Genomic DNA, 55,433 nt, shown 5'->3' with positions numbered 1-55,433 from the left:
CGACTACTTCAAGGAATACCTGAAGCCGATCGGGTGCAAGTGCGACTCCTGCGAGAAGAAACGCGCCAAGCTGCGTGTCGAGGCCCGGGCCGTGAAGGCGAAGGACAAGAAGAAGGCCGCCAAGACCAAGTCGGCCAAGCCTGCCACCAAGGGCAAGCCGGCGAAGGCAAAGACGGCGGGTAAGGCCGCAACCAAGACTTCTGAGACAAAGACTTCCAAGAAGTCTTCCAAGACAAAATCGGCGAAGGCCTCCAAGACTGCAAGCGCCGCAAAATCTGCCCGTACCTCGAGCCGCCGAACAGCCGATTATGCCCGTGCTGCGAGCAGCGGTGCACGCCTTGGACCAAATCTTGGACCACGCGCGGCAGGCGCCGCACGCGCAACGCCAGCGGCTTCGAAAAGCGGCGGTGGTTTCGGCGCCTGAGGCGGTTGTTTCCGGCCCGCACGCGCATATCTTCCGAGCGTCTCAGCGCGAGGGCTCGTCATGGTGTCATCCCATCCGCTTCGGCTCGATGTCGTTTCCGATGTCGTCTGCCCGTGGTGCTATATCGGCAAGCGTCGCCTTGAGCGCGCGCTGGCGCTGGTGCCGGACGTTCCCGTTGCCGTGAGCTGGTATCCGTTCCTGCTCAATGCGTGGGTGCCGCGCGAGGGCATGGCGCGGGAAGATTATCTCGTCGCAAAATTCGGCTCGGTCGAAGCCTATCGCGATATTGCAAACCGCGTGGTCGAAGCGGCGGCGCAGGAGGGTTTGCAATACAATCCGGAACGTGTGCAGCGCCAGCCGAACACGCTGGATTGTCACCGGCTGATCCATTGGGCCGGGGCGTCTGACGCGGCCGCCGCGATGACGCAGCGGCTGATGGAGCTTTACTTCCGCGACGGCGGCGATCTGACCGAGCGGGACGTGCTGGTGCAGGCGGCTGCCGATGTCGGCCTGGACGCCGACGAGACGCGCCGCCGCCTCGCAACGGATGAGGATATCGATCTGATTGAGGCGCAGGCTGCGGAGGCCTCTCAGAAGGGGATCAGCGGCGTGCCGACCTACGTGCTTGCCGCACGTTATGCGATCTCCGGCGCGCAGCCTCCGGAGCAGCTTGCGGCTGCGTTCCGGCAGGTTGCGGCGGAAGCCGACGCGGGCTGACGCCTCACGCCTTCAGATAGTAGTTTGCATTCTTGCCGAGCGCGATCCGGCGCAGCACACGGCGCATGGTCTCGGATTTGCGCAATGGCTCGACCGCGCCGCGCCCGGTGCGAAGGATGGCAAGCTTGAGCGCATCCCAGGTCGGACTCTGTCCGGGTGCTGCCTGCGGCGCGCCGACCCGGCGCAGCATCGAGTTCACTACACGCAGGTCGTTGAGCCGGCGCACTTCGTCGGTCTTCCAGGTGATTGCCATGGAGATCGAGTAGGAGCGTGCCGTCCTCACCCAGTGCGGCCATGTGTAGGGAACGTAGCAGCCGTCGCCCGGCAGCAGATCGAAATGCGTCCCGCGCGGCTCGAAGCTGTCGTTATAGGGCAGGTTGCGATGCTCGGCGGTCGCGTGTTCGATCTGCGCCTCGTCGGCGATCGTGCCATCGTTGTTGTCGAAGATCGCGAAGATTTTCTCGCCATGGATCTGCACGAAGAAATTGTCCTCGGCGTCGAGATGGAACGGCGTCGTCGAGTTTGGCGAGGAGACGAACAGAAAGCCTTCGATCTGCGAGAACCCCGCCGCCTCGAGACTATCGAAGCCGCGTGCACGGGCTACCGACAGCAGCGTATCCGTCAGGAGCGCACGATAGGCCGGAGAGGTGTCGATCCGCTTCAGCACCATCCACGCGCCGGCGGTCTCAATACGGTTGACGATCTCGACGGGATCGAGATCGACCGCCGGCACGCTGGAGGGATCCTGACTGAGGGCAGCGGCGCCGGAATTGTATTCGATGAGATCGCGCGGCAGCGTGGCGGCAAGCTCTGCGATGCGCGGTAGCGTGAGCAGCGGATGACCTGCCAGCATGTGGCGGATCGCAAACGGTCGCAGCGGAAAGTCGCGAACGAGAGAATCGTTCTCGGCCATGATGATCGGAGCAACGTGGGTCGCGGCATTCATTGGCGAATGTCCTTTATTTTTCGCAGGAGACGGACGGCCTTGCGGGCGGGCAACAAAGCAGCGCGGCGCAAGGCGATGGCCGCGCGGATTACGGGAATGAATGGGTCGTTGTGGCGAAGCGGGATCAGCACGTCGCCAATGGCGAGCCGCGCACGCCAGATCGGATCGATCATCGGGTGCCCGGGATCGGCGGTGGAATCGACGCTTGCGATCGCCGGGTCGGCGCACATCTGCCGGGTGAGGTCGAGCGTGAGCTGAACGCCCGGCGAGTATTTGGCGAAACGCTCGTCGACGCCCATCTTGAGATAGAAGGCGCGATCGAGATGGCGCAGCACCATGGCGGCGGCAACCGGCGTCGTTCCGGCATAAAGCGAAACGATCTCGCAGTGTCCACGCGCGGCCATGTCATGCACCGCGTGGCGGACGAAGGTGAGGTTGTCGGCATTCTGTGACAGCGCAGTGCCCCGCCGGCCTTTCCAGCCGCTGGCCTCGAGCTGGAAGAAGACTTCGAGCGCGGGAACGATGTCCTCGACCGTGGACGCGACCTTGTAGGTTACCTCGCCGATATCACCGAGCCGGCTGCGCTGCCGCCGCAACTCCTTGAGCTTCTTGGAGCCGAGCGCCTCATGCAGGAGCGTGTCGGCATCGCGCGTGGCATCGAGCAGAGCGCGGCGATGGGCGCGCAGGACGATAGGCTCCAGACCGGTCCGGGCGAGCACGCGGGTGAATGCCTGCAGGGTGGGGCCTTCGATTGACGTATCGCGCAGGATCAGTGAGCGTGCGCCGCTGTCACGGGCCTGCTGCATCATGTCGCTCAGCGCCTCGTCGGACTTGTCGCGATCGACGAGAGGAAGCGTAAACGGCGGATAGACGTCGGCGGTGACAAGCGCGGGCAGAGGCAATTGATAGGCACGCAGCGCGGAGACATGCGGAATGAGGCCGATCAGCGCGCCGCGCTCGTCGAAGCTGCACAGCGCGCGCGCATTCGCCCGTCGCGCGGCGTAGGTGTTTTCCGCCAGCGCCCATTCCGGCAGGTAGTAGCCGTTGGGCTCCGCGGCGCGCTCGCCAAGCATCTGCCAGGCGTCGATCGGAACGCTCGCGAGCGGAATGGCGCGGGCAGGAGAGAGTTGTGCCGGTGTGGTCACGCGCGCGCGTGCAGGCTCCTGCGCGCCGAGCAAAGGCGGCGTACGGCTTTGGCCTTCAAGAGAGGCAGCGTGCGTTGTGTCGGTCACGTCCCGAAAATCCCAGCCGCGAGACGCCGTGCGTGGCGCACCTGACGGCCTCTGAAACCTAGCCGCGAGGTTTCAACATTGGCTTGGAGCGACTGGCAGGATTTAAGCGATGGGTTTAGGTGCTCCTTAACCACGCGCGATCTCGCGCGAGCACACCAGGCCATCAAGCGATCGTGTGCGGCTTCGCTCTCTCGGGGCGCGGGGTTCCAGATGCTTGGCTGTCCGGGGTGCTTGGACCGCCGTCCGGGTTTTGCTATAAGCCCTCGGGATTGGAGAGTTCTTCCATGAAAAGACAGGATTTTTTCGCCGCCTGTCTGGCGGCTGCCGCAATGATTGCCTTGCCGGGCGCGTCCGCCATGGCGCAGGGCATGCCGACACCGGGCTTCCAGTTCGGCGCGGCGAAGCCGGTTTCGCCGGAAGAAAAGGCGCGGGCCGAAGCACTGGAAAAGGCTGCGCGTGACGCTCAGTCTACGGTGCCGGCCCAGAAGGCGAGCAACGATCCCTGGGCCAATGTGCGTGCCTCCGACTCCGGGGCTTCCGGCAAGAAGTCGAAGAACGCCGGCAAGTCCGTGCACTGACGCACGGCATTTTTCCTTTTCATGAAGTGCGGTTGTCGTTCGCGGGTGAGACCGCGAACAGCCATTGACGACGCTGTCTCGGTGCGATCACGGTCGCGACGTGCTTAAAGTGCACGTCCGCGCGCGCGTAGCTAAAGCGCCATGACGGAATGCTCGCCACGGCGGGATGCTCAAGAATGTTGTTGCGGTCTCGTTCAGGCTGGCCCCGGCAGATTGTCGGCGCCGCCATGAGCCGGCGAGTTCAGTGCTCGCTCGGCGGGCGCAGGTCGGAGGCGTTCAGCCAACCCTCGGTATGAGCCGAAATTTCGAGTTGGGCCGCGCGCTCCAACAGCTTGTCGCGCACCTGGCCGGCAGGAGCAGCGTCGGCGTCGGCGCGCACTTGGGCGACAATAGCTTTCCAGTTGAACGGAATATCCGAAGGCCGGTCGTTCATGCGAGCATCTCCCCACATTCGACAACAGGGCGGGAGCTCAAGGGTCTCTCAGTCACCGGCAGCGGCTCGAAGCCAGCGGTGATGCAAACAGTATGGGCACGCGAATTTCAAAACGCGAGTCCAAAAGTGCCGCATGGAAGTCATTCGCTTTCATGCGCTCATCAATGCAGCGTGATGAATCTGGTATCCCACAACGTGCATGCAAACGTGCGAGCTGCGACAAAGATGCTGCCTGCCGCAGGAACTATTAGGGTTTTCCACAATTGAGAACGATGTGAAGTGGTGGGCTTGGGATCGTCCCGACAACGAGACGTGAGCGATGCAACGTGTGCTTAAGGTCGCGGCTGTTGCGGCCGTGCTGTTGATGGTCTTTTCGATTGATTCTTTCGCTCGACCGCGCGGTGGGCCTGGCGGTGGTGGTGGTGTTCATATGGGCGCGCGCGTCGGCGGTGGTGGCGGCGGCCACTTTGGCGGAGCGAGAAGTTTCCAGGGCGGTGGTGCCCGCCATTTCGGCAGCGCTCCCCGCAGCTTTGGCGGTCCGCGCAACTTCGGCGGCGCCCGCCAATTCCATGGAGCTCCACGTAATTTTGCAGGTCCACGTCATTTTGGCGGCGGGCGTCACTTCTCGGCGCCGCGGCAGTTCAATGCCCCGCGGCAGTTCGGCGGGCGCCATTTCCGAGGGGGCAGCCGCCACTTCGCTGGCCCGCGCGGGCATACCGTGCGTTCGATGGGCAATCGCGGCAACCGTGCTGCGAGCCGCGCCAACCGCATGCCGCGCAATGCAACCCGCGGTGTATCTCCGCAGCGGGCGGGGATGGGCATTGCAAACGTCAATCGTGGGAATGTGAACCGCGCGGCACGTCTGAATTCGCCGCGGGCGAATGCGGTGCGCCAGGGTCTGCGGTCGCGCGAGGTGCGGGGCGCGCTCGGCAACCGCAATGCGCTGCGCAATCCGGCTGCACGCGCCGCACTGGTGGCGAGTGCAGCAACGGCCGGCTGGCATAACGGCCGCCGTCATCATCATCACCGCGGCTGGTGGCGACATGGCCGGGGCGGCTATGGCTGGGTCGGCCCGCTGTTCTGGCCGTTCGCCTATTACGACCTCTACGACTATGGCTTCTGGGGCTACGACGACGGCTACGCGTTCTGGGATTATGGCTACGGCGATATCTATGCCGGGCTGTTCTCGCCCTATGGCTACGATACGCTGACTGGCTATCTGCCCTCGCAGCGCCGCGCCACGACCACCGCAGCGAGGTCCGGCTCCGGTTCATCTTCCGCTCCGGCCAAGGATCAGGCCAGAGTTCACGAGGGTGACGAACTCGCCCGGATGTGCGGCGCTGATAGCGGCGATATCGCGGGTCTGCCGATCGACAAGATCCAGCAGGCGATCTCGCCTGACGATGCGCAGCGCGCCACGCTCGATGAGCTTGCCAACGCTTCGGTGAAGGCAGCCGAGACCATCCGTGCGGCCTGCCCCACGAGCCTTGCGCTCACCGCGCCCGGCCGGCTGGCCAGCATGGAGCAGCGGATCGAGGCGATGAAGGCAGGCCTCGATATCATCCAGCCCGCGATGGAGAAGTTCTACAGCCTCCTGAACGACGAGCAGAAGGCGAAGCTCACGGCGCTTGCGCCGCGTAACCCCCAGCCTGCGAAAACCGAAAGCGCAAATGCCGACCAGAGTTGCGGCATCACCTCGCTGTCGGATGCCGTCGCCTGGCCGACTGACGAGATCAACAAGCGGCTGCAGCCGAACGAGGAGCAGCGTGCCAAACTGACCGCGCTGCAGGATGCGACCTTCAAGGCGGCGGAGTCGCTCAAGGCGACCTGTCAGCCGTCCGCGGCGCTGACCCCGCCCGCGCGGCTTGCGGCGGCGGGCCAGCGGCTCGATGCGTTGCTCGGCGCGGTGAAATCGGTTCACGCGGCGCTCAACGATTTCTACGGCACGCTGAGCGACGAGCAGAAGGCGCAGTTCGAGGCGATTGGTCCCGCCCGCAGCGCGGAGCTGAACGAGGCAGAGGCGGAGCCGGAGGAGAAGCCCGCCGCACGCAAGAGCCGCCGCCATAGCCGCCGTACTCACCACGGTCTTCCCGGCGGCATGGAGAATGTGCTTCGCCACATCATCACCGTCGTGCGCTGAGTCGGCGGGGGACGGTGTGGCTGCCGGGCTTCTCGGGGAACGATAGTTTCCTGAGCAGCTACTTAGGCGAGGGCCCTTTGGAGGCATGGCCGTTATATCGCATCGCGGGCAGGCCACGCTTGCTCCCGCCGCCGGATTTTCTCAATAATCTGGTAAAATTGTCCGGTTCTGTTTACCGGGCCTTGAGGGGTCGCCGGTAGGCTGCCTCGCCATGAAAACGCTCAAACGCTTCCTTCGGGATCAGTCCGGCGCCACCTCGATCGAGTATGCCATGATCGCGGCAGGGATCGCGGTCGTCATCATCGTCGCGGTCAACAATCTCGGCTCGGCGTTGAACGGAAAGTACGAGATGATCCGCACCAGCGTGCAATAGCCGCTCGCTTGCGTTGGCCGGCTGCGGCCGCTAGTTTTCAGACATTGTTGATGGGGATGGAGTTCCCCCGATAACCGCCGCAAGGCTGATGACTCCTACCGGACGCTTTCGCGTCGGGTAGGGCTTGTCCTCCCCCAGCGATGCATCCGGGATGGGTGCATGACAAAGGCTGGGTACCTCGCTCGAGGCTTCCTCATTCGCTGCCATCGCACTCCGGGCGTCGGCTTGGCCGGGCCTAACGATCGTTGCGTATCCGCGTGCTGCGGATACGGGTTCGGCGATGATGGATGATGTTCGGCGTGCTTCTGGCACGGCCGAATGAGCGATGAGGAAACGGACGTGAATGTGAGTTTTATTCTGGCGGTCGCGGTCGGCGGCGCACTCGGCTCGGTGGCGCGCTATCTGGTCGGCATCGGCGCGGGCAAGCTGTTTGGCACGGACTTCCCATGGGGCACGCTGATCATCAATATCACCGGCTCGTTTCTGATGGGCGTGCTGGCCGGCCTGTTCGCGACACGATGGAATCTGCCGCAGGCGGCGCGGATATTTCTCACGGTCGGGATTTGCGGCGGCTACACCACATTCTCCACCTTCTCGCTCGATTCGTTCTATCTGATCGAGCGGGGCGAGCTTGTCGCCACCGCCGCCTATATGGTCGGCTCGGTGGTGCTGTCGGTCGGCGCGCTCATTGGCGCGATGCATGTCGTGCGGACGATGGCGTGAGCGGGTAGGGCGCGCTTGTAGCGGTTCTACAGAGCAGCGGGCCTTGGACCGAACAGGATCACTGCCATGCCGATGAGGCAGATGGTGGCGCCTGCAACGTCCCAGCGATCCGGCCGGTGGCCTTCCATCGCCCATCCCCACACGAGCGCGCTGGCGATGTAGATGCCGCCATAGGCGGCATAGGCCCGGCCGGCGAGCGGACTATCGACCAGCGTGAGGAGGTAGGCGAACAGCGCCAGCGCGGCCATGCCCGGGATGAGCCACAGCGGCGACTGGCCGAGTCGTAGCCAGGCCCAGAACGCAAAGCAGCCGCCGATCTCCATCAGCGCCGCACCGACAAATGCCGCCAGCGATGTCACGGGAGTCCCCTCGTCCGATTCTGGCAGGATAATACAGGGTTGCGGGTGGTTGGGATCGACAAGAGCTGTTCAAAGGCACAGTTGACGCGCGATTTGAACGATATCGAAGACCATGACGCCGACGAGAAGGCGGCCAGTTCTCAATTTGCGCGGGCTTCGATTCTCGCGCGGATCACTTTCTGTCCGCGATGTCGTCATCGGCGTCATCGCAGGAAGAAGAAGCTATAGGCGACCGTCATAACGAATACGGCGGCTGCAACCATACCCACCGTGATGAAGGTTTTTTCGACTGGATCGGGTGAATTGTAAGGACGCATCATTGGTGCTCCCTCCGTTTGAATTGGACGGGAGCGCAACCGGCGATCTCATCACCGATAGATGCCACGGGTCGTGCGGTGATGCTGGAGTATGTGCCGGCAAGGCAGAAAGCTCTGCCACATTTGTTAATGCATCGACCGAAAGCCCTTTATGGCTGCGCCAGGGAAGCCACCTGAGAGTTAAACCGCTCAGTGCCGCCAAGCCAAAAAGAACATATTGCGAACAAGGAACAAATAGGGTACATTCACTCCATCGGATGTTTTCAGCGATTCCGGTCCGCCGCTTCAGGGAAGCCTTTGTCCGGCCGGCGAATCCCGTACATAAGGAGTGAACCCATGGCCCCAGCCGCCCTGCGTATCGTTGAAGGAACGTCGATGGACAAGACCAAGGCCCTGACGGCCGCGCTGTCGCAAATCGAGCGCCAGTTCGGCAAAGGCTCCGTGATGCGGCTCGGCAAGAACGACCGCTCGATGGATATCGAGGTGATATCCTCCGGCTCCCTCGGGCTCGACATTGCACTCGGCGTCGGCGGCCTGCCGAAGGGACGCATCGTCGAGATTTACGGCCCCGAATCCTCCGGCAAGACCACGCTCGCGCTGCACGCGGTGGCCGAAGCGCAAAAGAAAGGCGGCACCTGCGCCTTCATCGACGCCGAGCACGCGCTGGACCCGGTCTATGCCCGCAAGCTTGGCGTCAATGTCGATGACCTCCTGATTTCCCAGCCCGACCATGGCGAGCAGGCGCTCGAGATCGCTGATACGCTGGTGCGCTCCGGCGCGGTGGACGTGCTGATCGTCGATTCGGTTGCTGCCCTGGTGCCGCGCGCCGAACTCGAAGGCGAGATGGGCGATTCGCTGCCGGGCCTGCAGGCGCGCCTGATGAGCCAGGCGCTGCGCAAGCTCACCGCCTCGATCAACAAATCGAACACCATGGTGATCTTCATCAACCAGATCCGCATGAAGATCGGTGTGATGTATGGCTCGCCCGAAACCACGACCGGCGGCAACGCCCTAAAATTCTATGCCTCCGTCCGCCTCGATATCCGCCGCACCGGCGCGATCAAGGAGCGCGATGAGGTGATCGGCAACTCCACCCGCGTCAAGGTGGTGAAGAACAAGCTCGCGCCGCCTTTCAAGCAGGTCGAGTTCGACATCATGTACGGCGAGGGCGTCTCCAAGATGGGCGAGATCCTTGACCTCGGCGTCAAGGCCGGCATCGTCGAGAAGTCCGGCGCCTGGTTCTCCTATGACAGCCAGCGCCTCGGCCAGGGCCGTGAGAACGCAAAGTCCTTCCTGCGCGACAATCCGGACATGGTGGCGAAGATTGAGGCCGCAATCCGGCAGAACTCCGGTCTGATCGCCGAGCAGATTCTTGCCGGTCCGAAGGAGAGCGAGGACGGCGAAGAGGCGGAGGACTGATCGTCCTTCGCGTGCGGGGCGCGCGCATCGCGGCTCGCATGACAGAATTTATTTCGGGACTTGAGAGCCTCTCGAGGAATCTCAGGTTTTTGGGGCGGTGCGGGCAAGACGGGAATCCTTGCTCCGGCAATATCGCCCTTCGGAAGGCAAGGCGGGCGCTGCGGATGTTGAGTTGCCGACATCCTCAGGGCCCGTTTTGTTTTTTGAATATTGTAACTCCCAAAGCTTTCATGACCGGGCATAGCCGTTCGAAGAACGGCGTCGCTTCCGCTCGCCTATGTCCCGGCCATCTACGTCTTGGCCACACTTGAAAGAAAGACGTGGATGCCCGGCATAAAGTCGGGCATGACGCCAGTGAGGAGTGCTTACTCCGCCGCCTGTGCGTAAGTGCTGACTGGCGGGCAGGAGCAGACAAGGTTGCGGTCGCCATAGACATTGTCGACGCGGCCGACCGGCGACCAGTATTTGTCCTGTCGGGAGCGATCATCGGGGAAGCAGCCCTGTGCACGCACATAAGGCCGCTGCCAGTTGTCGTCGGCGATGTCGTGCACGGTGTGCGGCGCGTAACGCAGAGGCGATGCTTCGATCGGGAATTCGCCGGCTTCGACCTGCGCGATCTCGCGCCGGATAGCGATCATCGCGTCACAGAAGCGATCGATCTCGGCCTTCGACTCGGATTCGGTTGGTTCGATCATCAGCGTGCCGGGGACCGGGAAGCTCATGGTTGGCGCGTGGAAGCCATAGTCGATCAGCCGCTTGGCGATGTCGTCCACGGTGACGCCGCAAGTTGTCTTCAGCGGGCGTGGATCGACGATGCATTCGTGCGCGACGCGGCCGTTATGATTGCGGTAGAGCACCGGGAAATGTGCATCGAGACGCTTCGCGATGTAGTTGGCATTGAGGATCGCAGCTTCAGTGGCGTGACGCAGTCCCTTCGCGCCCATCATCAGGATGTAGAGATAGGAAATCACAAGGATCGAGGCCGAGCCGTAAGGCGCTGCGCTCACTGCCCCGATGTCTTCGCCGTTCACCAGCGGCAGGAACGGCGCGAGGTGTTTCTTGACGCCGATCGGCCCCATGCCGGGGCCGCCGCCGCCATGCGGGATGCAGAAAGTCTTGTGGAGGTTCAGGTGGCTCACGTCGGCGCCATAATCGCCGGGGCGCGCGAGGCCGACCTGCGCATTGAGGTTGGCGCCGTCGAGATAGACCTGCCCGCCATGGGCGTGGACGATGTCGCAGATCTCGCGGATCGCTTCCTCGAACACGCCGTGGGTGGACGGGTAGGTGATCATGATCGCCGCGAGCGTGTCGGCATGCGTCTCGGCCTTTTTGCGCAGGTCGGCGACATCGACATTGCCGTTGGTGTCGCATGCAACGACCACGACCTTCATGCCGGCCATGCTGGCCGAGGCGGGATTGGTGCCGTGTGCGGAGGCAGGGATCAGGCAGACGTCGCGTTTCGCCTCGCCGCGCGCGGCGTGGTAACTGCGGATCGCGAGCAATCCCGCATACTCGCCCTGCGCGCCGGAGTTCGGCTGCAACGACACCGCATCATAGCCGGTGATTTCCGCGAGCCATTGCTCCAGCCGCGCGAACAGCGCGTGATAGCCCGCCGCCTGGCTCTTCGGCACGAATGGGTGAATGTTGCCGAACTCGGGCCACGTCAGCGGGATCATTTCCGTGGTGGCGTTGAGCTTCATGGTGCAGGAGCCGAGCGGGATCATCGCGCGGTCGAGCGCGAGGTCGCGGTCGGAAAGCCGACGCATATAGCGCAATAGTTCTGTCTCGGAGCGATAAGCGTGAAACACCGGGTGCGTCAGGAAAGCCCCGGTGCGCGCGAGTGACGCGGGCAGCGTGTCCACTGCGTCACGCTCGATCTCGGCATAATCGAGCGCGCCGCCGAACGCGCGCCATACCGCCTCGACGGTTGCAGACGTCGTCGTCTCGTCGAGTGCGATGCCGAGCGTCGTCTTGCCGATCCGCAGGTTGAGGCGCTCAGCCTGCGCGCGGGAGAGAATGTCCGCGCGTTGCGCGCCTTCCGCTGTCACCGTCACGGTGTCGAAGAAGTTTTCGTTCGCCGGCTTGAAACCGAGCCGGCGCAGGCCGGCTGCAAGCGCCGCGGCGCGGCGATGCACGGTGCGTGCGATGTGCACGAGTCCTTCGGGGCCGTGATAGACCGCGTACATCGACGAGATCACAGCGAGCAGCACCTGCGCGGTGCAGATGTTTGAAGTCGCTTTTTCACGGCGGATATGCTGCTCGCGCGTCTGCAGCGCGAGGCGATAGGCCGGCTGCCCTCGTGAATCGACCGACAGCCCGACAAGGCGGCCGGGCAGTGCGCGCTTGAACGTATCCTTCACCGCCATGTAGGCCGCGTGCGGGCCGCCATAACCCATCGGCACGCCGAAACGCTGCGTCGAGCCGATCGCGATGTCGGCGCCGAGTTCGCCGGGCGAGGCGATGAGCGTGAGCGACAGAATGTCGGCTGCAACGACGGCGACGCCGCCCTTGGCATGCAGCGCCGCGATGGCGGGACGAATGTCGGTGATGGCACCGTCCGTGCCGGGATATTGAAACAGCGCGCCGAATACATCTGCACTGTCCAGGTCATGCATGGGATCGCCGACGATGAGCGTCCAGCCGAGCGGCTCCGCGCGCGTGCGCAGCACGGCAAGCGTCTGCGGGTGCACGTTGCGGTCGACGAAGAACGCACTGCTTTTTGTGTTGCCGGCGCGCTCGGCGAGCGCCATCGCTTCCGCCGCGGCGGTCGCCTCGTCGAGCAGCGAGGCGTTAGCGACATCAAGCCCGGTCAGGTCGCAGATCATGGTCTGGAAGTTGAACAGCGCCTCGAGCCGCCCCTGGCTGATTTCCGGCTGGTAGGGCGTGTAGGCCGTGTACCAGGCCGGGTTTTCGAGAATGTTGCGCAGGATCACCGTGGGCAGGATCGTGCCGGAATAGCCTTGGCCTATCAGCGAGGTGAAGATCTGGTTCTGCGCGGCAAGCTCGCGCATGTGGGTGAGCGCATCCGCTTCGCTTGCGGGCGGCGGCAGATCGAGCGGCCGGTTAAGGCGGATCGCTGCCGGCAGTGCTTCATCGATTAGCGCATCGAGGCTTGGCGCGCCGACGGTCTCCAGCATCGATGCGACATCACGCGCCGATGGGCCGATGTGGCGGCGGGCGAAATCGATCGCAGGTTCGACGGTCATGCCTTGCTCCATCTCTTGCTCCATCGTCATGCCTGGCTTTATGCCGGGCATTTACGCCTTCCTCTTTGCAGCCAAGACGTTGATGGCCGGGACAGGCCCGGCCATGACGAAAAATTACTCCGTCTGCGCCTTGTAAGCGGCCTCATCCATCAGCCCTTCCAGTTCGCCCTTGTCGGCGAGCTTGAGCTTGAAGAACCATGCCTTGCCTTGCGGGTCGGAATTGATGAGCGAGGGGTCTGCGGCGAGCGCCTCGTTCGCCTCGACGACTTCGCCTGAAACCGGCGCATAGACGTCGGAAGCTGCCTTGACGCTTTCCACGGTTGCCGCCGTCTCGCCTTTCTTCAGGCTGCGGCCGGCTTTCGGCAGTTCGACAAACACGACGTCGCCGAGCTGGTTCTGCGCGAAGTCGGTGATGCCGATCGTGGCGGTGTCGCCCTCGATCTGCAGCCATTCATGGTCGGAGGTGAAAAGCGTGGTCATGGGTTTCTCTCAGCGTTGATAGGTGGGAGCAACGAAAGGCAGCTTCACCACCTGCATGGGCAGGCGGCTTCCGCGCAGTTCGGTGACAAGGGCCGTGCCGGCGCTCGCGAGCGGGGTGGGCACGTAACCCATCGCCACGGGGCCGTTGACGCTCGGGCCGAACCCGCCCGAGGTGACGCGGCCAAGCCTGTTGGTGGAGGAAGCGTCCGCGAACAGAGGCGCATCCTCGCGCACCGGCGCGCGGCCTTCAGCCTTGAGGCCGACACGGCGGCGCGGGGCGCCTTCCGCAAGCTGGCGCAGAATGGTATCGGCGCCGGGAAACCCGCCTTCGCGAGCGCCGCCCTTGCGACGGGCTTTCTGGATCGCCCATTCGAGGGCGCCCTCGATCGGCGTCGTGGTGGTGTCGATGTCGTGGCCGTAGAGGCAGAGGCCTGCTTCGAGCCGCAGGCTGTCGCGCGCGCCAAGGCCGATCGGCAGCACCGCCGGGTCGGCGAGCAGAGTCGTTACCAGTCGCTCGGCGTCCGCGGCCGGGACCGAAATTTCGAACCCGTCCTCGCCGGTGTAGCCGGAGCGTGAGACGAAGCAGGGGATGCCGAGCAGGGTGCGCGGACCGCTATCCATGAACCGCATCGCGGAAATCGTGGGGTCGAGCTTCTCAAGCACGGCGACCGCCTTCGGACCCTGCAAGGCGATCAGCGCACGATCGGTCAGCGGAACGATCTCGCAGGTGGAGGAAAGATGGGCGCGCAGATGCGCCTCGTCGGCGTCCTTGCAGGCGGCGTTGACCACCAGAAACAGAGCGTCACCAAAATTCGCCACCATCAGGTCGTCGAGAATGCCGCCGTCCTCGTTGGTGAAAAGTGCGTAGCGCTGGCGGCCGGGGGCGATGCCCAGAATATCCTGCGGCACCAGCCGTTCGAGCGCCGCGGCCGCATCCTCGACCCGGCCCGACTTGGGCCGCAGCATGATCTGGCCCATATGCGAGACATCGAACAAGCCGGCAGAGGCGCGAGTGTGGAGATGCTCCTTGAGGACACCGGCGGCATACTGCACCGGCATCTCATAGCCTGCGAACGGCACCATCTTGCCACCGCGGGAGACGTGCAGGGCGTGAAGGGGGACCTGCTTCAGGGAGGACGGGCCGGGCTGCGCAGACATCGGATGCTCCTGTGGGCTCACCGGCTAAATTGCCGGAAACCCTGCCGAAGCCCCACCTGTCGCTGCGCCTGAGAGTATTATCCCGTCGGCGGATACCGCGCCGTTGCCGGCCGTATCTCTTTCCAGATGTGTCGTCCCGCACACGGTCCTTTTGCCTGAGAGTTTCCGGGGCGGTTGCTCCTTCGGCGCCGGCCTGCCTTTCGCTGCGATGCAGTTCAAAGCGGCCAGTCTCTCCCGATTGGCGGGTAGCTGTCCCGCGGACCAGATCATGGGATTCCGGGACTGTCAACGCGGCCGCGGGACGCCCATCTTCTCCTAACGGCAGGCCGTTTGCGCCGCCCGCTTTGTGGACAAGGGCGGCGTCCCCCGTCTAAAAGCGGCGTGGAAAATCTGCATTTTACGCGGCATGGTCCGGCACGGATTCGCAAGGTCGATTGGACGGTTATGAGCGGCGTTAACGAGATCAGGTCTAGCTTTCTGAACTTTTTCGCGAAAAACGGGCACGAAATCGTCCCGTCCTCGCCGCTGGTTCCGCGCAATGACCCGACCCTGATGTTCACCAATGCGGGCATGGTGCAGTTCAAGAACGTCTTCACTGGTCTTGAAAAGCTGCCCTACCAGCGCGCGACCACCTCGCAGAAATGTGTCCGCGCCGGCGGCAAGCACAACGACCTCGACAATGTCGGCTATACCGCCCGCCACCACACCTTCTTCGAGATGCTGGGCAACTTCTCGTTCGGCAACTACTTCAAGGATCGTGCGATAGAACTCGCCTGGACGCTCATCACCAAGGAGTTCGGTCTTCCGAAGGATCGCCTGCTGGTGACGGTGTTCTCCGAGGACGACGAGGCGGCCTCACTGTGGAAGAAGATCGCGGGCCTGCCGGATTCCAAGGTGATCCGCATCGCGACCTCCGACAATTTCTGGCAGATGGGCGACACCGGCCCGTGCGGGCCGTGCTCGGAAATCTTCTTCGACCATGGCGACAAGGTGCCGGGTGGCCCTCCCGGCTCGCCTGATGAAGACGGCGACCGTTTCATCGAGATCTGGAATCTCGTGTTCATGCAGTTCGAGCAGACGGCGGGTGGCGTGCGCACGCCGTTGCCGCATCCCTCGATCGACACCGGCATGGGCCTTGAGCGCATGGCCGCCGTGCTGCAGGGCAAGCACGACAATTACGAGATCGATCTGTTCGTCGCGCTGATCCGCGCGATCTCGGACCTCACCGGCACTGATCCGCATGGTCCGCAGAAGGCGTCGCTGCGGGTGATCGCCGACCATCTGCGCGCCTCGTCGTTCCTGATCGCCGACGGCGTGCTGCCTTCGAACGAGGGCCGCGGCTATGTGCTGCGCCGGATCATGCGCCGCGCGATGCGCCATGCGCAGCTTCTCGGCGCGAAAGAGCCGTTGATGTACCGCCTCGTCTGGGCGCTGGTGCGCGAGATGGGGCAGGCTTACCCCGAACTCGTCCGCGCGGAATCGTTGGTTGAGGAGACGCTGAAGCTTGAGGAGACGCGCTTCCGCAAGACGCTCGACCGCGGTCTTGCGATCCTTGACGAGAAAAGCGCATCGCTGAAGCCGGGCGATATGTTCGACGGCGAAACCGCGTTCACGCTGTACGATACTTATGGTTTTCCGCTCGACCTTACGCAGGATGCGCTGCGTACGCGCGGCATCCATGTCGATCTTGCCTCCTTCACCGATGCGATGGAGCAGCAGAAGGCGAAAGCGCGCGCCTCATGGGCGGGCTCCGGCGATGCTGCGGCCGAGAAGGTCTGGTTTCCGCTGCATGAGGAGCTCGGTGCGACTGAATTTCTCGGCTACGATACCGAGATCGCCGAAGGCGTGGTGACGGCGCTCGTCAAGGATGGTGCTGTTGTCGACAGCCTGAACGCAGGCGATGCTGCTGCTGTGGTGCTGAATCAGACGCCGTTCTATGGCGAGTCCGGTGGTCAGGTCGGCGACACTGGCATTCTCACCGGCGACGGCGGCGTACGTTTCCGCGTCACCGACACGCAGAAGAAGGCGGGCGATCTGTTCGTCCATGTCGGAACGCTGGAGCAGGGCGCCCTGAAGAAGGGTGCGGCGCTGCAGCTCGAAGTCGATCACACGCGCCGCGGCGCCATCCGCGCCAACCATTCTGCAACGCATCTTCTGCACGAGGCGCTGCGGCAGGTGCTCGGCGATCATATCGCCCAGCGCGGCTCGCTTGTGTCGCCGGAGCGGCTGCGCTTCGACTTCGCGCACACCAAGCCGATTGCGGCCGACGAGCTGCGTCGCATCGAGGACATCGCCAACGACATCGTGCTTCAGAACAGCGAAGTAACGACGCGACTGATGGGCCTCGACGATGCGCGCTCCTCGGGCGCGCGGGCGTTGTTCGGTGAAAAATACGGTGACGAAGTGCGTGTCGTCTCGATGGGGCAGACCAGCGGCAACGCACTCGGCTGGTCGGTCGAACTGTGCGGCGGCACGCATGTGAAGCGCACCGGCGACATCGGCCTTGTCTCCATCACGGGCGAAAGCGCCGTTGCGTCCGGCGTGCGCCGTATCGAGGCGCTGACTGGCCGCGCGGCACGCCATGCCGCGAACCACAGCATCGAAACGGCGAAGGCGGCGGCCGCAGAACTCAAGACCACGCTTGAGGACATGCCGGCGCGGGTCGCGGCGCTTGTCGAGGAGCGTAAGAAGCTCGAGCGCGATCTGTCGGATGCGCGCAAGAAACTCGCCATGGGTGGCGGGGCAGGTGGAAACGGCTCGACGGCCGCGTCCGATGTCCGCAATGTCGGCGACGTGAAACTGCTCGCTCGCGCTGTGCAAGGCATCGAGGTCAAGGACCTCAAGAGCCTGGCTGATCAGGGCAAGAAGCAACTCGGCTCCGGCGTTGTTGCGCTGGTGGCGACAAGCGAGGACGGCAAGGCGAGCGTCGTTGTCGGCGTGACGCCGGACCTGACGTCCCGGTTCAATGCGGTCGATCTGGTGCGCAAGGCATCCGAGGTGCTCGGCGGCAAGGGTGGCGGCGGCAAGCCAGACATGGCGCAGGCGGGCGGGCCGGATGGCTCGAAGGCCGATGCGGCGTTGAAAGCCATCGAAGCCGCGATGGGCGCCTGAGTCAGGATGTTGTCGTTGGCTTGATCCGTCATGCCCGGCACTATGCCGGGCATCCACGTCCTCGCGACATTTCAGCTAAGAAAGGGCGTGGATGGCCGGGACAAGCCCGGCCATGACGAAGAGGCAGACAAGCGTCTCTATTGCGACGCCAGCTTCGTCCTTTTAATGCGACATAAGGACGGGCACCGTCATCGAAGCGAGGATGCTGCGGGTCGCGCCGCCGAGAATGAATTCGCGCAGGCGCGAATGGCCGTAGCCACCCATCACGATAAGATCGCTGCCTTGATCGGCGGCATAGGACAGGATGGCGCTAGCGACGCTCGAGTCGGGCGCCTGCTGGACCTTCAGTTGGGTTGCGATGCCGTGGCGGGCAAGGTGCTTGACGATGCCCTCGCCGCTTGCCTGATGACGCGGGTCCTCGGTCTTCTCGTTTGAGATGATGAGGATGTCGACATTCTTCGCCCGCGTCAGGAACGGCAGGGCGTCGTTGACCGCGCGTGCCGCGGTCGCGCTGCCGTCCCAGCAGCACACGACGTGGTCGAGCTTCAACCCTTCCTTCTGGATATAAGGCACGATCAGCACCGGCCGGCCAGAATCGAACAGCACGGTCTCGATGACGATCTCGTTGTCCTCGTCCGTGTTCTCCATCTGCTGGACGATACTGAGATCGGCGCGGCGCGCCTTGACCGCGAAGGCTTCCGCCGACTGCGGCAGGCGGTGGGTGACGATCTCGTGCTCGTAGGAAATGCCGCGGCCCTTCGCGGCTTCCTCGAAGCGCGCGATCGCAGCGCGGGCCTCGCGCTCCTTTTCCGCTCGGATGTTGGCAATGACCGTCTCGGGCATCGCCGGAATTGGGTATTGGGCAAAGGTGATCGGGTCGCTGGAGGCCATCGCCGTCACATGCGCACCAAAAACTTCGGCCACCGAGATCGCGTAATTGAGCGAACGGTCACGGGCCGCGTCGGTTTCGAGCTTGAGAGTGAGATCTTTAATCACGGGCTGCCTCCAATCGACTGGTTGCAATCATGCGATATCATCGCGTTGTCAGCATATCGGCGCGTTGAGGCACATCAACGGCATGCCTCACGCAGTTGCTCAACCCATCTCAGCGATACGCCTGTCGTGTCGGTGTGCGTCGATGGGTAGCCAAACAACGTTCTGGCATCATATTCACAAATGCAACAAAATGCCGCATGAATCATAACACGCCGCTTATTTCGACAATTGTCGTCGGTCTCGTTCTCGCCTTTTTCCTTGGCGCGCTGGTTCAACGCGCCCGTATTTCACCGCTCGTCGGTTATCTGCTTGCAGGCGTTGTTATGGGCCCGTTCACGCCGGGCTTCGTTGCCGATCAGACTATCGCCAACGAACTCGCCGAGATCGGAATCATTCTTCTTATGTTCGGCGTCGGCCTGCATTTCTCGCTGAAGGATCTGTGGTCGGTGCGCGGCATCGCACTGCCGGGCGCGGTGGCGCAGATTTCGGCCGCCACGTTGATGGGCTGGGCGCTCGGCTGGATGCTCGGCTGGAGCAATGGCAAGGGCATCATGTTCGGCATCGCACTCTCCACGGCTTCGACCGCAGTGCTGCTGCGCGCGATGCAGGAGCGGCGTCTCATCGACACCGAGCGTGGCCGCATCGCGGTCGGCTGGCTGATTGTCGAGGACATCTTCTGTGTGCTGACGCTGGTGATGCTGCCGCCGCTTGCGGGGCTAATGAACGGCGAGACCAGCTTGGATATGTCGGCGCTCACCTGGCCGCTCTTGATGACGCTCGGCAAGGTCGCGACCTTTATGGTGTTGATGCTGGTGGTCGGCCGCCGCGTCATTCCCTGGCTTCTGCATTATGTCGCCCACACCGGCTCGCGCGAACTGTTTCGCCTCGCGGTGTTTTCGATTTCGCTTGGCGTCGCCTTCGGTGCGGCCTTGCTGTTCGATGTATCGTTCGCACTCGGCGCTTTTTTCGCCGGCATGATCCTGAGCGAGTCCGAACTCAGCCAGCGCGCGGCGAGCGAGACGCTGCCGCTGCGCGATGCATTCGCGGTGCTGTTCTTCGTGTCGGTCGGCATGTTGTTCGACCCCTCGATCATCGTGAAGGAGCCGCTGCCGCTTCTCGCGACATTGTTCATCATCCTGTTCGGCAAATCGATCGCGGCCTATGGGATCGTGCGGCTGTTCGGCTATTCCAAACCCACGGCGCTGACGATCTCAGCGAGCCTTGCGCAGATCGGTGAATTCTCCTTCATCCTCATCGCACTCGGCGTCAGCCTGTCGCTGATGACCGAGCGCGGTCGCGATCTCGTGCTCGCGGGATCCATCATCACCATCATGCTGAACCCGTTATGGTTCGCCGTGCTCGACCGCGTTCTGAAAGAAAAAGAGGGAGTGTCGGAAGCGTCGAACGACGAGAAGCCTGCACCGCGTGTCGAACTGCCGGTCTCAGGCCTTACCGGCCATGTCATTCTTGTCGGCTACGGACGCGTCGGCAGCGTGGTCGGCAAGGCGCTACGCGCCGGAAATGCGCCGTTCCTGGTGATCGAGGATAATCCCGGTGCCATCGAGCGCTTGCAGCAGGAGGGGATCGAGGTCATCAGCGGCAATGCCGCAGCGCCCGGTATGCTGCAGGCAGCGAATCTCGAAGCCGCGCGTGGCCTTCTGGTTGCGATCCCAGATGCTTTCGAGAGCGGCCAGATCATCGCCAAGGCGCGGGCGATCAGCGCCAGCATCCCGATCATCGCGCGTGCGCATTCGGAGCAGGAGATCGCGCATCTCGAGCATCACGGGGCAAATCTGGTGATCATGGGCGAGCTGGAAATTGCGAAGGTGATGATCGCCGAGATCGGCATTCAGGCGCAGCCGCTGGCGTCGTGAGGTTCATGGCCTCGCTCGCATGTCCGCGAGGCCGGTCGCATGTGCCGCGCATAGAAGGCGAGTTCGACCGAAATAAAACGCGCGTAGCTGTCGCGCAGATACGCAGTCGCGCGTGGTGTTCCTGCGCCATCGGTTGAGAAAAAGCCGAGCTTGGCGCCTTCGGCGATCATGTTCGAGACTTGTGTCTTCGATAGCCCGAAGCGTTTGGCGATCTGCGCCCGGCTCGGCAACGGCAGGCTGTCAATGTCGGACAGCATGACAGCCAGCACGACAGGGATCGCGCCCTCACGCTTGCCGAAGAAGCAGGTGAATTCCGGCATGCGGTCGATCAGCGGGATGTCCGTTGCGTGCTCGTGTCCGGCAGCGGCGGCGAAACGCCGGATGAAATCCGGGTCCTCCGCCAGCATCTGCGCGCGCTGCATGTCCGGCTGCAGTGCGTCGAGAGCGTTCACCGCATGGGGCATCCAGCTCTTGACGAAATCCATCATGCGCGGAGTCGGGTAGTAGGATTTTGAGCGGCGGTCGGATGTGTTCTGCGATGTCTTGATGAAGCCGGCGAGCTTCAGCAGGGCCAGCGTTGTCTTGAGGACGCGTGGGCTGAGTTCCTGCCGCTGCGAACACAGTTCGAGCAACCGGCTGTAGGTGGCGCCGCCGAGCGGGCCGTAGGTTTCGTGATCGGCACTCAGATAAAATACATAGGCGGTCAGGCGGAAACGCGTTTCCGACGCCATCAGCTTGGTGAGCAGGCGCGGCGCCTCACGGAAGCGCGCGATGGCGACCGTGTATTCGCGGACGGCTGTGGGGAAGGCAGGCAAGGCACGCAGGTGCGCGGCTTCGATCAGCAGCGGATCGTTCGAGTCATCGCCGGCAGGAGTGAGTAGCATGATGTCTTTGCCGCAATGATTTTGCCTCTATTCGAGGATGTGGCGCGTTTGTGACCGCGCCAGATGCGAGCGAACCAGTTACCTTTTCTAGGGTCCGGGGGTGCCGGAAGGCAATACGGTGTCGCTGCAATGCGGCGTGATTGTTGCTGATCCGGCGAACCGTCCGGGTGCCGTTCGTTCAGAGGGTGTGTTTCCGGGATTTCATTCACGGAACTGTTTCGATCACCAAAAAGGCGCGGAGTGATCCGCGCCTTTTATTATTTTATGAGCCTGTTTTGATGCTCAGGCCGTCGCCATGGCCTTGGTCAGGTTCTCCGCGACCTTGTCAAGGAAGCCTGTGGTGGAGAGCCACTTCTGGTCCGGGCCGACGAGGAGGGCGAGGTCCTTGGTCATGGAGCCGCTCTCAACCGTCTCGACGCAGACCCGCTCGAGCGTCTTGGCGAATTTCGCCAGCGCCTCGTTGTTGTCGAGCTTGGCGCGATGGGCGAGGCCCTGCGTCCAGGCGAAGATCGAGGCGATCGAGTTCGTCGAGGTCTCCTTGCCCTTCTGGTGCTCGCGATAGTGGCGGGTCACCGTGCCGTGGGCAGCCTCGGCTTCCACCGTCTTGCCGTCCGGCGTCAGCAGCACCGAGGTCATCAGGCCGAGCGAGCCGTAGCCCTGCGCCACGGTGTCGGACTGCACGTCGCCGTCGTAGTTCTTGCAGGCCCAGACATAGCCGCCGGACCATTTCAGCGCCGAGGCGACCATGTCGTCGATCAGGCGATGCTCGTAGGTGAGGCCCTTGGCCTCGAATTCCTTCTTGAACTCGGCGCCGTAGATCTCCTGGAAGATGTCCTTGAAGCGACCGTCATAGACCTTGAGGATGGTGTTCTTGGTCGAGAGGTAGACCGGATAGCCGCGCGACAGGCCGTAGTTGAACGAGGCGCGGGCGAAATCCTTGATGGAGTCGTCGAGGTTATACATACCCATGGCCACGCCGGCGCCGGGGGACTTGAACACTTCCTTCTCGATCACGCTGCCGTCCTCGCCGACGAACTTCATCGTCAGCGTGCCCTTGCCGGGGAATTTGAAGTCGGTCGCGCGGTACTGGTCGCCGAAGGCGTGGCGGCCGATGATGATCGGCTTGTTCCAGCCGGGCACGAGGCGCGGCACGTTCTTGCAGATGATCGGCTCGCGGAAGATCACGCCGCCGAGGATGTTGCGGATGGTGCCGTTCGGCGACTTCCACATTTCCTTCAGATTGAATTCCTTCACCCGGGCTTCGTCCGGGGTGATGGTCGCGCACTTCACGCCGACGCCGTGCTTCTTGATGGCGTTGGCGGCGTCGATGGTGACCTGATCGTTGGTCTTGTCGCGGTGCTCCATGCCGAGGTCGTAATACTCAAGGTTCACGTCGAGGAACGGGTGGATCAGCTTGTCCTTGATGTACTGCCAGATGATCCGGGTCATCTCGTCGCCGTCGAGTTCGACAACGGGGTTCGCTACCTTGATTTTGGCCATGATAGAGCGCGCCTTTTTTTGAGATTTTTGGTGGAAAAACGAGGATGTGCGGCGCTCCTTAGCACCCGCGGGAGGGTGACGGAAGGGAGCCAGAAGGCGGAGAAAATCCGCGGTATCAGGGCACATCGGGCGCGATGGCTGAGAGGCATGCCGCGAGCGGAATCACCGATTCAAAACGATTCCGTAACCCCTTCCGATTACAATTGAATTTGACGCTGGCCGGGCGCCTTTTGGCGCGAAAATCCGTGCTTTTGCACGCGTTGAATCGCTTTCTTCAGAACTTGATTCAACGCCTTAAGAGCCTGAATCAAAACCTTCAGAGGTTGGTTCTGATTGTTCGCGTCCTGAATCGAATTCCGGGGGCGCTCGTTCAGCGCCTTCGCGTCTTGATTCAATCTCTTCAGGACTTGAATCGCCGTCTTCGATGGTTGATGCAGACGCTTCAGCCATTGAATCGGAAAGCGAACGAATGTCGGGGACCGACAAGACCAAGCCGCGTGCCGAACTGCCGGGCCCCGTTGTGGTGCTGGTGGAGCCGCAGCTCGGCGAGAACATCGGCATGGCCGCTCGCGCCATGGGTAATTTCGGCCTGACACGTTTACGTCTGGTGAAGCCGCGCGACGGTTGGCCAAATATGGCGGCCGAGCGTGCCGCGGCGGGTGCCGACCACATCCTGACGCAGGTCGAGGTCTTCGAGACGGTCGAGGCGGCAGTCGCGGATTGTGCGCTCCTGTTTGCGACGACCGCCCGTGCCCACGATCAGGCCAAGCCCGTGGTCGCGCCCGAGGCGGCGGCCCGTGAGATCGTCACGGAGGTGGCGCAGGGCGCTACGGCCGGCATCCTGTTCGGCCGCGAGCGCTGGGGCCTCACCAACGAGGAGGTCTCGCTCGCCACCCGTATCGTCACCTTCCCGGTCAATCCGGGCTTTGCCTCGCTCAACCTCGCCCAGGCGGTGCTGCTGATGGGCTATGAATGGTTCAAGCTCGCTTCCGGTGGTGAGATACCGTTCTCCATGCCGGAGCGGTCTGAGCGGGCCTCGCAGCATCAGATGGAGGCGTTTTTCACTAATCTGGTCGCGGAACTCGACAAGGTCGAGTTCCTTCGCCCGGCCGAGAAGCGCGACGTCATGCTCGTCAATTTACGTAATATTTTCAGCCGGATGGAGCCGACCAAGCAGGACATGCACACACTCCACGGAGTGGTGATGGCGCTCGCGGAGGGCCGCAAGGGGCCCGCCAAGGGTGGTGTCCTCGACGGCGGTCAGGCGACGCGGCTACGAGCCTTGCTGGCCGAGCAGGGTAACGGCGAGGGCGGCTCGAGCTCGGTGCGTGGGCTCGCGCGGCTCCTGCGGCGCAACCCGACCGATGCGGAGCGCCTGTTGTGGCAGGCGCTGACCCGCGACCGGCGGTTCGCCGCCCAGTTCCAGCGTCAGACCCCGGTCGGGCGGCACATTCCGGATTTCGTCTCGTTCTCGCGCCGCGTGGCGATCGAAATCGTCCAGCCGGGCGAGGGCGAGGTAGTGGCGCGGGATCGCGCCGCACGCACGGCCTGGCTGGCGGAGCGCGGCTACCGGGTGGTGGAGCTGGCCGCCGCGGCGATCGAGCGGGACATCGAGACGGCACTGGCTACGATCGAGAAGGCGTAAGACGCAGGCGCTTCAGGCTCGTGTCAGAAGGTGCGGCAGCGATGTGCCAAGCATCACGACGCCCGAGATGGTGAGCAGCACCAGAATGATCTGGCGGAAGGTCGTCTCGCTGATGCCGATATAAACCCGCGTGCCGATCAGGGTCGGCACAAGCATCGCCGGCAGGATGATCGCGAACGTCGGCAGCATGCGGGCGGTGGTGATGCCGGTTGCCACATAGGTCGCCATGGTGACGCCGAGCGTGGCGAGGTTGAAATTCTGGATGATGGCGCGCTGGCTGTCCTTCTCGTAGCGGCGTAGCGCGCACCACAAGGTCGGGATTACGCCCGAATAGCCGCCGGTCCCGCTCATCACACCGCCAAAGAGGCCAATGACGGCATTCATCGGTGCGCCGCCGATCCGGATCGGTGGCAGCCGCGAGGAAAACAGCATGATCGGGCACCAGATCGCGAGCAGCGTGCCGAGAAGGACCTTGAACAGGTCCACATCAAGGCGCGGCAGGATCGCGACACCGAGCGGGATGCCAATGAGTCCGCCGGCGAGATAGGGCCACAGCAGCTTCCAGCTGAAGCCGCGCCGGACCGAAAACACGGCAAGGATCTGCCCGGTAAGGGCGCCGAACACCACCATCGAGGCGAGGAGTTGCGGTTCCACGACCCAGATCCAGATCGAGGTGGCGACGAGCCCGAAGGTGAAGCCCGAGAGGCCCTGTACGAAGCCTGCAACCACTGCGCCGAGAATGATGATGAGGGTGGCAGACATCTGATGCGGGTCGTTGTCCGCCGCGGTGAGTCTGCAGGCAGAAGAAGGGCCGGTTCCGCCAGTGCAACATGTGAAAGCGGGCCGGGCAAGTGGCTGGCGGCTTTGGAATGGGTGCGCAAGATATAAGGTGGATTTGTACCGTAAACGCGCGCGCTCGGTGACGAGACGGAATGGATGGCGTTGTTAACGAGCGGTGAAAACCGACCCCAATATTTCGGGGCCAGGTTTCGGCAGGCGGTAAAGGATCGCGACTAAAGCGCTACCATCGTTTCCAGCCGAGATGAATCAATGACAATTTTCAAGCAACTGATTGCCCCTGGCGCCTGCGTCATGGCCCTCATGGCCCCGTCGGCCGCACAAACACCGGGCCAACGTATTAGTCTCGAACAATCAGCCGGCTCATCGCGGTTGGAGGGGCCTGTTCGCGTTCAGAGCAATCTCAATATTTTCATGCCGGGCCCGACCGGCGAGAGCGCCGAAGCCGAGAAGCTGCGCGAGCGTGCGCGACGGATGGTCTATGAGATGGCTGCGCACGAGTGCAATCTCCTTCGCGCCACGCTTGCGAAGGATTGCCGTCTGGTTTCGGTAAGCAGCAACGTCAATGCGGCGCGCCAGATCAACCCGCAGCAGCCGGAAGGCTACAATGTGACCGGATCGATGAGCTTTCAGATCGTGATCAAGTAACATCCGGGGGTGGGCGTTATTCGTTCGCCCTGATCTGGCTCACGGCCACAGCAGTTGGGGCTGGCTTAGGCCAATGTCCTCAGATCAGCTCGGGACACCTCGACATTTTTCTATTTTCACTTTCCTCTCTCTCTTAGCGCCGGATGATCCGGCTCTACCGGCAAGTTGGCGTCGATCACGAGATCCAGCGCCTCTTGCGGAGCGCGGTCGATGTCAACACCGCCGCGGCGCATCTGCTTGAGCGCGGTGCGGATCGCCTCCTCGCGCGAGAGGTAAGTGTGGCCATCCATCGCCTGCGCGCACCAGCGCGACCGTTTGCGGTTTCCCATTGCTTCCAGCCGCGCCATTTTTAAAACCTGCAGCGCTTGCATCAGCGCCTCAGTATCGACCCCCGGCGTCTCCTCTAGCTCGCGCACCATCCGCTCTGCGAGGGTTCGCAGCCGGACGGCAAGCATGCGCAGTTTCAATCTCGCCCCGGCACGGGCGCGGGGCACCGTGTCGGTCGCGCGCGGCGCGAAAGTGGGACGCTGCCAGCCGAAATTGCGCCTCCAGCAAGAGATGGTGCTCTGGGCGAAGCCAGTTCTGGCTGAAATCTCACGATGAGAAAGCGTTGTCTGTTCGATCAGGTAGCGGACCAGCGCCACGGATGAATCCGTATGCATCCGCCGCGAACCTTGCGGCCGGGGACCGTTGATCGCGGGCGGCCCCTCCGATGGCTCGTCGGGCTTGACGCGGAGGCGGGTGAGCGTGGGTGGGATGTGAGGCAGGACCATGCCTCGGAATATAGTCCTATTTCCGATCACCGCAACGAGAGCAGGCCGAGCAGAGTTTGATCTACGTTCCGGCCTTCACCTGAGCGGCAGCTTCCGCCATCAGTTCATCCATCTTCACGCGGATGTCCTGCTCGGAAACGCCCTTGTCGGCGAGGTCCCTGGTGACCTTGCGCAGCACGTCGCCGTCGCCCGATTCCTCGAAATCGGCAGTGACGACATCCTTGGCATAGGCCGCGGCTCCGTCGCCGCTCAGGCCGAGCTTTTCGGCTGCCCAAAGCCCGAGCAGCTTGTTCCGCCGCGCGAAAGCCTTGAACCTCTGCTCCTCGTCGAGAGCAAATTTCTTCTCAAAGCCTTCCTCGCGTTTTTCAAAGCTCGACATATATCTGACCTGTAAGTTGAATCCGGTTTGTTCCCGCATATAGGGTTCGGGGTGGCGCCCGCAACCTCCGAAATGGTCGCAGTGTAAACAAGCCGGTAAAACCTCCCGAAAACAACCGGCTTACGTTGTAACGGGAGGGCCGATCAGATAGGTTGCCGGACGAGTCCAGTTCGCGGTTTGTTTTCCGTATCAAGGGGCTTCGCGGCAGCTCCGCCGTGTGTCGCGTAATATCGGAGCACCCCGATCCATGGATTTCAACAACACTCGGTACATCCCAATGAGCCGTCGGCGTCGCATTTACGAAGGCAAGGGCAAGGTTCTCTATGAAGGACCGGAGCCCGGCACCCTGATCCAGCATTTCAAGGACGACGCCACCGCGTTCAACGCCAAGAAACACCAGATCATCGAGGGCAAGGGTGTCCTCAACAACCGGATCTCGGAATACATTTTCCAGCATCTGAACGACATTGGCGTGCCGACGCACTTCATCAAGCGTCTCAACATGCGCGAGCAGTTGATCCGCGAAGTCGAGATCGTGCCGCTCGAGGTCGTCGTGCGCAATGTCGCCGCTGGCTCGCTGTCGCAGCGCCTCGGTATCGAGGAGGGCACGCAGCTCCCGCGCTCGATCATCGAGTTCTACTACAAGAACGATCAGCTCGGCGATCCGATGGTCTCGGAAGAGCACATCACCGCGTTCGGCTGGGCGACGCCGCAGGAAATCGACGACATCATGGCGCTTGCCATTCGTGTCAATGACTTCCTCTCCGGGCTGTTCCTCGGCGTCGGCATCCGCCTCGTCGACTTCAAGATGGAATGCGGCCGTCTCTACGAGAACGAGATGATGCGCATCGTCGTGGCCGACGAAATCTCTCCGGACTCGTGCCGGCTGTGGGACATCAAGTCGAACGAGAAGATGGACAAGGATCGCTTCCGCCGCGATCTCGGTGGCCTGCTCGAGGCCTATACCGAAGTGGCGAAGCGCCTCGGCATCCTGATCGACAACGAGCGCCCCGCAGGCTCCGGCCCGGTGCTGGTGAAGAGCTAATCTTTCTTTCCCTCTCCCCTTGTGGGAGAGGGTGGCGAGCAAAGCGAGCCGGGTGAGGGGGCCTGGCTCTCTGCCCTTTCTCCCCCTCACCCGGTCCTCTTGTCGCAAGCGACATTCGGACCACCCTCTCCCACAAGGGGAGAGGGAAGTCAGTGGTGAATTCGGAATATGAAAGCGCGCGTCACCGTTACGTTGAAGAACGGCATTCTCGATCCACAGGGCAAGGCTATTGAAGGCGCGCTGAAATCGCTCGGCGTCTCCGGAATCGCCAGCGTCCGGCAGGGCAAGGTATTCGACATCGAGCTCGATGGCGCCGACAAGGCCAAGGCCGAGGCGGCACTCAAGGCTGCTGCCGACAAGCTGCTGGCGAATACGGTGATCGAGAATTATCGCGTCGAGGTTCTGGGCTAGGCGACGATGAAATCCGCAGTCCTCGTTTTTCCGGGCATCAATCGCGAGCGCGATATGGCGCGCACGCTGAAACTCGTCTCGGGCCATGAGCCGAAAATGGTCTGGCACGCCGACACCGAGTTGCCGAAGGGCACCGACCTCGTCGTGATCCCCGGCGGCTTCTCCTATGGCGATTATCTGCGCTGCGGCGCGATTGCCGCGCGTTCGCCGGTGATGGATGCGGTGCGCGCACATGCAGCCAAGGGCGGCCTCGTGCTTGGCGTTTGCAACGGCTTCCAGATCCTGTGCGAGAGCGGGTTGCTTCCCGGCATCCTGATGCGCAATGCGCGGCTGCAGTTCATCTGCCGCGACGTGCATCTGCGGGTCGAGCGCTCCGATACGCCGTTTACGCGCGGCTACAATGCCGGGCAGGTGATCCGCGTGCCGGTCGCTCATGGCGAAGGCAATTACGCGGCTGACGTCGAGACGTTGAAGCGCCTCGAAGGTGATGGCCGCGTGCTCTATCGCTACTGCGCGCCGAACGGCGAGGTCGGCGACCTTCACAACATCAACGGGGCGGCCGCTTCGATTGCCGGCATCGTCAACGAGCAGGGCAATGTGCTCGGCATGATGCCGCATCCCGAAAACCATGTCGAAGAAGCGATGGGCTGCACCGACGGCCGCGGCCTGTTCGCGGGCCTTGCCGCGCATCTGGAGCGTGCGGCGTGACCAAACCCTTGAGTAACGAGCCTGCCATCACGCCCGAACTGATCGCTTCTCACGGCCTCAAGCCGGATGAGTACGAGCGCATCCTCAAGCTGATCGGGCGCACGCCGACCTTCACTGAACTTGGCATCTTCTCGGCGATGTGGAACGAGCATTGCTCGTATAAATCCTCGCGCATTCATTTGCGCGGCCTGCCGACCAAGGCGCCATGGGTGATCCAGGGGCCGGGTGAGAATGCCGGCGTGATCGACATCGGCGACGGGCTTGCCGTGGTCTTCAAGATGGAGAGCCACAACCACCCGAGCTACATCGAGCCGTATCAGGGCGCGACCACCGGCGTCGGTGGCATTCTGCGCGACGTGTTCACCATGGGCGCGCGCCCGATCGCTTGCCTCAATGCGCTGTCGTTCGGCGCGCCTGGGCATCCGAAAACGCGGCATCTCGTGTCCGGTGTTGTTGCGGGTGTCGGCGGTTACGGCAACTCGTTCGGCGTGCCGACGGTCGGTGGGCAGGTGCGCTTCCACACCCGCTATGACGGCAACAATCTCGTCAACGCGATGGCCGTGGGCCTCGCCGAGACCGACAAGATTTTCTACGCGGCAGCGAGCGGCGTGAACATGCCGATCGTCTATCTCGGCTCCAAGACCGGGCGCGACGGTATCCATGGCGCGACCATGGCATCGGCCGAGTTCGACGACGCGAGCGACGAGAAGCGCCCGACCGTGCAGGTCGGCGATCCGTTTGCCGAAAAGCTGCTGCTCGAAGCCTGCCTCGAGATCATGGAAGCGGGCTGCGTCATCGCAATTCAGGATATGGGCGCGGCGGGTCTGACCTGCTCGGCCGTCGAGATGGGGGCGAAGGGCGACCTCGGCGTCGATCTCGATCTCGACAGCGTGCCGACGCGCGAGACCGGCATGAGCGCCTACGAGATGATGCTCTCGGAAAGCCAGGAGCGCATGCTCATGGTGCTGAAGCCCGAGAAGGAAAAGGAAGCCGAGGCGATCTTCAAGAAGTGGGGCCTCGATTTCGCGGTCGTCGGCTACACCACGCCGACCAAGCGCTTCGTGGTGAAGCACGGCGGCGACGTGATGGCCGACCTGCCGATCAAGGAGCTTGGTGACGAAGCGCCGGTCTATGATCGCCCGCATGTCGCGAGCGAGCCGCTGCCGACCATTCATGCGCGCGACGTGAAGGCGCCGATGCCGGTGACGGATGCACTGGTGAAGCTGATCGCGACACCGGATCTCTGCTCGCGGCGCTGGGTGTGGGAGCAGTACGATCACGTCATCGGCGGCAACACGGTGCAACGCCCGGGCGGCGACGCTGCCGTGGTGCGTGTACAGGATGGTCCGAAGGCGCTCGCGCTCACCGTCGACGTGACGCCGCGTTATTGCGAGGCTGATCCGGTCGAAGGCGGCAAGCAGGCGGTGGCCGAAGCCTGGCGCAACATCACCGCGGTCGGCGGCAAGCCGCTCGCTATCACTGACAATCTCAATTTCGGCAATCCGGAGCGGCCTGAGATCATGGGCCAGCTTGTCGGCTGCCTGAAGGGAATTTCCGAGGCGTGTATCACGCTGGATTTCCCGATCGTGTCGGGCAACGTCTCGCTCTATAACGAAACCAACGGTCGCGGCATTTTGCCGACGCCCTCCATCGGCGGCGTCGGTCTGCTCGACGATTTCCAGAAGTCCGCGACGCTTGCGTTCAAGACTGAAGGCGAAGCGATCCTGTTGATCGGCGATACGCAAGGCTGGCTCGGTCAGTCGGTCTATCTGCGCGATATTTGTGGTCGTGAGGAAGGCGCACCGCCGCCGGTCGATCTTGCCGCCGAAAAGCGAAACGGAGACGTGGTGCGCGGCATGGTCAAGAGCGGCACCGCGACGGCCGTGCACGATGTTTCCGATGGCGGCCTTCTGGTGGCGCTTGCGGAAATGGCAATGGCGAGCGGCATCGGTGCGGTGCTTAATGCGCCGCCGGCCGAGATTGTGCCGCATGCGTGGTGGTTCGGCGAGGATCAGGCGCGTTACATCGTGACCGTACCGGACGATCATCTTCTCTCGATGATGAGCAAGCTCAGGGCGGTCGGGGTGCCTTGTGTCGAGATCGGCAAGACCGGTGGCGATACGATTGCTATCGAGGGCGAAGCGCCGGTGTCGATCGCATCCCTCGAGGAAAGCTTTGAGGGCTGGCTGCCGAACTATATGGCGGGGCAGGACTAAGTAGAGACGCTTCCGGGCCTCTCAAAGCACCCGCGTCGCGCCGGGCAGGCGGCGTAGTGCCGCCGTTGAAAGCCAGCTCGCGCCTAATCCGAAAGCAAGTGACAGCCCTGCCTTGGTGAAGGCGGAGTGATCCGTGCCCCACAGCCAGTACTGTATCCACAGCACCGGGACATAGTGGATGAGGTAGATGCCGTAGGCAGCGGGCTGCATGGCGTCGAGAAGCGGCATGGCGGCGGCGTTGAGGCGGATAAAACCGCCGAGGATCGCGAACGACGCCGTGGCGCTGAGCAGCACAAAGATAAATGCATAGGCGATTTGCCACCATTCCGGCAGGACGTTCGGATCGGGCAGAATCCCGCGCCGGTAATAGACAAGCGCAACCAGAAGCCCATAGGCAGCGAGCGCGGCGAGAGCCCAGCGTCCCCAGCGCCGCGCGAGTGCGCCGCCATGTCCGAGCAAGCCGCGGTCGAGGTTGGAATAGCCGATGGCCGCGCCGAAAAAGAAGCAGGCGGGATAGAGCAGCACGCGGCTTGCCTGTATCGAGACTGGTCCGAACTCGAACCATCTGGTGGCGCCGAATGCGAGCCGCATCGGGACGTAGGCGACAAGACACGCCGCGACGAAGGCGAGGAAGAACGGCAGCGGTCGCGCAAACCCTGCGCGAGCGAGGCGGTTAAGCGGGGCAAGGATGTTTGGGGCGGTGCGATAGAGCAGCGCGGCGGTGAGGTCGAGTGCCAGCAGCACCCAGACAAACCACGCAGGACCGCTTTGCCATGGCCCTGCGGTGATCGTCCGCCACCAATAGGCGCTGAACGAGATGTCATGCATCCGCAGTTCCAGCGCGTAATAGGCGAGCGGCATCAGCGTCAGCACGGCGACCGCGAACGGCAGTGCCAGCCGCAGCATCCGCTCGTCCAGAAACTGCAGGATCGATTTGCGCCGCAGGCTCGGCCAGACGAACAACCCCGAGATGAAGAAGAACGCCGTCATCATGCAGGTGTCAGTGGCGAGGATGAACCCGTCGAACCCGAGCCAGGTCTGCGCATCCGCACGGCCGTAATAGGTGTAGGGGATCACCGCGTGATGGGCGACGACGAGGATCGTCAGCGCGGTCCGCGAATGGTCGATGGCGGCGTTGCGGGCGGGCATCGCGGAAACGGGCTCCGTCGGCGGGCTGGCCGACACCGGGCAAGGAATTGTGATCGCCCCGGCCATCCCGCCATGCGATAGAGACGGGAGAATGCAAGGAGGGCGACGATTGGCAGCGGGTGCAGCCGACGTCAGAATCTGCCATAATTGCAGCACGTTTGAAACCGAAGGCTATGCCGAAAGGAGACGACAAATGCCCATGGACGCCCGGGAGATCGAAACCCTCATCAGGGAGGGCATTCCGGACGCGACCGTCGAAATCCGCGACCTCGCGGGTGACGGCAATCATTATGCCGCAACGGTGATCTCGGAATCCTTCCGCGGCAAGTCGCGCGTCCAGCAGCACCAGATCGTCTATCAGTCGCTAAAGGGACAGATGGGCGGCGTGCTGCACGCCCTTGCCTTGCAGACCGGCGTGCCGGAGTAATACCGGCGTAGCGAGGCCGACATTCAAGCGGCCTCGCAGTCCGATGTGTTGCGAGTCCGATGCGCGCGGACGCCTAGTGGTGCGCGGGTTTCGCGCGAAGTGCGTGAACCGAGAACATCCGCCGCGCGTCAGTCCAGACCTTGTCCGGCATCCAGCCGGCGCAGCGCGCCAGCTCCTGAAAATGTGCGACGCTGTATTTATAGCTCGACTCGGTGTGAATGCTTTCACCGGCGCGGAACGCAATGTCGTGGCCGAGAAGATGCACGGTCTGCGGCGCGAGGCTCACCAGATGCATCTCGATACGATGCGCCGCGCGGTTGTAGATCGCGCGATGTGAGAAGCGCGAAATATCGAAATCGCCGTCGAGCTCGCAATTGATGCGGAACAGGACGTTCTTGTTGAAACGGCTGGTGATCCCGGCTTCATCGTTATAGGCAGCCTGCAGCGTGCGGTCGTCCTTTTCGAGATCGACGCCGACGATGAACGTCGCGCCGGGACCCAGGATGTGGCGCGCGATCGTGAGAAACGCGCAGGCATCCTCCGGCTCGAAATTGCCGATGGTCGAACCTGGAAAGAACCCGGCTTTCGGCAGTGAGGCGACTTCGCGCGGCAGCATGAACGGGTGAGTGAAATCGGCGATCACCGGATGAACGGCGAGGTGCGGGAGGTCGTTCTTCAGCGCCTCCGCCTGCCGGGTGAGGAACGCGCCGGAAATGTCGACCGGCACATAAGCGGCGATGCGACGATGCGCCAGCAGAAGCCGCGCCTTCGCGGTGCTGCCGGCACCGAACTCGACAAGTGCTGCATCTTTCGGCATGGCGGCGACGATCTCATCGCCGCGTTCCTGCAGGATCGAGAGCTCCGTGCGCGTTGGATAATATTCCGGCAGCCGCGTGATCTTCTCGAACAGGTCCGAGCCTCTCTCGTCGTAGAAATATTTCGGCGGTAGACTCTTGTGCTCCGCACTCAGCCCGCGAACCGCATCTCTGGCAAACGCCGGATCGATAGAGTGGCGCTTGTCGGCCGGTGCGGAAACGTGAACATTCATGCGTTACTCCGTTAGTGAATGCGAGAGAGGTCGTTAGTTGGCGTAATCGGCGAGCCGCAGCCCGGTGAACTGCCAGCGATGGTGCGGATAGAAGAAGTTGCGGTAGCTCACGCGTGCGTGCCCTTCGGGCGTGGCGATCGACGAGCCGCGCAGTACGTACTGGTTCACCATGAACTTGCCGTTGTATTCGCCGAGCGCGCCTTCGATGGCGCGATAACCGGGATAGGGTGCGTAGGATGAGCGCGTCCATTGCCAGACAATGCCGTAGGCATCGTCGAGCAGCCCCGCGCGGGCCGCGACTTCCCATTCCATTTCCGTCGGCAGATGCTTGCCGCTCCAGCGCGCGAACGCATCGGCCTCGTAATAGCTGATGTGGCAGACCGCATCGTCAGGATCGACCGGTTTCAAGCCAGTGAGCGTCATGATGTGCCAGCGATCGTCGATGAAGCGCCAATGGCCGGGCGCTTCCCAGCCTTCGCGCTCGACAGCGGCGAAACCGTCCATCAGCCACAGCGTCGCGGTGCGATAGCCGCCGTTCTCCATGAACGCGAGCCACTCGCGGTTGGTGACGAGATGGCGTGCGATTTTCACCGGGCCGACAAGTGCGCGGTGAGCCGGCTTCTCGTTGTCGAAGTGGAAGCCGTCGCCTTGATAGCCGATGGTATGGATGCCTTCGGTGAGGGAGGCCCAAGACTCACTCGATGCCTCGCCCGTACGATGAGGCTGCGGTAGCGCCCAGCTTGCGTCATAGGCGGGCGGGATCGGGTTCTGCGCGAAGGCATGCAGGATGTCGGTGTGCATCAACTCCTGATGCTGCTGCTCGTGGTTGAAGCCGACTTCCATCAGGGGAGCGATGGCGGTCAACGTCGCCTCGTCCGCGTTCTCGAGAAACGCGATCATCTCCGCGTCGACATATTGGCGATACGCCGTGACCTCGTCCGCACTGGGGCGGGTGAGGTGGCCGCGTTGCGCACGCGTGTGCCGGGGTCCCGCGCTCACGTAATAGGAATTGAACAGATAAGCGTAGTCGGGATGGAAGACCTTGTAGCCCGGCCTGTGCGGGCCGAGCAGGAACTGCTCGAAGAACCATGTTGTGTGGGCGCGATGCCATTTCGCCGGGCTCGCATCCGGCATCGACTGGATCAACTGGTCCTCGGGCGACAGGGGTGCCGCGCGCCGCTCGGTCTCGTCGCGGACGGCACGGTAGGTGTCCGCGAGCGCGCGCGAGAGGGAGATTTTGGAAAACGCCGACGCAACGGACTGGCCGGAGGCCGCAGGAGATGGATTTGTCACGAATTTCTCCGGTTTGGAGAAAAACAGTGTTTCACCCGCTTAGTTCCGCAACAAGTTCGTCTGTCTCATGGCGGAGACCGCGGCCATGCTACCTTGCGCCTTTTGGCGTGGTTTGCGGCGAAAACGGCTCGAATTGAGGCCTCAAGACGCAGTTTTCATGCGCGATTTCGTTGGATGGACGTTCGATTCTGGCTACATATATAGCGAGGCGGGAGCCTGCCGATGACCGTGACATCGGAGGCCAAATCCACGCCAAGGGATAAAACGATGAGCATCGAGCAATTTATCGACAATGAAGTGAAGTCGAACGACGTCGTGCTGTTCATGAAGGGCACGCCGCAGTTTCCGCAGTGTGGATTCTCGGGTCAGGTGGTCCAGATCCTCGATCACGTGGGCGTTCCCTATAAGGGCCTGAACGTCCTGGATTCGACCGATCTGCGGAACGGCATCAAGGATTACTCCAACTGGCCGACCATTCCGCAGCTCTACGTGAAGGGCGAGTTCGTCGGTGGTTGCGACATCGTGCGTGAGATGTTCCAGAACGGCGAACTGCAGAAGATGTTTACGGAGAAGGGCGTCACCGTGCGCCAGACCGCCGGCTAAACATTCATCGCTTGGCGATGGGCTCGCTGGCTTGGGCCGCGAGCCTCCCGGCTGATACGACGCCGCGGAAGCCATGGAGATACGAAAAAGGCCGCCCCAATGGGCGGCCTTTTGATTTGGTGCCGTTCGTGCGGATTAGCGCGAATAGAATTCGATGATGAGGTGCGGTTCCATCTGAACCGGGAAGGGCACTTCCGAGAGGCTCGGAATGCGCGTGAACTTCGCGGTCTGCTTGCCGTGATCGACGTCGAGGAAGTCGGGCACGTCACGCTCGGCAAGCTGGTTGGCTTCGAGCACCAGAGCGAGCTGCTTGGAGGCGTCCTTGACCTCAATCACGTCGCCAACCTTGACCTTGTAGCTCGGAATGTTGACGCGCTTGCCGTTCACCTTGATGTGGCCATGGTTGATGAACTGGCGGGCAGCGAACATCGTCGGCACGAACTTGGCGCGATAGACGATGGCGTCGAGGCGACGCTCGAGGAGGCCGATCAGGTTCTCGCCGGAGTCGCCCTTGAGGCGGGTCGCCTCGACGTAAACGGCATAGAACTGACGCTCGGAAATGTTGGCGTAGTAGCCCTTGAGCTTCTGCTTGGCACGGAGCTGCGTGCCGAAGTCGGAGAGCTTGCCCTTGCGGCGCTGGCCGTGCTGGCCGGGGCCGTATTCGCGCTTGTTGACGGGGCTCTTCGGGCGGCCCCAGATGTTCTGGCCCATGCGGCGATCGATTTTATACTTCGCCTCATTGCGCTTAGTCATCGCGTCCTCTTTCCATAAGACAGTTGAGTTGAGGAAACGCGCCCTCCTGTGTTGCGGGAAATCCCGCAACTGACAGGCCGTCCCCATAAGCATGACAGGGCCGGCCACGGGTCGCGAAACACAACGCGGGCCGAAAAGGCCCGCGAGCAGGGGTGTTCTTAAGGAGAAAGCGCCGCCAAGTCAAACGTTTAAGGGCTGGAAAGCGGGGCTTTCAGGAGGCGTAGGGCGACACCGTTCCAGCAAGATTATCAAGCGATTTCAACGAATTGCTCGGCGGGCCGTCAGACGGCTTGGGCTTCAGGCGAAATCCAGCGCGTCTGCGCCGAAAAAGGGACGAAGTGCAGTCTCGAGCGTGGCGGTCGGCGCGCGGCCGGAGGTGAAGAGGAATTTTGCCGGAGCGGCGCTTCGGTCGGCCTGCGGGCCGATCAGCGACACGACTCGCCGGGCAATCGCGGGTGCGGGGTCGATCCACGCCACCGGCCAGGGCGCGATCCGCTGGATCTGCTCCAGAAGCAGCGGATAGTGCGTACAGGCGAGCACCACGGTGTCGGTGCGGGGGCTATCCTCGACAAAACATGCGGCGATCTCGGCGCGAACGGCATCGTCGCTGATCGCCTCGCCGCGCAGCGCTCGTTCCGCAAGGCTTGCGAGGTTTTCCGCGCCGACCAGCGTCACGTCGCAGCCCTGTGCGAAATTGCGGATCAGTGTGCGGGTATATTCGCGCTTCACCGTGCCGCGCGTGCCCAGTACGGAGACCTTTTTCGTTTTCGAGGCGGCGCAGGCGGGCTTGATCGCCGGGACCGTGCCGACGAACGGGACCGAGTAGGCCTTGCGCAGATGGTCCATCACCAGCGTCGAGGCGGTGTTGCAGGCGATGACAACGAGGTCGGGGCGGTGTCGGTCGATCAGGTCGCCGATCAGCGGCACAACGCGGGCGATGATCTCGTCTTCCTCATGCTGGCCATAGGGGAAGAAGGCATCGTCGGCGACATAGGTGTAGGCGGCATCCGGGCGCGCCGCCGCAATCTCGCGCAGAACCGTGAGGCCGCCGAGGCCGGAATCGAAAACGAGAATGGCGCGCGGAATCGACACGATAGAAGAATAGCGGGCGGAGGTTATGAATGGGTTTCGCGGGTGCCCGGCGCGGCCCGCCAAACCGCTATACTCCGATTTGGAACAATTCCAAGGTCTTGCCTCGGCATTCGCTTGTTCATGCCGTCCATCTGTGGCTTTTCGTCGATCTTACCGATGACGAACAAGACTCTGAACAACACGGCACGAACCTGGGGCGCGGTGGCGCGGGCTTTCCATTGGGGGCTCGGCGCGGCCATCATCGGCATGATTGCCTATGGTTGGTGGATGAACCATTTCCCGGCGCGGGCGGATCGCTTCTTCTATCGCTCGATCCATGCCGATATCGGCTACCTCGTGCTGCTGTTCACCGCACTGCGCCTCATCTGGAAAGTGGCGAACCCGACGCCCTCGCTGCCGGAAAAGACGCCAGCCTGGGAGCGGACACTCGCGCGTTTCAATCAATGGTCACTCTATGCGCTGACCATTCTGGTAGCGGGATTGGGCTGGGCACATTCAGGCGCGCACAAGCCGGACTATGCGGATTTCTTCGGCCTGTTCCGGGTGCCGCAGTTCACGGTCGAGAACCGGGCCGCGTCACGCTTTTACGAGCACTGGCACATCTATATCGCCTACGCGCTGCTGGCGTTGATCGCGCTGCATGTGCTGGCCGCGCTCTACCATCGTTTCATCAGGAAGGATGGCGTGCTGGAGCGGATGATCGACGGCCGGGCATAGAGACCGGACCTGCTGATTAGGAGTCCGCTGCTCTAAATGAGCTAATCGCTTGTGGTTGAAACGCGATTGAGCAGCCGTCCGAGCAGCACCAGCCCCTGCGGCCACAGGCCGAGGCGGGAGACGCCATTGAGATGGCCAAGCGCGCCGGCGTCATGGAAAGCCGAACCCCAGTCCGATGCAAATGTGCAGGCGCGCTCCAGCGTCACGAACGGATCGTCGCTGCTCGCAACCGTGATGGTGGGGACGGGAAGTCGCGTGCGGGGCAGCGGCGCAAAATTCCGGATTGTATCGGGCGTGTGATCGGTGGACTCGACATCCGAAGGCGCCACCAGAAACGCGGCCTTGACGCGCCCAGGCTCGCGCGAGGCGAGCCAGTGCACGGCAAGCGCAACGCCGAGGCTGTGCGCAATCAGGATCGCGGGGCGCTTGCCTTGGGCGACGGCATTGTCGAGCCGCGCCAGCCAGTCGGGCAGTTGCGGTGTATCCCAGTCGTCCTGCAGCACCCGCGAGGCGTTCGGAAACGCCATCGACCAATGCGACTGCCAGTGATCGACCCCGGAATTGCCGAGGCCCGGCAGCAGCAGAAAGTCAAAGGCATCGCAGGAGGGGATCATGGCGGGCTTGAAGGGCAGCGGCTGTGACACCGCTGCCGGGGATCGTGGGGTGTCCTTCGTCAAGCAGCGCCGAACACGCGGTTGAAGATCGTGTCGACGTGCTTGAAGTGATAGGCGAGGTCAAATTGCTCCTCGATCTCCTTGTCGGACAAGTACTTTTTAACGTCCTCATCCTTTTTCAGAAGTGACTGGAAGTCACCTTCGCCGCGCCAGACCGGCATCGCATTGCGCTGCACGAGCTTGTAGGCGTCTTCGCGCGAGGCGCCCTTCTGCGTCAATGCAAGGAGAAGCCGCTGCGAGTGGACGAGGCCGCCGAGGCGGTCGAGGTTCTTCTGCATGTTCTCCGGATAGACGAGCAGTTTCTCGATCACGCCGGCGAGGCGGTTGAGCGCGAAGTCGAGCGTCACGGTGGCGTCCGGGCCCATCATCCGCTCTGCGGAAGAATGCGAGATATCGCGCTCGTGCCAGAGCGCGACGTTTTCCAGCGCGGGCGTCACATAGGCACGGACCATGCGCGAGAGGCCGGTCAAGTTTTCTGTCAGTACCGGGTTGCGCTTGTGCGGCATCGCCGAAGAACCCTTCTGCCCCTGCGAGAAGAATTCCTCCGCTTCCAGCACTTCGGTGCGCTGCATGTGGCGGATCTCGATCGCGAGCCGCTCCATCGAGGCGGCGACCACGCCGAGCGTTGCGAAGAACATCGCGTGACGATCGCGCGGGATCACCTGTGTCGAGATCGGCTCGACGGTGAGCCCCATCGCCTTGGCGACATGAGCCTCCACGCGCGGATCGATCTGCGCGAAGGTGCCGACCGCGCCGGAGATGGCGCAGGTCGCGACTTCCGCGCGCGCGGCGACGAGGCGGGCACGGGCGCGGGTGAACTCGGCATAGGCATAAGCGAGTTTGAGGCCGAAGGTGACAGGCTCGGCATGAATGCCATGCGAACGGCCGATGACCGGCGTCAACTTGTGCTCGAACGCACGGGTCTTGAGCGCTGCCAGCACGCGGTCAAGATCGGCGATCAGAAGATCGGCGGCGCGGGTGAGTTGCACGTTGAGGCAGGTATCGAGCACGTCCGACGAGGTCATGCCCTGATGCACGAAGCGCGCCTCGGGACCGACGATCTCGGCGAGGTGAGTCAGGAAGGCGATGACGTCGTGCTTGGTCTCGCGCTCGATCTCGTCGATGCGCTCGACGTTGAAGGTAACGCCCTTGGCCTTCTCCCAGACCTTCTTCGCCGCATCCTTCGGGATGGTGCCGATTTCGGCCAGCGCATCGGCGGCATGCGCCTCGATCTCGAACCAGATTTGGAAGCGGGTCTGGGGCTCCCAGATCGCGGTCATTTCGGGGCGGGAGTAGCGGGGGATCATTCGTGCATCCTGTCAGATTCAAGCCGTCATGCCCGGCCTCGTGCCGGGCATCCACGTCTTCATTTGATTCAACCCAAGCAAGGCGTGGATGGCCGGGTGAAGCCCGGCCATGACGACAGCCTGGTGGTTAGACGTTCACACCACTTCGCCGCGTGCGATGGCGGCAGCGTTGCGGATAGCGGCGATGTTCGCCTTGTAATGTTCGAACGTGCCGCCCTTGAACACGGCCGAGCCGGCGACAAGGGCGTTTCCGCCCGCGGCGGCGATCTGCGCGGCATTGTCGGCGGTGACGCCGCCGTCGACCGTGATGTCGATGGGCCGGCCTGCGCACATCGCGCGGATGGTTGTGATCTTTTCCAGCACGGTCGGGATGAAGGATTGGCCGCCGAAGCCCGGATTGACCGACATCACCAGCACGATGTCGACGAGATCGAGTACATATTCAATGGCGTTAGCAGGCGTTGCTGGGTTGAGCGCAACACCGGCCTTCTTGCCGAGCGCGCGGATCGCCTGCAGCGAGCGATGCAGATGCGGCCCGGCCTCGGCATGGACGGTGATGTGGTCGCAACCCGCCTTCGCGAACGCCTCGAGATAGGGATCGCAGGGCGCGATCATCAAATGCGCGTCGAAAATCTTGTTGCTGTGCGGACGCATCGCCTTGATGACGTCCGGCCCGTAGGAAATGTTCGGCACAAAGTGGCCGTCCATCACGTCCAGATGCAGCCAGTCGGCGCCGGCGGTATCCGCGGCGCGGACTTCCTCGCCGAGCCGGGCGTAATCCGAGGCGAGAATTGAAGGCGCAATGATCAGCGGACGTAGAGCGGACGGCTGGGACATGGGCACCGGCGTGTAAGCACTGGGACAGGAGCCGGGGGCGGAATGCGCCCTTCCGGCGGATGGCGTTTCGCTATCATGCCTGCGCCCCGGGCGCAAAACGGGATTGGCGCCTCTCACCGCCAATTGCGGCCTCTCAGCCCTTTCGTATCGGCATTTTCTGCCCGCGTTCGGCAGCTTTTGCCGGATGGCGCGCGGCTCTCGCGGAGAAAAGGGCCGATTTACCGGCATTTTCCTCCGGCACGACAATTGCTGGAACTCCTGTGGGGCCGCGCATGCGCGGCGGAGGGAGTATGGCCATGTATCTGGCTTTGGCCGGTGCCGCATCCACAGCGCTCGATCTGCTGTCGTCGCTCGCGGCATCGAAATCGTCATCCACGAAGCCGGGGACGGGGGTCGTCCCTTCGGCATCGAATTCTTTCAGCGTGCCCGGCGCGACGGCGCCCACCACGACGGCTTCGGCGTCCGCCACATGGGGACGGAGCGGGGTTCTCTCGACCGATACATGGAATGCGCTGACCGCGGCGGAACCGCAGGCCGGCACGCAGCAAAGTCTTTTCGCGCGGATCGACACCAATAGCGATGGGGCGATCTCCCAATCCGAATTCCGCGAGCAGCTTGGCGCGGGCGGCACGAATACGGCCGCAGCCGATAAGGTTTTCGCCGAACTCGATGCGAACGGAGACGGCTCGGTCAGTGCTCAGGAGCTTGCGGCGGCGCTTCAGGCGCGGAAGGCAAGCCGCAACGATGCGGACGTCAAGGGCAACGATCCGGCCGCTGCCGCTTCGACCTACAACGTCATGAGCAGGCTCACTCAGGGCCGTTTACCGACGGCGACGAATTCCGCAACCGGAGCAGTTCAGGTCTAACGCGCAGAATGCGCGTTTAACGTCCCACCCGCACCCACACACGCGGTATCAGTGCGCCCGGCGTCTATGTAGCAATACGTGACGCCGGGCGATTTTTATATCTCGCTAACGATGCCGCCCACGTAATGCCCGCAGGTTCGCGTGGCGGGTGGCATGTTGCGGAAAGCGTTAGTGTGCGGAATTCTGTTGGCTCTGTTGCGCCCAGTGTGGGGCGCGGACGAGCTTGCAGCCTCGTTGCGCTTGCGCGGTGGCTTCGATTCCAATCCGCAGTTCTCGAACGGCACCGGCATTGGCGGCTCGGCCTTCATCGCTACCGATGCCTCGCTTGTCGCCGCGCATAAGGATGGAGACATTGGATTAGGCCTCGCGGCGGAAGCAAGCCGGACCCAGTACGCCAACCCCGACGTGGTCTCCGCGTTGAACGGCAAGGTCATCATTCGCGGCATGTTGGGCGGCGATGATCTTAATCTCAGTTCGGTGACGACGATTTCTGACGTCAGCACCTACAACCTGCGCTCGTCCGATCTGATCCAGTCGGTGAAAGGTGAGGCAAAGATCAGCTCATTCAAGATGTTCGTCACGGCCGAGGGCGCGCGTTCAAGTCTCAACCAGACCAATGCGATCTTTCAGGACTTTCTGCCCGAGGCGCAGCAATATCTGCGCGGCACGGTGATCCCGGGCATTGCCTATGTTCATGGCAAGTTCGAAGTCGGTACGTCAGTCAATGTGTCGGTGCGGCGCTATGCGCGCGAGTTCGATGTATTCGGCTATCGTCGCGATAACGAACGGGTCCAGCCGTTCGTCTTTGCGAAATACGCCGATAAGGATTTCAGCGTGGCGGGCTCGCTGTCGCAATTGCGCGGCACATGGCACGATCCGGATTTCAGCGATGTGAGGGCGCTGCTCTACGACGGAAAGCTGCACTGGAAGCGTGATGCTTTCACGCTTGATCTCGCCGCATGGCGCCGGGCGAACGAGACGACGTTCCCGATTTCCCCGATCACGATCGATGCGGCCTTCACCGGCAAGCTGTCCTGGGCGGCGAGCGCGAACTTAACGCTTAGCGCTGCCGCGGGCTATGCGACGACGCGATATCTCGATTCCCCGTTCGAGGCGACGACACGCAGCATCGCTTTCGGGGGCGTGTACGATCTCGGGAATGATTATGCGTTGGGGCTCGATCTCACCTATGCGCAGGGCGTGCTGATTTCTGGCGATAACGCGAATGCGTTGATCCTGTCGTCCTCAATCACCAGGAAATTCACGCCGCTTGCACAAGGTACCGACAGCAAGACCGGGACGAAGACCTTTGGCAAGCTGCTTTAGCGGTTTAAGGATCGCAGCAGAAGTGCGGATGGGAAAGCTCCCATCCGCGGGATTGGCGGGCCTCCATTCAGTAGCCGCAGCCGCAGCCGCCGCCATGGCCGCCGCCGAGAGCACCACCGCGGCCGAGCACGGCGCCGAGGATGCCGCTCTTGCCGGTGGTGACGCCCGTGTTGACCACGAGCGCGCTACGACCATTGAGCAAGCCCAGCACGCCGCTCTTTCCGGTTAGCACGTTCGCGCTGAGGCCGATGCCGTTTCCACTCTTTGCAAAGCTCGGGGTCGCGGCGAAGGCGGCGGCTGCAACGGCGAGGACCAGAATCTTTTTCATGACGTTTCTCCACTGTTGACGTGCACGATCTGTGCACGCCGGCAACCGTGGAGAGAGCAGGAGAGGGTGCCAATCGGATTGGCGAACTAACCTTAAAACCTACGGGAAGAAGCGTAGACGGTTCATCTCGAGCGTCACAACGCTACTACCCTTCAGGGCGGTATCGGGAACCGGTTTTGTTAACTCGTCAGAATTCGCATCTATCTAGCTCGCCTGGCGGTGTACGCGGGTGACTTCACGATAGGCATATTGATCACGAATCTCGCGATTGAAAAATCCGCCGCGCGATGAGGCGTGGCTGAACGCCGAGAACTTCTCCGGCGGCACGTCGAAATAGACATACTCGCGGCCGGAGACGAACGTCACCCACAATTCGCGATCGGTCGGGTCGTAGATAATGCGGCGAATCGCAGTCGAAGGCATGAGGCAGACTCCACGCGCTTTCTCGTTGCAGAGATAACGCATGAAGTGCCTCGCGGTTCGAAGCGCCGCGGGCAAAAAGGAACCCGGCGGGAAGGTCGGATTTCCCGCCGGGCCGTGGGTACTTCCGCGAAACGCGTTACGGGCGCGGAAGGATCTTGTCGCCGTGGCCCATCGTGGGGTCGGCCTTGTCGCTGAACATCAGCACCGCGATGGCGCCGGAAAGGGCGGCGCGCATCGAGTGGTTGACGAGAGCGTAGGCGCCTTCCTTCGGCGAGATGATATCGAAGGTTGCGGCGTCACCGGGAGCGACGGTGTAGTTCTGCATCCCGACCATGACGTTCTTTGGGTTGCCCGAGGGATAGACACGGTCCCAGATGCCGGCAATCGGGTGGAAGCCGGAGAACTCGTTCGGGCCGGCGTTGACCATATAGATACGCACGCGCTCACCGGGCTTGGCTTCCAGCGTTTGCGTCGCGTTGACGTCATGCACCGGATCGTACTGGAACGGTACCGCGTTGAACGCATCGTGCTGCCAGTTGTTCGCCATCATCCCTTTGACGTCCTCGGGATTGTCGAAGGTCTGATGCTCGACGAGGATGTATTCGCGATCTGCCTTCGGCATCGCGTTCGGGTCTTTCGGGTCGATGATGATCGCGCCGATCATGCCGCGCGCGATATGCTGGATCATCGGGTCGGCACCGCAATGGTAGAAGAACACGCCGGCGTGCTCAGGGACGTACGAGAAGGTTTTGCTCTCACCGGGCTTGATCGGTGCGAAATCCCCCATCACGTCAGACTTGGCGGCATGCATGTCGATCGAGTGCGAATTCTTGTTGGCCTTGTCGTTCTTCAGCGTGAATTCGATGGTGTCGCCTTCGGTCGCGCGGATCACAGGGCCGGGGATCTGGCCGTTAAAGGTCCAGCCGATGGCCTTATGCCCTTCATTGTCGATCACCACCTCGACTTCCTTGGCGATCAGTTCAACCTTGACTGTCTTGCCTTGCGTAGCCTTGGCCTGGGTGGCGGCCGGTGCTTCGGCAAGTGCAACGCTGATCGGCGCCGCTGAAAGAAGCAAGGCCGTCGCAATCCCTCCGGCGATCGCGGCTGTCTTCAAATATGTCGTACTCATTATAGGCAGTCTCCATTTTGTAGGTTCGAGAGTGGATTGCACCGTCATCAGGTCCCGCACTTGCAGACCTTGCGGAGGTACTTCACCATCTCGGTAATCTGCTTGTCGGACAGCACCGCGCTCCAGGTCGGCATCAGCGCGGATTTGTTGACGGCGAGGCCGCCGTCCTTGATGGCTTTGAACAGTTCTTCATCCGGCGTATCGCCCATGCCCTTGGTGTCGGTATGGTCGCGCGGCCGCACGGACAAGCCCGGCAGGTTGACGCCGGTGCCGTTGCGCTTCAGGCCGTGGCACTGTGCGCAATAGATGTCGTAGACCTGTTCGATCGGCGGATCGGCGCGGCCGATGTCCGGCGTGAGGATGAGCGCGGCCGCTGCAAGCGCAGGCGCGAGCGCGAGGCGAGTCCAGCCGCGTGCGGCCGGCATGCGATGATTTGCAAAAATCCTCATTTCTTGTCTCCCCGGCCTTGGACCGACAGGTATGCGGTGAGCCTCTGAATGTCCTGATCCTTCAGGGTCAGCGTCGGCATCCAGATGTGCGGATCGAAGCGCTGCGGATCGGCGGTGTAGGCCGCGATGAAATCGGGCTGCAGCCGCGCGCCGGCATTGGTGAGTTCGGGGCCGGAGAATCCGCCCTTGCCGTCTTCGCCTTGGTGGCAGGTGATGCAGCCACGCAGCTTGGTGAAGGCAAGCGCACCCATTCGCGCGCCGGCAGCATCACCCTTGAACGCACCCGCGGGCACGAGGTCCGGTGTCTTCAACGCCATCAGCGCAGCGGTGGCGCTTTCAGCCGCCGCTTTCGCAAGCTTGGGGTGCGCCGTTATCTTGGAGGCATCCGGCACATCGTGTTCGGGCCCTTCCTTGATGACCTTGAAGTAGGGGTAGCCCGCCGGGCGGATCGGCTTCGGATCCTGCAGCCAGGCCGTAAGCCAGTCGGCGTTGAACTTGCTGCCGGCGTACCAGAGGTCCGGCCCCTTGCGGTTGATGATGCGCTCGATCGACGTATCGGTCGGCTTGGTGAGTGCGTGGCACGAGGCGCAACTGGCGTCGAGCTTGTCGGCGGCGTGTGCCGTGCTGAGCAGAGCTGCGGTGATGACCGCAGTTGCCAAAGGCAGTTTGTTTTTCATCTTGGTTTCCTCAATCGGCACTACGGTGCCGGTACTCCTTTGAACGCGGAGCTCTCGTGCATGCCGAGCGGCTTCTTCAGCGACTCCTCGTAGTAGAAGTCCGGCACGAATTGCTTGTTTTTCCAGCTGTAGAAGGACTGCTCCTTCACCGGGATTTCCTGGTACTCGATCGTCGTCATCATGCCGCCCATCGGCGACTTGCCGTTCACGGTGTGACGGTCGACATGGTCGTGCACCATCCAGATGCCGGGATTATCGGCGCGCAGAATGAGGTCGTAGCGCTCGCCTGGGCCGAACAGGATCGTGTCAGCAAGGTAGGGGTTGGCGAGCGGGCGGCCGTCCTTGGCGTAGACTTCGAAGTCATGGCCGTGAAGGTGGATCGAGTGAATCTCGTCGCCCGCGCCGATCAGGCGAATGCGGATGACGTCGCCTTCTTTAATGCGCAGCGGCTGCGTGTCGGGGAAGGCTTTGCCGTTGATGGTGAAGTAGTCGGCTTCATCGCCCGGAATGCCGCCCTGACCGGGCTTGTTCGCCCAACTGGAGACCCAGCTGGAGAACATCATGATGTAGTCCTTGGTGACTTCCTTCTCGACCGCCGGCGGATCTTTCGGGTCGACGATCAGCGGTCCCCACATGCCACGCATCGCAACGTGCTCGTTGACGTTGACGTGGCAGTGGTACCACATCGTCCCCGAAGGCTCGGCCTTGAAGCGATAGGTGAAGGTTTCACCTGGTGCGATCGCGGGCTGCGTCGTGTCCGGCACGCCGTCGTTCTTCCAGCTTCCGCGCTGGAACATGCCGTGCCAATGGATCGTATGCGGCAGCGTCGTCTGGTTCTCGACTTCGATTTCGAGATCGTCGCCTTCAGTGACGTGGATCAGCGGTCCCGGTGATTGGCCGTTGAATGAGAAGGTGTGGAAGGTCTGTTTGTCCACCAGTGTGAGGACGGTGTCCTCAATCGTCATCGAGAAGTGGCGAGTCTCGGCGAGAGCCGGAGAGACGAACAGTGTCAGTCCGGATACGAGCGCAGCAGAAACCAGGGTTTGAATAGGCAAGAGTCGTCCATTGCCAGTCATAGCGGGCCTTTAAGATACATTTATAGATGTTTAAGAGCGAAGCCGCAGAAAACGCCCGGCGGGGAGAGGGGAGGAGCCGCCGGGCGCTTCCTGTTAGGCCCCCGAAGATGTGGAAAGACGTTTCATATCGATCCCCAAATCGAACTTGATGGCCGGAACTCTGTCACTGTTGTTGAGTCAAAGCAATATTTAAAATACATCTTTTAGCGATACAGTGACATTTATCATAGCGTCGTGAGGCGACGTTTCATGATCTCACATCCCTGCAACGCACAACGCCTCGAGCGTGAGTCGGCTGATGCCGACCTGCTCGGCGGCTTCAGGCATAATCTGCCACAACCGTTCGTACCAGAGCGGATCGTTGCCGACGGTACGCATCAAGCCGACAAACTTGACGAGTGCGGGCTTCGCGCGGCCGTTCTGCAGCATCCAGCGCGCCATATAGAATCGCGCGACCAGATCGTTTGGATCGGACTGCAGCGCGCTTTCAAACTCGATGCGCGCACGCTCGCTGATCTCGCCATTCTGCGACAGCGCAAGTGCCTCGCCGAGTGCGACGCGGAGCGAAATGTTGGTTTGATCTTTTGCGATCGCACGCTCGAAAGCCGGTACGGCAAGCCTCGGCAAGCCGCTTTGCAAGAGCGAGCCGCCGACAACAGCCCATGGTTGTGGGGCTTTGAAGGTTAGCAGGTCAGGCAGGTCCGGCAGATTTGCGATTGGCTTCGGCACAGTCGTCGCCGCGCTGTTGAGCTCAGTCGTGATGCGATGGGTGGTAAGGGGCGGCAGCCGTGTCAGCGCGATGGCGGCAACGGCGCCTACACTGATGCCGGCAACAGCTGCAGCGAGATAAATCCGCCAGCCACTACCCGGACTGCGCAGAAAGAAAGCCATTTGCGACTCCACGAAAACGCGGTTGTCTCTTACGGCTTCCAAATTAAGATGTAAACGAAATATATGTTATTGCACTGCAGCTAGGAGATGCAATGAGCGTGTCATGTGCCGAAGCGATCGCGCCAGGCCGGCAAAGTGTCGGCAAAGGGCAGGGCATGTGCCTCGTAGACGCCGCGGGCAATGGCTCGTGCAACGACATTTGCTGCGAACATGCCGAGTTGCGTCAGGCCATAGAGCGGCTCGACCGGTTTATCCCCAAGCGATACGGCGAACACGATGTCGCCGTCGAGCGGCGCGTGGGCGGGATAGATCGCGCGGGCGAATCCGGTCTGGGCAAGAATTGCGAGGCGGCGAGCCTGCGGCTTGGTCAGAGCGGCATCGGTTGCGACGACGACGAGCGTGGTGTTTTCGCCGGCGCGCGCGTTGTCCGCGCCTTTGAGCCTTGCCGTCCGCATGTCGGGTGTGAAGGCGGGCGGCAGGCCGCGGCCCCCGAACTCGCCGTTCTCTTCAAACGGCGCGGACCAGAACCACGGACCGTCGCCGACAGTCACGGTGCCGACCGCGTTGACAACGGCAAGCGCCGCAACCGTGATGCCGTCAAGCACGGTGGTAGAAGCGGAGCCGAGCCCGCCTTTATAGTTGGCGGTGGTCGCACCATAACCCGCGCCGGCATTGCCGAGCGCAAAGTCGTCCGTTGTGGCGTTCTCCGCAGCGGCGAAGCCGAGATCGCGATAGGGCGAGAAGCGGCCCCATTTCTTGTTGCCGCCGTTGAGAAGATCGAACACCACCGCGCCTGGCACGATCGGCACCCGCGCATCGCCGATGGCAAAGCCGCGCCCCTGCGCCGCGAGCCAGGCCTGTATGCCGCCGCCGGTTTCCAGTCCGAAGGCAGAGCCGCCGGACAGTGCGAGCCCGTCGATCCGCTCGACGGTGTTGGCGAGATCGAGCAGGGCGCTATCGCGCGTGCCGGGTCCGCCGCCGCGGATGTCGAGCGCTGCAACTGCCGGTGTTTCAAACAGGATCGCGGTCGCGCCGGAGGCGAGAGCCTCATCATGGGCATTGCCGACGCTGATGCCTGCGACATCGGTGAGCAGATTTCTCGTCATCATGGTCTCCTGAACCGGAAATCCCGCGAATCCTTAAAGCGCGTGCGCCTTTTGTTACTGGCACGGAATCGATCACACGTAAAAGTGAGACCTTGCCTTTCCACGGACGATAGAGGCATCTAGCCCCATGATTCAGAGCATTTCCATCCCCACGGCGCTGTTCGCGGGCCTTGTCAGTTTTCTATCGCCCTGCGTGTTGCCGCTGGTGCCGGCCTATCTCGTCTATCTCACCGGAGCGACGGTCGAGCAGGTCGCGAGTGGCGAGAAACCTGCGGCGTCGCGCCGCGCGGTGTTGCTGAGCGCGCTCCTGTTCGTGCTCGGCTTCTCCACGGTGTTCGTCGGGCTCGGTGCAAGCGCGAGTGTCATCGGCGGCGCGCTGCGGCGCTGGTCGGCCGAACTGTCGATCGTGGCCGGCATCGTCATCATCGTGATGGGGCTGCATTTCCTCGGCCTGACGCGGATCGGATTCCTGATGCGCGAGGGCCGCCTTACGGTTTCGAAGCCGATGGGGCTGTGGGGCGCCTATGTGATGGGCCTTGCCTTCGCATTCGGCTGGACGCCCTGCATCGGCCCGGTGCTCGCGGCGATCCTGTCGGTCGCGGCTTCGGAGGATACGGTGCAGAAGGGCGCGCTGCTGCTTGCGGTTTATTCCGCGGGGCTCGGCATTCCGTTCCTGCTCGCCGCGGTTCTGATCGAGCGCTCGTCTTCGATGCTCGCGCGGCTCAGGCGTTATCTTCCGACGGTCGAGCGCGTGATGGGCGTGCTGATGATCCTTGTCGGCATCGCATTCTTGACCGGCGCGGTGTCGAGCTTCGGTGTGTGGCTGCTGGAGACGTTCCCGGCGCTGCAAAGCATCGGGTAAAGGCCCTCTCCCGAAGGAGAGAGCCTGACCACTCGTTTAGTTGGTCAACTCGGCGTAGCCGCCCTTGTCGTCCCACTTGTAGACGACGTAGCCGGTCTGCTTGATGTCGCCCTTGGCATCGAACGACAGCGGGCCGATCACCGTATTCCACTCACCGGCCTTGATAGCGGTGATCACCTTCTGCGGATCGGTGGTGCCGGCCTTGGCTGCGCCCTGCGACCAGACCTGGAAAGCTGCGTAGGTGTAGAGCGTGTAGCCTTCCGGATCGATATTCTTCGCCTTGAACTTGTCGACGATAGCCTTCGCATCCGGACGGTTGCGCGGGTCGGGGCCGAAGGTGAACAGCGTGCCGGCGGCAAGCGGGCCGGTGATGGAGGCGAATTCCTTGTCGTTCAGCGCATCGCCTGCCATCATCACCGTCTTGAGGCCCTGATCGCGCATTTGGCGCAGGATCAAGCCTGCCTCCTGATGATAACCGCCGACATAGACGAGATCGATGTTCTCGCGCTTCAGGCGAGACACGATGGAATTAAAGTCCTTGTCGCCCTTGTTGTAGGACTCGAACAGCTTCTCCTGGACGCCGCCTGCGTTGAGCGCTTTCTTGGTCTCGTCCGCGAGACCTTTGCCATAGGTGGTCTTGTCGTTGAGGATCGCGATGTTCTTGCCGGCGTAATTCTTGATGAGATACTTTGCGGCGGCGCTGCCCTGCTGGTCGTCACGCCCGCAGACGCGCAGCACGTTCCACAGCTTGCGCTCGGTCAGAAGCGGGTTGGTCGAACCGGGGCTGATCTGAAGAACGTTGCCGTCGGCATAAACTTCCGAGGCCGGGATCGAGGAGGACGAGCAGTAATGTCCGGCCGAGAACACCGTGCCCGAATTGGCGAGCTTCTCCGCTACGGAACGAGCCTGCTTCGGATCGCAGGCATCGTCCCCGATCTGCAGCGCAAGCTTCTTGCCAAGCACGCCGCCTGCGTCGTTGAGGTCCGCAACCGCCTGTTCGGCGCCGTTGCGCATTTGCCGGCCGAAAGCGGATTCGCCGCCGGTCATGGGGCCGGCGACGGCGACCGGGATGGTTTGAGCCGTGGCCTGCGCCGAAAAGCCGAACAGCGCCACGCAGGTGACGGCGAGCAAGCGGGTTGGGATCATGCGAGTCATTCCCTCGATGGACAATTGAAGATGGGGCGGGAGGTTAGTGGCGAACGGCCGGGCCGCCAAGTCGTTCTGGGCCGCCGCGTCACTGATAATTTTACGCAGGGTTTGGTTGCTGCGGTGCATCTTGTCGCAGTTTCCAGCCGAGCGGGCCGTGGGGTTCATAAAGCCAATAATATTGCCGCACTATCTGCCGCGCGCGGGTGTGCTGAAAGGAAAGGCAGATCAAGCTCAGCAGAATGGCCGCTTCGACAACCCATGGCAGCGGGGCAAGCAGCGGTTCATCGAACAGCGCGAAATGCACGAAGCGCACCGCCATCGCCATCGGAATGGTAGCCAGAATGGCGATATGCATGCCGCGCCAGGTACGGGCAATGGCACGCCCGGCAAGCCACGCGCCGCCGCCTCCGAGGATAAGGGTGAGAATAACAGCCTGCCACCAGGCCTCGTTGATATAGAGAGCCGTCATCAGTGGCGGCCCCCCTCGAGATAGGCCGCGCGGATTTCCGGCCGCTCCAGCAGTTCGCTTGCCACCCCCGACATGGTGATGAGGCCGTTGACCATGACATAGCCGCGATGGGCCAGCCGAAGCGCGTGGTTGGCGTTCTGCTCGACGATCAGCACGGTGAGGCCGTCGGTTTCGTTCAGGGTGCGGATGGCATCGAAGATCTGGCGGGTGATGAGTGGCGCGAGACCGAGCGACGGCTCGTCCAGCAGCAACAGCCGTGGGCGGCTCATCAGCGCGCGCCCGATCGCCAGCATCTGCTGCTCGCCGCCGGACAGCGTGCCGCCGCGCTGCGTCAGGCGTTCCTTGAGGCGTGGAAACAACGTCAGCACGCGTTCGAGGTCTGCAGCGTGCTCGCTCTCGCTGACATGCGCGGCGTCGGCGCCCATCTGCAGATTTTCGGCAACGCTCATGCGCGGAAATATCCGTCGTCCCTCGGGCGATTGCGCGATACGCAGGCCCGCGAGTCGATGCGTCGGCGTGTGGGTGATGTCCTCGCCGTCGAAGATGATCTCGCCGTCGCGCGCGCGGGGGCGGCCGAAGATCGTCATCATCAGTGTGGATTTGCCTGCGCCATTCGCACCGATCAGCGCGACGATCTCGCCCCTCTGAACATCGAGGTCGATGCCTTTCAGCGCTTCGATATTGCCATAGGCGGCGCGCAACCCGCGGATCGCAAGGAGAGGCGCCTCGCTCATGCGTCCTGCTCCATGACTTCGATGGCGGCTTTCTCGTCGGCGCCGAGATAGGCGGCAATCACCTTCGGGTCGTCGCGAATTTCGCGCGGCGTGCCTTCGGCGATCTTCACGCCATAGTCGAGCACCACGATGCGGTCGGCGATCTCCATCACCACCGACATGTCGTGCTCGATCAGAAGAATGGATGTGCCGTGTTCTTTACGGATCGCCAGCAGAAGCTCGCTCAGCGCCTCGCCCTCGCGCGCGTTGAGGCCGGCGGCTGGCTCGTCGAGGCAGAGCAGCGCGGGCTCCGAGCACATCGCGCGCGCGATCTCGAGCCGGCGCTGATCGCCATAGGGCAGGCTGCCCGCTGCATCATCGGCGCGAGCGGTGAGGCCGATGCGGTCGAGCCAGTAGCGTGCGCGTTCGATCGCATCATGTTCGGCGGTGTGGAATGTCGGTGCACCGAGCAGGCCGAGGAAGCTGAAGCCGGACGCGCGCATCAGGCGATTGTGCTGCGCGACCATCAGGTTTTCGAGCGCGGTCATGCCCGCGAACAGGCGAATATTCTGAAATGTGCGCGCGACCTTCGCGACTTTCGAAACACGGTAGTCAAGAAGCCGCTCCAACAGGAATTCGCGGCTGTCCGCATGCGTGAGCCGCAGCATGCCGGTGGTCGGCTTGTAGAAGCCGGTGATGCAGTTGAACACCGTGGTCTTGCCCGCGCCGTTCGGGCCGATCAGTGCGGTGATATCACCGCGGCGCACGTCGAACGACAGATCGTTGACGGCAACGATGCCGCCGAAGCGCATCGAGAGGTGCTGCACTTCGAGGATGGAGGCGGGCGCGGTCATCGGCCCTCCTTCACAAGCTCGGAGGAGACCGTGGTTGGTTTGCCGAGAAACAGGGTCGGATCGCGATGCGCGATCAGGCCGCGTGGTCGCCAGATCATCAGCAGCACCATTGCCCCGCCGAAGGCCAGCATGCGGAATTGCTCGAAGCCGCGGAACAGCTCGAACCCGCCGATCAGCGCGAGCGAGGATAGCACGACGCCGAGCTGCGAGCCCATGCCGCCGAGCACGACGATCGCCAGCACCAGCGCGGATTCCTGGAACGTAAACGACTCCGGGCTGATGAAGCCTTGTCGGGTGGCGAAGAATGCGCCAGCAAAGCCGCCGAACATCGCACCGATGGCGAAGGCGGTGAGCTTCGTCGTCGTGGTGTTGATGCCGAGTGCACGGCAGGCGATCTCATCTTCGCGCAACGCTTCCCATGCGCGGCCGATCGGCAGGCGGCGCAGGCGGATCGTGACCCAGTTGGTCAGCAACGCCAGCGCGAGGATGATGTAGAACAGCAGCACGAGGCGGTGCGTCGGCGAGAACGGAATGCCGAGTTGCGCGGCGAGGCCGTTCGGCCCCGGCGTCAATGGAATGCCGAACAGGCTCGGGCGCGGAATGCCCGAAATGCCGTTGGGGCCGCCGGTGACATGCTGCCAGTTCAGCAGCACGAGGCGGATGATCTCGCCGAACGCCAGCGTGACGATGGCGAGATAATCACCGCGCAGGCGCAGCACCGGAAAGCCGAGCAGGATTCCCCAGAATGCGGCGAGGATGCCGGCGAGCGGCAGGCAGACCCAGAACGACAGGCCGAAGGTGGTTGACAGCAGCGCGTAGGAATAGGCGCCGACCGCGTAAAACGCGACGTAGCCGAGATCGAGCAGGCCCGCGAGGCCGACGACGATGTTCAGGCCCCAGCCGAGCATAATGTAGGTGAGAACCAGAATGCTAAGATCAAGCATGTAGCGCTGATTGTAGAAAATCACCGGAGCCAGACATGCGAAGATCAGAAGCGCGGGTACGACAAGGCGGCCGAGGGTCGTCAGGCCGCGCTTGGCGCTTTCGGGCAGGATCGGCGCATGATGCCGTGCGGAAAACCATTGCCGACCAAGCTCGACGAGGATGCTGCCCGCAAAGACCAGCACCACCATCATCGCGAGGTCGCCGAACCGCGTCCAATAGATCAGTTGTCCGGTCGGGCCCGCGTCGGTGCGGATGCCGATCATCAGCGAGAACAGCACCAGCGCGATGGCGGCACTAAGCGACGCCCGTTTCAGGATGAAGGCCGCACCGGTGTGCGGAGCGCGTTTGGGTTTGGGTGCGGGGAGCGTCTGGTCGGTCACGCGGCCGCTCAGACTTTTTCGACTTCGGGACGGCCGAGCAGCCCGGTCGGCATGAAGATCAGGACGACGATCAGGATCGAGAAGGCGGCGACGTCCTTATATTCGGATGAGAAATAAGCCGACCACAGCGTCTCGATGAGGCCGATGGCGAGCCCGCCCAGCATGGCGCCGGGCAGCGAGCCGATGCCGCCGAGAACCGCAGCGGTGAACGCCTTGATGCCGGCGACGAAGCCCATGAAGAAATCGACGACGCCATAATAGAGCAGGTACATCATGCCCGCGACGGCGGCGAGCGCGGCGCCGATCACGAAGGTCATGGAGATGGTGCGGTCGACATCGACGCCGAGCAGTGATGCCATCGTCTGGTCCTGCTCGCAGGCACGCATGTCGCGGCCGA

At 62.8% G+C, this 55,433-nt stretch carries 57 protein-coding genes and 2 riboswitches (2 of these 59 only partly in view); of the genes, 21 read left to right on the top strand and 36 right to left on the bottom strand.

Annotation, left to right across the window (positions count from 1 at the left end; translation table 11 throughout):
• On the top strand, positions 1 to 424 hold the 3' portion of the coding sequence (locus OCA5_RS12930; RefSeq protein WP_012562578.1) for an SET domain-containing protein. It extends 347 nt beyond the left edge of the window; only the last 424 of its 771 coding nucleotides appear in the window; its start codon lies off the left edge, out of view; its stop codon occupies positions 422 to 424.
• A gap of 60 nt (positions 425 to 484) precedes the next feature.
• Entirely contained in the window at positions 485 to 1,141 is a 657-nt protein-coding gene (locus OCA5_RS12925) for a DsbA family oxidoreductase (RefSeq protein ID WP_012562579.1), read from the top strand.
• Positions 1,142 to 1,145: 4 nt separating this feature from the next.
• Here OCA5_RS12925 and OCA5_RS12920 read toward each other — a convergent pair whose 3' ends face one another.
• Positions 1,146 to 2,087, bottom strand: coding sequence for a cupin-like domain-containing protein (locus OCA5_RS12920; protein WP_012562580.1), 942 nt, complete (start codon positions 2,085 to 2,087; stop codon positions 1,146 to 1,148).
• Positions 2,084 to 3,319 (bottom strand): GNAT family N-acetyltransferase, encoded by a 1,236-nt coding sequence (locus OCA5_RS12915; protein WP_012562581.1) that lies wholly within the window; start codon positions 3,317 to 3,319, stop codon positions 2,084 to 2,086. The genes OCA5_RS12920 and OCA5_RS12915 overlap by 4 nt, the downstream gene beginning before the upstream one ends.
• A 284-nt stretch (positions 3,320 to 3,603) precedes the next feature.
• Between OCA5_RS12915 and OCA5_RS12910 the strand changes: the two genes are divergently transcribed.
• Positions 3,604 to 3,897, top strand: a complete 294-nt coding sequence (locus OCA5_RS12910) for a hypothetical protein (protein WP_012562582.1) — start codon at positions 3,604 to 3,606, stop codon at positions 3,895 to 3,897.
• A gap of 241 nt (positions 3,898 to 4,138) precedes the next feature.
• Here OCA5_RS12910 and OCA5_RS12905 read toward each other — a convergent pair whose 3' ends face one another.
• Both OCA5_RS12905 and OCA5_RS19510 read right to left on the bottom strand, forming a co-directional pair.
• Positions 4,139 to 4,330 carry a hypothetical protein gene (locus tag OCA5_RS12905; RefSeq protein ID WP_012562584.1) on the bottom strand — a complete coding sequence of 64 codons (192 nt, stop codon included), beginning with the start codon at positions 4,328 to 4,330 and terminating at the stop codon, positions 4,139 to 4,141.
• 247 nt (positions 4,331 to 4,577) lie between these two features.
• Positions 4,578 to 5,045: a hypothetical protein gene (locus tag OCA5_RS19510; protein WP_244396152.1), complete on the bottom strand. Its 468-nt coding sequence runs from the start codon at positions 5,043 to 5,045 to the stop codon at positions 4,578 to 4,580.
• 12 nt (positions 5,046 to 5,057) lie between these two features.
• Here OCA5_RS19510 and OCA5_RS12900 point away from each other — a divergent pair, with 12 nt between their 5' ends.
• The 3 genes from OCA5_RS12900 to crcB all read left to right on the top strand — a co-directional run bounded on the left by OCA5_RS12900 (position 5,058) and on the right by crcB (position 7,566).
• The gene (locus OCA5_RS12900) at positions 5,058 to 6,470 is read left to right on the top strand and encodes a Spy/CpxP family protein refolding chaperone (RefSeq protein ID WP_012562586.1); all 1,413 of its coding nucleotides are present in this window, start codon (positions 5,058 to 5,060) and stop codon (positions 6,468 to 6,470) included.
• Between the two features lie 211 nt (positions 6,471 to 6,681).
• Positions 6,682 to 6,843, top strand: coding sequence for a Flp family type IVb pilin (locus OCA5_RS12895; protein ID WP_012562587.1), 162 nt, complete (start codon positions 6,682 to 6,684; stop codon positions 6,841 to 6,843).
• 43 nt (positions 6,844 to 6,886) lie between these two features.
• Positions 6,887 to 6,948, top strand: a riboswitch (Fluoride riboswitch).
• Between the two features lie 234 nt (positions 6,949 to 7,182).
• Positions 7,183 to 7,566, top strand: a complete 384-nt coding sequence (crcB, locus tag OCA5_RS12890; protein ID WP_013913252.1) for a fluoride efflux transporter CrcB — start codon at positions 7,183 to 7,185, stop codon at positions 7,564 to 7,566.
• A gap of 26 nt (positions 7,567 to 7,592) precedes the next feature.
• On the opposite strand, the gene OCA5_RS12885 is transcribed toward crcB, so the two are convergent.
• On the bottom strand, positions 7,593 to 7,925 hold the full coding sequence (locus tag OCA5_RS12885; protein WP_012562589.1) for a YnfA family protein: 333 nt from the start codon (positions 7,923 to 7,925) through the stop codon (positions 7,593 to 7,595).
• A gap of 653 nt (positions 7,926 to 8,578) precedes the next feature.
• On the opposite strand from OCA5_RS12885, the gene recA reads away from it, so the two are divergent.
• Positions 8,579 to 9,661, top strand: a complete 1,083-nt coding sequence (recA, locus tag OCA5_RS12880; protein WP_012562592.1) for a recombinase RecA — start codon at positions 8,579 to 8,581, stop codon at positions 9,659 to 9,661.
• A gap of 365 nt (positions 9,662 to 10,026) precedes the next feature.
• On the opposite strand, the gene gcvP is transcribed toward recA, so the two are convergent.
• The 3 genes from gcvP to gcvT all read right to left on the bottom strand — a co-directional run bounded on the left by gcvP (position 10,027) and on the right by gcvT (position 14,505).
• On the bottom strand, positions 10,027 to 12,918 hold the full coding sequence (gcvP, locus tag OCA5_RS12875) for an aminomethyl-transferring glycine dehydrogenase (RefSeq protein WP_012562593.1): 2,892 nt from the start codon (positions 12,916 to 12,918) through the stop codon (positions 10,027 to 10,029).
• 63 nt (positions 12,919 to 12,981) lie between these two features.
• On the bottom strand, positions 12,982 to 13,347 hold the full coding sequence (gene gcvH / locus OCA5_RS12870; protein ID WP_012562594.1) for a glycine cleavage system protein GcvH: 366 nt from the start codon (positions 13,345 to 13,347) through the stop codon (positions 12,982 to 12,984).
• A 9-nt stretch (positions 13,348 to 13,356) separates the two neighbouring features.
• Positions 13,357 to 14,505 carry a glycine cleavage system aminomethyltransferase GcvT gene (gene gcvT, locus OCA5_RS12865; RefSeq protein WP_012562595.1) on the bottom strand — a complete coding sequence of 383 codons (1,149 nt, stop codon included), beginning with the start codon at positions 14,503 to 14,505 and terminating at the stop codon, positions 13,357 to 13,359.
• Between the two features lie 133 nt (positions 14,506 to 14,638).
• Positions 14,639 to 14,752: riboswitch (glycine riboswitch) on the bottom strand.
• A gap of 197 nt (positions 14,753 to 14,949) precedes the next feature.
• Here gcvT and alaS point away from each other — a divergent pair.
• Positions 14,950 to 17,616: an alanine--tRNA ligase gene (alaS, locus tag OCA5_RS12860; RefSeq protein ID WP_041559562.1), complete on the top strand. Its 2,667-nt coding sequence runs from the start codon at positions 14,950 to 14,952 to the stop codon at positions 17,614 to 17,616.
• A 162-nt stretch (positions 17,617 to 17,778) separates the two neighbouring features.
• Here the strand turns inward: alaS and OCA5_RS12855 are convergent, their stop codons facing one another.
• A complete protein-coding gene (locus OCA5_RS12855) occupies positions 17,779 to 18,612 on the bottom strand; it encodes a universal stress protein (RefSeq protein ID WP_012562597.1) in 834 nt (277 codons plus the stop codon).
• A gap of 197 nt (positions 18,613 to 18,809) precedes the next feature.
• On the opposite strand from OCA5_RS12855, the gene ybaL reads away from it, so the two are divergent.
• Positions 18,810 to 20,486: a YbaL family putative K(+) efflux transporter gene (gene ybaL / locus OCA5_RS12850; RefSeq protein ID WP_012562598.1), complete on the top strand. Its 1,677-nt coding sequence runs from the start codon at positions 18,810 to 18,812 to the stop codon at positions 20,484 to 20,486.
• On the opposite strand, the gene OCA5_RS12845 is transcribed toward ybaL, so the two are convergent.
• Complete coding sequence (locus tag OCA5_RS12845; protein WP_012562599.1) at positions 20,462 to 21,370, bottom strand: hypothetical protein; 909 nt, start codon at positions 21,368 to 21,370, stop codon at positions 20,462 to 20,464. The two genes, ybaL and OCA5_RS12845, sit on opposite strands and share 25 nt — an antisense overlap.
• A gap of 282 nt (positions 21,371 to 21,652) precedes the next feature.
• Positions 21,653 to 22,870: an NADP-dependent isocitrate dehydrogenase gene (locus OCA5_RS12840; RefSeq protein ID WP_012562601.1), complete on the bottom strand. Its 1,218-nt coding sequence runs from the start codon at positions 22,868 to 22,870 to the stop codon at positions 21,653 to 21,655.
• Between the two features lie 469 nt (positions 22,871 to 23,339).
• Between OCA5_RS12840 and OCA5_RS12830 the strand changes: the two genes are divergently transcribed.
• Positions 23,340 to 24,515, top strand: a complete 1,176-nt coding sequence (locus tag OCA5_RS12830) for a TrmJ/YjtD family RNA methyltransferase (RefSeq protein WP_012562604.1) — start codon at positions 23,340 to 23,342, stop codon at positions 24,513 to 24,515.
• Positions 24,516 to 24,527: 12 nt separating this feature from the next.
• Here the strand turns inward: OCA5_RS12830 and OCA5_RS12825 are convergent, their stop codons facing one another.
• Positions 24,528 to 25,277 (bottom strand): sulfite exporter TauE/SafE family protein, encoded by a 750-nt coding sequence (locus tag OCA5_RS12825; RefSeq protein ID WP_012562605.1) that lies wholly within the window; start codon positions 25,275 to 25,277, stop codon positions 24,528 to 24,530.
• 450 nt (positions 25,278 to 25,727) lie between these two features.
• Here OCA5_RS12825 and OCA5_RS19505 point away from each other — a divergent pair, with 450 nt between their 5' ends.
• Positions 25,728 to 25,961, top strand: a complete 234-nt coding sequence (locus OCA5_RS19505; RefSeq protein ID WP_244396155.1) for a hypothetical protein — start codon at positions 25,728 to 25,730, stop codon at positions 25,959 to 25,961.
• Positions 25,962 to 26,077: 116 nt separating this feature from the next.
• Here OCA5_RS19505 and OCA5_RS12815 read toward each other — a convergent pair whose 3' ends face one another.
• Positions 26,078 to 26,605: a hypothetical protein gene (locus OCA5_RS12815; protein ID WP_012562607.1), complete on the bottom strand. Its 528-nt coding sequence runs from the start codon at positions 26,603 to 26,605 to the stop codon at positions 26,078 to 26,080.
• A gap of 190 nt (positions 26,606 to 26,795) precedes the next feature.
• Positions 26,796 to 27,113: a DUF1476 domain-containing protein gene (locus OCA5_RS12810; protein WP_012562608.1), complete on the bottom strand. Its 318-nt coding sequence runs from the start codon at positions 27,111 to 27,113 to the stop codon at positions 26,796 to 26,798.
• 277 nt (positions 27,114 to 27,390) lie between these two features.
• Here OCA5_RS12810 and purC point away from each other — a divergent pair, with 277 nt between their 5' ends.
• The 4 genes from purC (at position 27,391) to purL (ending at position 31,493) form a co-directional block, all read left to right on the top strand.
• Positions 27,391 to 28,158, top strand: coding sequence for a phosphoribosylaminoimidazolesuccinocarboxamide synthase (gene purC, locus OCA5_RS12805; protein WP_148261431.1), 768 nt, complete (start codon positions 27,391 to 27,393; stop codon positions 28,156 to 28,158).
• Positions 28,159 to 28,326: 168 nt separating this feature from the next.
• Complete coding sequence (gene purS / locus OCA5_RS12800; protein ID WP_012562611.1) at positions 28,327 to 28,569, top strand: phosphoribosylformylglycinamidine synthase subunit PurS; 243 nt, start codon at positions 28,327 to 28,329, stop codon at positions 28,567 to 28,569.
• A 6-nt stretch (positions 28,570 to 28,575) separates the two neighbouring features.
• Entirely contained in the window at positions 28,576 to 29,277 is a 702-nt protein-coding gene (gene purQ / locus OCA5_RS12795; RefSeq protein WP_012562612.1) for a phosphoribosylformylglycinamidine synthase subunit PurQ, read from the top strand.
• A gap of 8 nt (positions 29,278 to 29,285) precedes the next feature.
• Entirely contained in the window at positions 29,286 to 31,493 is a 2,208-nt protein-coding gene (purL, locus tag OCA5_RS12790; protein WP_013913248.1) for a phosphoribosylformylglycinamidine synthase subunit PurL, read from the top strand.
• 21 nt (positions 31,494 to 31,514) lie between these two features.
• Here purL and OCA5_RS12785 read toward each other — a convergent pair whose 3' ends face one another.
• On the bottom strand, positions 31,515 to 32,642 hold the full coding sequence (locus tag OCA5_RS12785) for an acyltransferase family protein (RefSeq protein ID WP_012562614.1): 1,128 nt from the start codon (positions 32,640 to 32,642) through the stop codon (positions 31,515 to 31,517).
• Between the two features lie 193 nt (positions 32,643 to 32,835).
• Here OCA5_RS12785 and OCA5_RS12780 point away from each other — a divergent pair, with 193 nt between their 5' ends.
• Positions 32,836 to 33,069: a BolA family protein gene (locus OCA5_RS12780; RefSeq protein WP_013913246.1), complete on the top strand. Its 234-nt coding sequence runs from the start codon at positions 32,836 to 32,838 to the stop codon at positions 33,067 to 33,069.
• Positions 33,070 to 33,142: 73 nt separating this feature from the next.
• On the opposite strand, the gene egtD is transcribed toward OCA5_RS12780, so the two are convergent.
• Positions 33,143 to 34,117, bottom strand: coding sequence for an L-histidine N(alpha)-methyltransferase (gene egtD, locus OCA5_RS12775; RefSeq protein ID WP_012562616.1), 975 nt, complete (start codon positions 34,115 to 34,117; stop codon positions 33,143 to 33,145).
• A 33-nt stretch (positions 34,118 to 34,150) separates the two neighbouring features.
• Complete coding sequence (gene egtB, locus OCA5_RS12770; protein WP_012562617.1) at positions 34,151 to 35,410, bottom strand: ergothioneine biosynthesis protein EgtB; 1,260 nt, start codon at positions 35,408 to 35,410, stop codon at positions 34,151 to 34,153.
• A gap of 267 nt (positions 35,411 to 35,677) precedes the next feature.
• Between egtB and grxD the strand changes: the two genes are divergently transcribed.
• On the top strand, positions 35,678 to 36,013 hold the full coding sequence (grxD, locus tag OCA5_RS12765) for a Grx4 family monothiol glutaredoxin (protein WP_012562618.1): 336 nt from the start codon (positions 35,678 to 35,680) through the stop codon (positions 36,011 to 36,013).
• 135 nt (positions 36,014 to 36,148) lie between these two features.
• Here the strand turns inward: grxD and rpsD are convergent, their stop codons facing one another.
• Both rpsD and murI read right to left on the bottom strand, forming a co-directional pair.
• Entirely contained in the window at positions 36,149 to 36,766 is a 618-nt protein-coding gene (gene rpsD / locus OCA5_RS12760; protein WP_012562619.1) for a 30S ribosomal protein S4, read from the bottom strand.
• A gap of 297 nt (positions 36,767 to 37,063) precedes the next feature.
• Positions 37,064 to 37,858, bottom strand: a complete 795-nt coding sequence (gene murI / locus OCA5_RS12755) for a glutamate racemase (protein WP_012562620.1) — start codon at positions 37,856 to 37,858, stop codon at positions 37,064 to 37,066.
• A gap of 156 nt (positions 37,859 to 38,014) precedes the next feature.
• Between murI and OCA5_RS12750 the strand changes: the two genes are divergently transcribed.
• A complete protein-coding gene (locus tag OCA5_RS12750) occupies positions 38,015 to 38,575 on the top strand; it encodes a cytochrome b (RefSeq protein WP_012562621.1) in 561 nt (186 codons plus the stop codon).
• 41 nt (positions 38,576 to 38,616) lie between these two features.
• Here OCA5_RS12750 and OCA5_RS12745 read toward each other — a convergent pair whose 3' ends face one another.
• From OCA5_RS12745 to rpe, 3 genes are all read right to left on the bottom strand, one after another.
• Entirely contained in the window at positions 38,617 to 39,189 is a 573-nt protein-coding gene (locus OCA5_RS12745; RefSeq protein WP_013913245.1) for an RBBP9/YdeN family alpha/beta hydrolase, read from the bottom strand.
• Positions 39,190 to 39,248: 59 nt separating this feature from the next.
• Entirely contained in the window at positions 39,249 to 40,556 is a 1,308-nt protein-coding gene (gene purB, locus OCA5_RS12740) for an adenylosuccinate lyase (RefSeq protein WP_012562623.1), read from the bottom strand.
• A 135-nt stretch (positions 40,557 to 40,691) separates the two neighbouring features.
• Positions 40,692 to 41,393, bottom strand: coding sequence for a ribulose-phosphate 3-epimerase (gene rpe, locus OCA5_RS12735; RefSeq protein WP_012562624.1), 702 nt, complete (start codon positions 41,391 to 41,393; stop codon positions 40,692 to 40,694).
• Positions 41,394 to 41,683: 290 nt separating this feature from the next.
• On the opposite strand from rpe, the gene OCA5_RS12730 reads away from it, so the two are divergent.
• Together OCA5_RS12730 and OCA5_RS12725 are read left to right on the top strand one after the other, a co-directional pair.
• Positions 41,684 to 42,259: an EF-hand domain-containing protein gene (locus OCA5_RS12730; RefSeq protein ID WP_244396156.1), complete on the top strand. Its 576-nt coding sequence runs from the start codon at positions 41,684 to 41,686 to the stop codon at positions 42,257 to 42,259.
• 153 nt (positions 42,260 to 42,412) lie between these two features.
• Complete coding sequence (locus OCA5_RS12725; RefSeq protein ID WP_193372356.1) at positions 42,413 to 43,585, top strand: outer membrane beta-barrel protein; 1,173 nt, start codon at positions 42,413 to 42,415, stop codon at positions 43,583 to 43,585.
• 67 nt (positions 43,586 to 43,652) lie between these two features.
• Here the strand turns inward: OCA5_RS12725 and OCA5_RS12720 are convergent, their stop codons facing one another.
• The 8 genes from OCA5_RS12720 to OCA5_RS12685 all read right to left on the bottom strand — a co-directional run bounded on the left by OCA5_RS12720 (position 43,653) and on the right by OCA5_RS12685 (position 49,664).
• Entirely contained in the window at positions 43,653 to 43,913 is a 261-nt protein-coding gene (locus OCA5_RS12720) for a hypothetical protein (protein ID WP_012562627.1), read from the bottom strand.
• 204 nt (positions 43,914 to 44,117) lie between these two features.
• Entirely contained in the window at positions 44,118 to 44,336 is a 219-nt protein-coding gene (locus tag OCA5_RS12715; RefSeq protein WP_012562628.1) for a KTSC domain-containing protein, read from the bottom strand.
• A 136-nt stretch (positions 44,337 to 44,472) separates the two neighbouring features.
• Positions 44,473 to 45,465, bottom strand: coding sequence for a multicopper oxidase domain-containing protein (locus OCA5_RS12710; protein ID WP_012562629.1), 993 nt, complete (start codon positions 45,463 to 45,465; stop codon positions 44,473 to 44,475).
• Between the two features lie 47 nt (positions 45,466 to 45,512).
• Entirely contained in the window at positions 45,513 to 45,890 is a 378-nt protein-coding gene (locus tag OCA5_RS12705) for a c-type cytochrome (protein WP_013913241.1), read from the bottom strand.
• 20 nt (positions 45,891 to 45,910) lie between these two features.
• Complete coding sequence (locus OCA5_RS12700; protein WP_013913240.1) at positions 45,911 to 46,591, bottom strand: c-type cytochrome; 681 nt, start codon at positions 46,589 to 46,591, stop codon at positions 45,911 to 45,913.
• A 20-nt stretch (positions 46,592 to 46,611) separates the two neighbouring features.
• Positions 46,612 to 47,667, bottom strand: coding sequence for a multicopper oxidase domain-containing protein (locus tag OCA5_RS12695; RefSeq protein ID WP_013913239.1), 1,056 nt, complete (start codon positions 47,665 to 47,667; stop codon positions 46,612 to 46,614).
• A 255-nt stretch (positions 47,668 to 47,922) separates the two neighbouring features.
• The gene (locus OCA5_RS12690; protein WP_012562633.1) at positions 47,923 to 48,558 is read right to left on the bottom strand and encodes a tetratricopeptide repeat protein; all 636 of its coding nucleotides are present in this window, start codon (positions 48,556 to 48,558) and stop codon (positions 47,923 to 47,925) included.
• Positions 48,559 to 48,659: 101 nt separating this feature from the next.
• A complete protein-coding gene (locus OCA5_RS12685; protein WP_012562634.1) occupies positions 48,660 to 49,664 on the bottom strand; it encodes a P1 family peptidase in 1,005 nt (334 codons plus the stop codon).
• 127 nt (positions 49,665 to 49,791) lie between these two features.
• Here OCA5_RS12685 and OCA5_RS12680 point away from each other — a divergent pair, with 127 nt between their 5' ends.
• Entirely contained in the window at positions 49,792 to 50,526 is a 735-nt protein-coding gene (locus OCA5_RS12680; RefSeq protein WP_012562635.1) for a cytochrome c biogenesis CcdA family protein, read from the top strand.
• Positions 50,527 to 50,562: 36 nt separating this feature from the next.
• Here the strand turns inward: OCA5_RS12680 and OCA5_RS12675 are convergent, their stop codons facing one another.
• From OCA5_RS12675 to OCA5_RS12650, 6 genes are all read right to left on the bottom strand, one after another.
• On the bottom strand, positions 50,563 to 51,672 hold the full coding sequence (locus OCA5_RS12675) for a branched-chain amino acid ABC transporter substrate-binding protein (RefSeq protein WP_012562636.1): 1,110 nt from the start codon (positions 51,670 to 51,672) through the stop codon (positions 50,563 to 50,565).
• 100 nt (positions 51,673 to 51,772) lie between these two features.
• Positions 51,773 to 52,144: a DUF6867 family protein gene (locus OCA5_RS12670; RefSeq protein ID WP_012562637.1), complete on the bottom strand. Its 372-nt coding sequence runs from the start codon at positions 52,142 to 52,144 to the stop codon at positions 51,773 to 51,775.
• Complete coding sequence (locus OCA5_RS12665) at positions 52,144 to 52,878, bottom strand: ABC transporter ATP-binding protein (protein WP_012562638.1); 735 nt, start codon at positions 52,876 to 52,878, stop codon at positions 52,144 to 52,146. Before OCA5_RS12665 ends, OCA5_RS12670 begins: the two co-directional genes overlap by 1 nt.
• A complete protein-coding gene (locus OCA5_RS12660; protein WP_012562639.1) occupies positions 52,875 to 53,711 on the bottom strand; it encodes an ABC transporter ATP-binding protein in 837 nt (278 codons plus the stop codon). Before OCA5_RS12660 ends, OCA5_RS12665 begins: the two co-directional genes overlap by 4 nt.
• Positions 53,708 to 55,036, bottom strand: coding sequence for a high-affinity branched-chain amino acid ABC transporter permease LivM (gene livM, locus OCA5_RS12655; RefSeq protein ID WP_012562640.1), 1,329 nt, complete (start codon positions 55,034 to 55,036; stop codon positions 53,708 to 53,710). The genes OCA5_RS12660 and livM overlap by 4 nt, the downstream gene beginning before the upstream one ends.
• 8 nt (positions 55,037 to 55,044) lie before the next feature.
• Positions 55,045 to 55,433, bottom strand: the end of a protein-coding gene (locus OCA5_RS12650; protein ID WP_012562641.1) for an ABC transporter permease subunit. Its footprint extends 526 nt past the window's final position; 389 of the gene's 915 nt are visible here — the last part of the coding sequence; its start codon lies off the right edge, out of view; it ends in the stop codon at positions 55,045 to 55,047.

The organism is Afipia carboxidovorans OM5, assembly GCF_000218565.1.
In the GTDB taxonomy this organism is placed as follows: domain Bacteria; phylum Pseudomonadota; class Alphaproteobacteria; order Rhizobiales; family Xanthobacteraceae; genus Afipia; species Afipia carboxidovorans.
Note: the sequence above shows the minus strand (reverse complement) of the source record. Positions and strands in the feature narration are given on the sequence as shown.

Coding starts and splice junctions, on each gene's coding strand:
- OCA5_RS12925 (WP_012562579.1), top strand. CDS start 485: ATGGTGTCATCCCATCCGCTTCGGCTCGATGTCGTTTCCGATGTCGTC.
- OCA5_RS12920 (WP_012562580.1), bottom strand. CDS start 2,087: ATGAATGCCGCGACCCACGTTGCTCCGATCATCATGGCCGAGAACGAT.
- OCA5_RS12910 (WP_012562582.1), top strand. CDS start 3,604: ATGAAAAGACAGGATTTTTTCGCCGCCTGTCTGGCGGCTGCCGCAATG.
- OCA5_RS12905 (WP_012562584.1), bottom strand. CDS start 4,330: ATGAACGACCGGCCTTCGGATATTCCGTTCAACTGGAAAGCTATTGTC.
- OCA5_RS19510 (WP_244396152.1), bottom strand. CDS start 5,045: ATGCCCGCGCGGGCCAGCGAAGTGGCGGCTGCCCCCTCGGAAATGGCG.
- OCA5_RS12900 (WP_012562586.1), top strand. CDS start 5,058: ATGGGCAATCGCGGCAACCGTGCTGCGAGCCGCGCCAACCGCATGCCG.
- OCA5_RS12895 (WP_012562587.1), top strand. CDS start 6,682: ATGAAAACGCTCAAACGCTTCCTTCGGGATCAGTCCGGCGCCACCTCG.
- recA (WP_012562592.1), top strand. CDS start 8,579: ATGGCCCCAGCCGCCCTGCGTATCGTTGAAGGAACGTCGATGGACAAG.
- gcvP (WP_012562593.1), bottom strand. CDS start 12,918: ATGCCCGGCATAAAGCCAGGCATGACGATGGAGCAAGAGATGGAGCAA.
- gcvH (WP_012562594.1), bottom strand. CDS start 13,347: ATGACCACGCTTTTCACCTCCGACCATGAATGGCTGCAGATCGAGGGC.
- gcvT (WP_012562595.1), bottom strand. CDS start 14,505: ATGTCTGCGCAGCCCGGCCCGTCCTCCCTGAAGCAGGTCCCCCTTCAC.
- alaS (WP_041559562.1), top strand. CDS start 14,950: ATGAGCGGCGTTAACGAGATCAGGTCTAGCTTTCTGAACTTTTTCGCG.
- ybaL (WP_012562598.1), top strand. CDS start 18,810: ATGAATCATAACACGCCGCTTATTTCGACAATTGTCGTCGGTCTCGTT.
- OCA5_RS12845 (WP_012562599.1), bottom strand. CDS start 21,370: ATGCTACTCACTCCTGCCGGCGATGACTCGAACGATCCGCTGCTGATC.
- OCA5_RS12840 (WP_012562601.1), bottom strand. CDS start 22,870: ATGGCCAAAATCAAGGTAGCGAACCCCGTTGTCGAACTCGACGGCGAC.
- OCA5_RS12830 (WP_012562604.1), top strand. CDS start 23,340: ATGTCGGGGACCGACAAGACCAAGCCGCGTGCCGAACTGCCGGGCCCC.
- OCA5_RS12825 (WP_012562605.1), bottom strand. CDS start 25,277: ATGTCTGCCACCCTCATCATCATTCTCGGCGCAGTGGTTGCAGGCTTC.
- OCA5_RS19505 (WP_244396155.1), top strand. CDS start 25,728: ATGCCGGGCCCGACCGGCGAGAGCGCCGAAGCCGAGAAGCTGCGCGAG.
- OCA5_RS12810 (WP_012562608.1), bottom strand. CDS start 27,113: ATGTCGAGCTTTGAAAAACGCGAGGAAGGCTTTGAGAAGAAATTTGCT.
- purC (WP_148261431.1), top strand. CDS start 27,391: ATGAGCCGTCGGCGTCGCATTTACGAAGGCAAGGGCAAGGTTCTCTAT.
- purS (WP_012562611.1), top strand. CDS start 28,327: ATGAAAGCGCGCGTCACCGTTACGTTGAAGAACGGCATTCTCGATCCA.
- purQ (WP_012562612.1), top strand. CDS start 28,576: ATGAAATCCGCAGTCCTCGTTTTTCCGGGCATCAATCGCGAGCGCGAT.
- OCA5_RS12785 (WP_012562614.1), bottom strand. CDS start 32,642: ATGCCCGCCCGCAACGCCGCCATCGACCATTCGCGGACCGCGCTGACG.
- OCA5_RS12780 (WP_013913246.1), top strand. CDS start 32,836: ATGCCCATGGACGCCCGGGAGATCGAAACCCTCATCAGGGAGGGCATT.
- egtD (WP_012562616.1), bottom strand. CDS start 34,117: ATGAATGTTCACGTTTCCGCACCGGCCGACAAGCGCCACTCTATCGAT.
- grxD (WP_012562618.1), top strand. CDS start 35,678: ATGAGCATCGAGCAATTTATCGACAATGAAGTGAAGTCGAACGACGTC.
- rpsD (WP_012562619.1), bottom strand. CDS start 36,766: ATGACTAAGCGCAATGAGGCGAAGTATAAAATCGATCGCCGCATGGGC.
- OCA5_RS12750 (WP_012562621.1), top strand. CDS start 38,015: ATGACGAACAAGACTCTGAACAACACGGCACGAACCTGGGGCGCGGTG.
- OCA5_RS12745 (WP_013913245.1), bottom strand. CDS start 39,189: ATGATCCCCTCCTGCGATGCCTTTGACTTTCTGCTGCTGCCGGGCCTC.
- purB (WP_012562623.1), bottom strand. CDS start 40,556: ATGATCCCCCGCTACTCCCGCCCCGAAATGACCGCGATCTGGGAGCCC.
- rpe (WP_012562624.1), bottom strand. CDS start 41,393: ATGTCCCAGCCGTCCGCTCTACGTCCGCTGATCATTGCGCCTTCAATT.
- OCA5_RS12730 (WP_244396156.1), top strand. CDS start 41,684: ATGGCCATGTATCTGGCTTTGGCCGGTGCCGCATCCACAGCGCTCGAT.
- OCA5_RS12725 (WP_193372356.1), top strand. CDS start 42,413: ATGTTGCGGAAAGCGTTAGTGTGCGGAATTCTGTTGGCTCTGTTGCGC.
- OCA5_RS12720 (WP_012562627.1), bottom strand. CDS start 43,913: ATGAAAAAGATTCTGGTCCTCGCCGTTGCAGCCGCCGCCTTCGCCGCG.
- OCA5_RS12715 (WP_012562628.1), bottom strand. CDS start 44,336: ATGCCTTCGACTGCGATTCGCCGCATTATCTACGACCCGACCGATCGC.
- OCA5_RS12710 (WP_012562629.1), bottom strand. CDS start 45,465: ATGAGTACGACATATTTGAAGACAGCCGCGATCGCCGGAGGGATTGCG.
- OCA5_RS12705 (WP_013913241.1), bottom strand. CDS start 45,890: ATGCCGGCCGCACGCGGCTGGACTCGCCTCGCGCTCGCGCCTGCGCTT.
- OCA5_RS12700 (WP_013913240.1), bottom strand. CDS start 46,591: ATGAAAAACAAACTGCCTTTGGCAACTGCGGTCATCACCGCAGCTCTG.
- OCA5_RS12695 (WP_013913239.1), bottom strand. CDS start 47,667: ATGACTGGCAATGGACGACTCTTGCCTATTCAAACCCTGGTTTCTGCT.
- OCA5_RS12690 (WP_012562633.1), bottom strand. CDS start 48,558: ATGGCTTTCTTTCTGCGCAGTCCGGGTAGTGGCTGGCGGATTTATCTC.
- OCA5_RS12685 (WP_012562634.1), bottom strand. CDS start 49,664: ATGACGAGAAATCTGCTCACCGATGTCGCAGGCATCAGCGTCGGCAAT.
- OCA5_RS12680 (WP_012562635.1), top strand. CDS start 49,792: ATGATTCAGAGCATTTCCATCCCCACGGCGCTGTTCGCGGGCCTTGTC.
- OCA5_RS12675 (WP_012562636.1), bottom strand. CDS start 51,672: ATGATCCCAACCCGCTTGCTCGCCGTCACCTGCGTGGCGCTGTTCGGC.
- OCA5_RS12670 (WP_012562637.1), bottom strand. CDS start 52,144: ATGACGGCTCTCTATATCAACGAGGCCTGGTGGCAGGCTGTTATTCTC.
- OCA5_RS12665 (WP_012562638.1), bottom strand. CDS start 52,878: ATGAGCGAGGCGCCTCTCCTTGCGATCCGCGGGTTGCGCGCCGCCTAT.
- OCA5_RS12660 (WP_012562639.1), bottom strand. CDS start 53,711: ATGACCGCGCCCGCCTCCATCCTCGAAGTGCAGCACCTCTCGATGCGC.